Annotated in this window: 54 protein-coding genes and 1 pseudogene (2 of these 55 running past the window's edge); 21 read left to right on the forward strand and 34 right to left on the reverse strand. The window is 70.7% G+C overall.

The features are described from left to right. Positions 1-626: the 5' portion of an alpha-E domain-containing protein gene (locus MK786_RS12460; protein WP_241112563.1), read on the reverse strand. The gene continues 307 nt to the left of window position 1, outside the view; the window shows 626 of its 933 coding nt (coding positions 1-626); it begins with the start codon at positions 624-626; its stop codon lies beyond the left edge, outside the window. Beyond that, a complete protein-coding gene (locus MK786_RS12465; protein ID WP_241112564.1) occupies positions 620-2419 on the reverse strand; it encodes a circularly permuted type 2 ATP-grasp protein in 1800 nt (599 codons plus the stop codon). Before MK786_RS12465 ends, MK786_RS12460 begins: the two co-directional genes overlap by 7 nt. Positions 2420-2503: 84 nt before the next feature. On the opposite strand from MK786_RS12465, the gene MK786_RS12470 reads away from it, so the two are divergent. After that, positions 2504-4069: a molybdopterin-dependent oxidoreductase gene (locus MK786_RS12470; RefSeq protein WP_241112565.1), complete on the forward strand. Its 1566-nt coding sequence runs from the start codon at positions 2504-2506 to the stop codon at positions 4067-4069. Positions 4070-4135: 66 nt separating this feature from the next. Further along, positions 4136-4888: a FadR/GntR family transcriptional regulator gene (locus MK786_RS12475; RefSeq protein WP_241112566.1), complete on the forward strand. Its 753-nt coding sequence runs from the start codon at positions 4136-4138 to the stop codon at positions 4886-4888. Positions 4889-4890: 2 nt separating this feature from the next. On the opposite strand, the gene rocD is transcribed toward MK786_RS12475, so the two are convergent. From rocD to MK786_RS12500, 5 genes are all read right to left on the reverse strand, one after another. After that, the gene (rocD, locus tag MK786_RS12480; RefSeq protein ID WP_277397551.1) at positions 4891-6117 is read right to left on the reverse strand and encodes an ornithine--oxo-acid transaminase; all 1227 of its coding nucleotides are present in this window, start codon (positions 6115-6117) and stop codon (positions 4891-4893) included. Positions 6118-6128: 11 nt separating this feature from the next. Then, positions 6129-7013 carry a dimethylargininase gene (gene ddaH, locus MK786_RS12485; RefSeq protein WP_374200474.1) on the reverse strand — a complete coding sequence of 295 codons (885 nt, stop codon included), beginning with the start codon at positions 7011-7013 and terminating at the stop codon, positions 6129-6131. Positions 7014-7143: 130 nt separating this feature from the next. Then, complete coding sequence (locus MK786_RS12490; RefSeq protein WP_241112567.1) at positions 7144-8175, reverse strand: NAD(P)-dependent alcohol dehydrogenase; 1032 nt, start codon at positions 8173-8175, stop codon at positions 7144-7146. A 1-nt stretch (position 8176) separates the two neighbouring features. Further along, positions 8177-8392: a helix-turn-helix transcriptional regulator gene (locus MK786_RS12495; protein WP_241112568.1), complete on the reverse strand. Its 216-nt coding sequence runs from the start codon at positions 8390-8392 to the stop codon at positions 8177-8179. Continuing rightward, a complete protein-coding gene (locus MK786_RS12500; RefSeq protein ID WP_241112569.1) occupies positions 8392-8826 on the reverse strand; it encodes a hypothetical protein in 435 nt (144 codons plus the stop codon). The genes MK786_RS12495 and MK786_RS12500 overlap by 1 nt, the downstream gene beginning before the upstream one ends. A gap of 97 nt (positions 8827-8923) precedes the next feature. Here MK786_RS12500 and MK786_RS12505 point away from each other — a divergent pair, with 97 nt between their 5' ends. Next, on the forward strand, positions 8924-9580 hold the full coding sequence (locus tag MK786_RS12505) for a DUF4386 domain-containing protein (RefSeq protein WP_241112570.1): 657 nt from the start codon (positions 8924-8926) through the stop codon (positions 9578-9580). 80 nt (positions 9581-9660) lie between these two features. Then, complete coding sequence (locus MK786_RS12510; protein WP_241112571.1) at positions 9661-10542, forward strand: PIG-L deacetylase family protein; 882 nt, start codon at positions 9661-9663, stop codon at positions 10540-10542. A 30-nt stretch (positions 10543-10572) separates the two neighbouring features. Here the strand turns inward: MK786_RS12510 and MK786_RS12515 are convergent, their stop codons facing one another. Both MK786_RS12515 and MK786_RS12520 read right to left on the reverse strand, forming a co-directional pair. Then, positions 10573-14322, reverse strand: a complete 3750-nt coding sequence (locus tag MK786_RS12515; protein ID WP_241112572.1) for a bifunctional proline dehydrogenase/L-glutamate gamma-semialdehyde dehydrogenase — start codon at positions 14320-14322, stop codon at positions 10573-10575. Between the two features lie 81 nt (positions 14323-14403). Then, the gene (locus MK786_RS12520; RefSeq protein WP_241112573.1) at positions 14404-15135 is read right to left on the reverse strand and encodes a hypothetical protein; all 732 of its coding nucleotides are present in this window, start codon (positions 15133-15135) and stop codon (positions 14404-14406) included. A gap of 265 nt (positions 15136-15400) precedes the next feature. On the opposite strand from MK786_RS12520, the gene MK786_RS12525 reads away from it, so the two are divergent. Next, positions 15401-17350, forward strand: coding sequence for a sensor domain-containing diguanylate cyclase (locus MK786_RS12525; RefSeq protein WP_241112574.1), 1950 nt, complete (start codon positions 15401-15403; stop codon positions 17348-17350). Here MK786_RS12525 and MK786_RS12530 read toward each other — a convergent pair. Further along, the gene (locus tag MK786_RS12530) at positions 17342-17647 is read right to left on the reverse strand and encodes a hypothetical protein (protein ID WP_241112575.1); all 306 of its coding nucleotides are present in this window, start codon (positions 17645-17647) and stop codon (positions 17342-17344) included. The two genes, MK786_RS12525 and MK786_RS12530, sit on opposite strands and share 9 nt — an antisense overlap. Before the next feature lie 49 nt (positions 17648-17696). On the opposite strand from MK786_RS12530, the gene MK786_RS12535 reads away from it, so the two are divergent. After that, the gene (locus MK786_RS12535; protein WP_241112576.1) at positions 17697-17957 is read left to right on the forward strand and encodes a hypothetical protein; all 261 of its coding nucleotides are present in this window, start codon (positions 17697-17699) and stop codon (positions 17955-17957) included. 27 nt (positions 17958-17984) lie between these two features. On the opposite strand, the gene MK786_RS12540 is transcribed toward MK786_RS12535, so the two are convergent. Beyond that, positions 17985-18755 (reverse strand): EAL domain-containing protein, encoded by a 771-nt coding sequence (locus MK786_RS12540; RefSeq protein ID WP_241112577.1) that lies wholly within the window; start codon positions 18753-18755, stop codon positions 17985-17987. A gap of 128 nt (positions 18756-18883) precedes the next feature. Here MK786_RS12540 and MK786_RS12545 point away from each other — a divergent pair, with 128 nt between their 5' ends. Both MK786_RS12545 and MK786_RS12550 read left to right on the forward strand, forming a co-directional pair. Then, a complete protein-coding gene (locus tag MK786_RS12545; RefSeq protein ID WP_191764408.1) occupies positions 18884-19198 on the forward strand; it encodes an ATP-dependent DNA ligase in 315 nt (104 codons plus the stop codon). Between the two features lie 81 nt (positions 19199-19279). Then, on the forward strand, positions 19280-19594 hold the full coding sequence (locus tag MK786_RS12550; protein WP_241112578.1) for a hypothetical protein: 315 nt from the start codon (positions 19280-19282) through the stop codon (positions 19592-19594). 53 nt (positions 19595-19647) lie between these two features. Here the strand turns inward: MK786_RS12550 and MK786_RS12555 are convergent, their stop codons facing one another. Next, positions 19648-20208 carry an acyl-CoA thioesterase gene (locus MK786_RS12555; RefSeq protein ID WP_241112579.1) on the reverse strand — a complete coding sequence of 187 codons (561 nt, stop codon included), beginning with the start codon at positions 20206-20208 and terminating at the stop codon, positions 19648-19650. A 154-nt stretch (positions 20209-20362) separates the two neighbouring features. Here MK786_RS12555 and MK786_RS12560 point away from each other — a divergent pair, with 154 nt between their 5' ends. Continuing rightward, positions 20363-20869 carry a GNAT family N-acetyltransferase gene (locus tag MK786_RS12560; RefSeq protein WP_241112580.1) on the forward strand — a complete coding sequence of 169 codons (507 nt, stop codon included), beginning with the start codon at positions 20363-20365 and terminating at the stop codon, positions 20867-20869. Positions 20870-20877: 8 nt separating this feature from the next. Continuing rightward, positions 20878-21651, forward strand: coding sequence for a coenzyme F420-0:L-glutamate ligase (gene cofE / locus MK786_RS12565; RefSeq protein ID WP_241112581.1), 774 nt, complete (start codon positions 20878-20880; stop codon positions 21649-21651). Here the strand turns inward: cofE and MK786_RS12570 are convergent. From MK786_RS12570 to MK786_RS12595, 6 genes and pseudogenes are all read right to left on the reverse strand, one after another. After that, a complete protein-coding gene (locus MK786_RS12570) occupies positions 21637-22836 on the reverse strand; it encodes an aldehyde dehydrogenase family protein (RefSeq protein ID WP_374200476.1) in 1200 nt (399 codons plus the stop codon). The genes cofE and MK786_RS12570 overlap by 15 nt on opposite strands. Before the next feature lie 124 nt (positions 22837-22960). Continuing rightward, positions 22961-23203: pseudogene (locus MK786_RS16550) on the reverse strand (MBL fold metallo-hydrolase); the annotation flags it as partial. Positions 23204-23259: 56 nt separating this feature from the next. Next, complete coding sequence (locus tag MK786_RS12580; RefSeq protein ID WP_241112584.1) at positions 23260-24069, reverse strand: MBL fold metallo-hydrolase; 810 nt, start codon at positions 24067-24069, stop codon at positions 23260-23262. A gap of 1 nt (position 24070) precedes the next feature. Continuing rightward, positions 24071-25876, reverse strand: coding sequence for a cytochrome b/b6 domain-containing protein (locus MK786_RS12585; protein WP_241112585.1), 1806 nt, complete (start codon positions 25874-25876; stop codon positions 24071-24073). A gap of 7 nt (positions 25877-25883) precedes the next feature. Next, entirely contained in the window at positions 25884-26849 is a 966-nt protein-coding gene (locus MK786_RS12590) for an electron transfer flavoprotein subunit alpha/FixB family protein (protein WP_241112586.1), read from the reverse strand. Between the two features lie 13 nt (positions 26850-26862). Next, positions 26863-27639 carry an electron transfer flavoprotein subunit beta/FixA family protein gene (locus MK786_RS12595; protein ID WP_241112587.1) on the reverse strand — a complete coding sequence of 259 codons (777 nt, stop codon included), beginning with the start codon at positions 27637-27639 and terminating at the stop codon, positions 26863-26865. A gap of 241 nt (positions 27640-27880) precedes the next feature. On the opposite strand from MK786_RS12595, the gene MK786_RS12600 reads away from it, so the two are divergent. Then, the gene (locus MK786_RS12600) at positions 27881-28417 is read left to right on the forward strand and encodes a MarR family winged helix-turn-helix transcriptional regulator (RefSeq protein WP_241112588.1); all 537 of its coding nucleotides are present in this window, start codon (positions 27881-27883) and stop codon (positions 28415-28417) included. A gap of 6 nt (positions 28418-28423) precedes the next feature. Here the strand turns inward: MK786_RS12600 and MK786_RS12605 are convergent, their stop codons facing one another. The 4 genes from MK786_RS12605 to MK786_RS12620 all read right to left on the reverse strand — a co-directional run bounded on the left by MK786_RS12605 (position 28424) and on the right by MK786_RS12620 (position 31868). After that, complete coding sequence (locus tag MK786_RS12605) at positions 28424-29200, reverse strand: enoyl-CoA hydratase (RefSeq protein WP_241112589.1); 777 nt, start codon at positions 29198-29200, stop codon at positions 28424-28426. A 124-nt stretch (positions 29201-29324) separates the two neighbouring features. Then, on the reverse strand, positions 29325-30230 hold the full coding sequence (mmsB, locus tag MK786_RS12610; RefSeq protein ID WP_241112590.1) for a 3-hydroxyisobutyrate dehydrogenase: 906 nt from the start codon (positions 30228-30230) through the stop codon (positions 29325-29327). 1 nt (position 30231) lies between these two features. Then, entirely contained in the window at positions 30232-31395 is a 1164-nt protein-coding gene (locus MK786_RS12615; protein WP_241112591.1) for an acyl-CoA dehydrogenase family protein, read from the reverse strand. A gap of 140 nt (positions 31396-31535) precedes the next feature. Further along, positions 31536-31868, reverse strand: coding sequence for a YciI family protein (locus tag MK786_RS12620; RefSeq protein WP_241112592.1), 333 nt, complete (start codon positions 31866-31868; stop codon positions 31536-31538). Positions 31869-31998: 130 nt separating this feature from the next. On the opposite strand from MK786_RS12620, the gene MK786_RS12625 reads away from it, so the two are divergent. Then, positions 31999-32466, forward strand: a complete 468-nt coding sequence (locus MK786_RS12625) for a hypothetical protein (protein WP_241112593.1) — start codon at positions 31999-32001, stop codon at positions 32464-32466. A gap of 2 nt (positions 32467-32468) precedes the next feature. Here MK786_RS12625 and MK786_RS12630 read toward each other — a convergent pair whose 3' ends face one another. From MK786_RS12630 to MK786_RS12650, 5 genes are all read right to left on the reverse strand, one after another. Continuing rightward, positions 32469-32642 carry a hypothetical protein gene (locus MK786_RS12630; protein ID WP_241112594.1) on the reverse strand — a complete coding sequence of 58 codons (174 nt, stop codon included), beginning with the start codon at positions 32640-32642 and terminating at the stop codon, positions 32469-32471. 175 nt (positions 32643-32817) lie between these two features. Then, on the reverse strand, positions 32818-38880 hold the full coding sequence (pulA, locus tag MK786_RS12635) for a pullulanase-type alpha-1,6-glucosidase (RefSeq protein ID WP_241112595.1): 6063 nt from the start codon (positions 38878-38880) through the stop codon (positions 32818-32820). A 299-nt stretch (positions 38881-39179) separates the two neighbouring features. Continuing rightward, positions 39180-40100 carry an NAD(P)-dependent oxidoreductase gene (locus MK786_RS12640; RefSeq protein ID WP_241112596.1) on the reverse strand — a complete coding sequence of 307 codons (921 nt, stop codon included), beginning with the start codon at positions 40098-40100 and terminating at the stop codon, positions 39180-39182. Continuing rightward, a complete protein-coding gene (locus MK786_RS12645; RefSeq protein WP_241112597.1) occupies positions 40097-40882 on the reverse strand; it encodes a MaoC/PaaZ C-terminal domain-containing protein in 786 nt (261 codons plus the stop codon). The genes MK786_RS12640 and MK786_RS12645 overlap by 4 nt, the downstream gene beginning before the upstream one ends. Then, positions 40879-41784, reverse strand: a complete 906-nt coding sequence (locus MK786_RS12650; RefSeq protein WP_241112598.1) for an SDR family oxidoreductase — start codon at positions 41782-41784, stop codon at positions 40879-40881. The genes MK786_RS12645 and MK786_RS12650 overlap by 4 nt, the downstream gene beginning before the upstream one ends. A gap of 124 nt (positions 41785-41908) precedes the next feature. On the opposite strand from MK786_RS12650, the gene MK786_RS12655 reads away from it, so the two are divergent. The 4 genes from MK786_RS12655 to MK786_RS12670 are packed head-to-tail and all read left to right on the forward strand — an operon-like array spanning position 41909 to position 45334. Next, positions 41909-42667 carry an enoyl-CoA hydratase family protein gene (locus tag MK786_RS12655; RefSeq protein ID WP_241112599.1) on the forward strand — a complete coding sequence of 253 codons (759 nt, stop codon included), beginning with the start codon at positions 41909-41911 and terminating at the stop codon, positions 42665-42667. Further along, complete coding sequence (locus tag MK786_RS12660; RefSeq protein ID WP_241112600.1) at positions 42664-43524, forward strand: CoA transferase subunit A; 861 nt, start codon at positions 42664-42666, stop codon at positions 43522-43524. The genes MK786_RS12655 and MK786_RS12660 overlap by 4 nt, the downstream gene beginning before the upstream one ends. Further along, positions 43521-44267, forward strand: a complete 747-nt coding sequence (locus MK786_RS12665; RefSeq protein ID WP_241112601.1) for a CoA-transferase — start codon at positions 43521-43523, stop codon at positions 44265-44267. Before MK786_RS12660 ends, MK786_RS12665 begins: the two co-directional genes overlap by 4 nt. After that, positions 44264-45334: a nitronate monooxygenase family protein gene (locus MK786_RS12670; RefSeq protein WP_241112602.1), complete on the forward strand. Its 1071-nt coding sequence runs from the start codon at positions 44264-44266 to the stop codon at positions 45332-45334. Before MK786_RS12665 ends, MK786_RS12670 begins: the two co-directional genes overlap by 4 nt. Positions 45335-45396: 62 nt before the next feature. On the opposite strand, the gene MK786_RS12675 is transcribed toward MK786_RS12670, so the two are convergent. The 3 genes from MK786_RS12675 to MK786_RS12685 are packed head-to-tail and all read right to left on the reverse strand — an operon-like array spanning position 45397 to position 48510. Then, entirely contained in the window at positions 45397-46548 is a 1152-nt protein-coding gene (locus MK786_RS12675; RefSeq protein WP_241112603.1) for an acetyl-CoA C-acetyltransferase, read from the reverse strand. 10 nt (positions 46549-46558) lie between these two features. Next, positions 46559-47344 carry an SDR family oxidoreductase gene (locus tag MK786_RS12680; RefSeq protein ID WP_241112604.1) on the reverse strand — a complete coding sequence of 262 codons (786 nt, stop codon included), beginning with the start codon at positions 47342-47344 and terminating at the stop codon, positions 46559-46561. Further along, on the reverse strand, positions 47341-48510 hold the full coding sequence (locus MK786_RS12685; RefSeq protein WP_241112605.1) for an acyl-CoA dehydrogenase family protein: 1170 nt from the start codon (positions 48508-48510) through the stop codon (positions 47341-47343). The genes MK786_RS12680 and MK786_RS12685 overlap by 4 nt, the downstream gene beginning before the upstream one ends. A 96-nt stretch (positions 48511-48606) precedes the next feature. Here MK786_RS12685 and MK786_RS12690 point away from each other — a divergent pair, with 96 nt between their 5' ends. The 4 genes from MK786_RS12690 to MK786_RS12705 are packed head-to-tail and all read left to right on the forward strand — an operon-like array spanning position 48607 to position 52716. Next, positions 48607-49452 carry an enoyl-CoA hydratase gene (locus MK786_RS12690; RefSeq protein WP_241112606.1) on the forward strand — a complete coding sequence of 282 codons (846 nt, stop codon included), beginning with the start codon at positions 48607-48609 and terminating at the stop codon, positions 49450-49452. Continuing rightward, entirely contained in the window at positions 49449-50615 is a 1167-nt protein-coding gene (locus MK786_RS12695) for an acyl-CoA dehydrogenase family protein (protein WP_241112607.1), read from the forward strand. The genes MK786_RS12690 and MK786_RS12695 overlap by 4 nt, the downstream gene beginning before the upstream one ends. After that, on the forward strand, positions 50615-51577 hold the full coding sequence (locus MK786_RS12700) for an acyl-CoA dehydrogenase family protein (RefSeq protein ID WP_241112608.1): 963 nt from the start codon (positions 50615-50617) through the stop codon (positions 51575-51577). The genes MK786_RS12695 and MK786_RS12700 overlap by 1 nt, the downstream gene beginning before the upstream one ends. 32 nt (positions 51578-51609) lie before the next feature. Next, positions 51610-52716, forward strand: coding sequence for an acyl-CoA dehydrogenase family protein (locus MK786_RS12705; protein WP_241112609.1), 1107 nt, complete (start codon positions 51610-51612; stop codon positions 52714-52716). 55 nt (positions 52717-52771) lie between these two features. On the opposite strand, the gene MK786_RS12710 is transcribed toward MK786_RS12705, so the two are convergent. Continuing rightward, on the reverse strand, positions 52772-53380 hold the full coding sequence (locus MK786_RS12710) for a transferase hexapeptide repeat family protein (RefSeq protein ID WP_241112610.1): 609 nt from the start codon (positions 53378-53380) through the stop codon (positions 52772-52774). A 1-nt stretch (position 53381) separates the two neighbouring features. Next, positions 53382-54128 (reverse strand): SDR family NAD(P)-dependent oxidoreductase, encoded by a 747-nt coding sequence (locus MK786_RS12715; RefSeq protein ID WP_241112611.1) that lies wholly within the window; start codon positions 54126-54128, stop codon positions 53382-53384. A 46-nt stretch (positions 54129-54174) separates the two neighbouring features. Between MK786_RS12715 and MK786_RS12720 the strand changes: the two genes are divergently transcribed. Beyond that, entirely contained in the window at positions 54175-54624 is a 450-nt protein-coding gene (locus MK786_RS12720) for a VOC family protein (RefSeq protein WP_241112612.1), read from the forward strand. On the opposite strand, the gene MK786_RS12725 is transcribed toward MK786_RS12720, so the two are convergent. After that, positions 54612-55502, reverse strand: a complete 891-nt coding sequence (locus MK786_RS12725; protein ID WP_308220044.1) for an aldo/keto reductase — start codon at positions 55500-55502, stop codon at positions 54612-54614. The two genes, MK786_RS12720 and MK786_RS12725, sit on opposite strands and share 13 nt — an antisense overlap. Continuing rightward, positions 55481-56025, reverse strand: the 3' portion of a protein-coding gene (locus MK786_RS12730; RefSeq protein ID WP_241112614.1) for an SDR family NAD(P)-dependent oxidoreductase. The gene runs 175 nt beyond the window's last position; only the last 545 of its 720 coding nucleotides appear in the window; the start codon falls outside the window, past its right edge — the gene reads right to left on this strand; its stop codon occupies positions 55481-55483. Before MK786_RS12730 ends, MK786_RS12725 begins: the two co-directional genes overlap by 22 nt.

A 56025-nucleotide genomic window follows, 5' to 3' on the forward strand; every position in this document is an offset into this window, starting at 1 on the left:
TTGCGGGCACTGGGCATGCCGCGGTAGGTGCGCAGGTACGCCTCGTAGGCGCCGCACGATCGCAGGATGGTGGTCCAGGAGGGACCGGATGCCTCGGTCAGCGACCTCGTCGCGAGCAGACGCGCCGTCATGTCGGTGCGCTCGATGCTGCGGCCCAGCGTGAAGAACTGCCAGGCCTCGTCGCGGCTCGTCGACGAGTCGACGATGCCCACGGCGAGCGCCGCACGCTCACGCACCCACTGGAAGAACTCGTGCACCTTGTCGGTCTGCAGCCGGCGCGGCATGCGCGCGTTGGTGGTGTTCAGCGTCTCCCACAGTTCGGTCGACACGATCTCGCGCGCACGGCGGGCGTTCTCACGCGACGCCGTCAGCGCGTAGGCGATGCTCGACGGGTTCATGCGGTCGACGGCGAGACGGGCGAGCACGTCTTCCCGCCGCACGTGCTCCACTCCCTCCGGCGGGAACGAGCCCATGACGCTGAGCAGTGACCGGCAGGCGGTGTCCTCATCGATCCACGGATCCTCGAGCAGCAGCTGGAGGTGCACGTCGAGGATGCGCGCGGTGCCGTCGCTGCGCTCGATGTACCGCCCGATCCAGAAGAGACTCTCCGCGATGCGACTCAGCACGACGTCTCACCCCCGCCCAACTTGTCGCGAGACTGCACTGGTGCACCGAGAGTGCGGCTACCGTCTGCTGTCTCGGTGCGCCGTTGAAGTCTCGCGGAGAATGGGGGGACGGATGCCTCGGCCTCGCCCTCGGACCGGGCCTGCTGCTGCTGCTCCTGCTGCTCCGAGCGGGTGCGCGGCCGGTCCTGCGGCGAGTGCGTCGGCTCGGGCTGGCCGTCGTAGATGATCGGGATCGCCGCGGTGATCGTCGCGGCCTGGTCTGCCACGAGTCCGGAGACGCCGTTGCCCTGCCCGTACTCGACGTGCGAGGGGGCCGAGCCGCCGATGACCCAGGTGTCCTTCGACCCGCCGCCCTGGCTCGAGTTCACGACGAGCTGGCCCTCGGGGAGGGCGACGCGCGTGAGCCCTCCCGGCAGCACCCAGACATCCTCGCCGTCGTTCACGGCGAACGGTCGCAGGTCGGCGTGTCGCGGGCGCATGCCGTCCTCGACCAGCGTCGGGATCGTCGAGAGCATGACCACGGGCTGAGCGATCCATCCGCGCGGGTCGGCGAGCAGCCGCTGCCGGAGCTTGTCGAGCTCGGCGGGTGAGGCATCCGGACCGACCACCAGTCCCTTGCCGCCCGACCCGTCGACCGGCTTGACCACGAGCTCGTCGAGACGGTCGAGCACCTCTTCGAGCGCGTTCGGGTCCTCGAGGCGCCAGGTGTCGACGTTCTTGAGGATCGGCTCCTCGGCCAGGTAGTAGCGGATGAGGTCGGGCACGTAGGTGTAGAGCAGCTTGTCGTCGGCGACGCCGTTGCCGACCGCGTTGGCGATCGTGACGTTGCCCAGGCGCGCCGCCAGCATGAGTCCGGGAGCGCCGAGCATGGAGTCGGCGCGGAACTGCAGCGGATCGAGGAACTCGTCGTCGACGCGGCGGTAGATCACGTCGACGCGCTTCGGCCCGCGGGTCGTGCGCATGAAGACCTTGCCGCCGACGCACAGCAGGTCGCGGCCCTCGACGAGCTCGACGCCCATGAGCCGCGCGAGCAGCGTGTGCTCGAAGTAGGCCGAGTTGTAGACACCCGGAGTGAGCACGACGACGTTCGGGTCTTCGATGCCCGCCGGAGCCGAGGCACGCAGCGCAGCGAGCAGCTTGTTCGGGTAGTCGCCGACCGGGCGGACGCGCATCGACACGAACAGCTCGGGCAGGGTCTGGGCCATGACCCGACGGTTCGAGATGACGTAGCTGACGCCCGACGGCACGCGCACGTTGTCTTCGAGCACACGCATCTCGCCGTGCTCGTCGCGGATGAGGTCGATGCCCGAGACCTGGATGCGCACGCCGTTCGCAGAGTGGATGCCCGCGGCCTGACGGTAGAAGTACTGCGACGACGCGATGAGCCCGGCGGGCAGCACCTCGTCGCGCACGCAGTGCTGGCGGCCGTACGCATCGTCGAGGAACGCCTCGAGCGCCTTGACGCGCTGCTTCACGCCGGCCTCGATCCGCGACCACTCGTCGTACGTGATGACGCGGGGCACGGCGTCCAGCGGGAACGGCCGCTCCTCGCCCGCGAAGTCGAACGTGACGCCCTGCGCGAGGTACGAGCTGGCCAGCGAATCGGTGCGCCCGCGCAGCTCTTCCTGCGTCATCTGCGCGAGCGCCTGGTAGAGCTCGCGGTAGGCCTCGCGTGACTCCGCGAGCGCGCCCGGGTGGGCCGGGCTCCCGAACATCTCGTCGTACGCGGGGACTCCGGAGGCCGTCTTGCGCGGCGCCAGAGTGGAGCCGTAGCCGTCGAAGAGATCACCCATGCGGAAAGCCTAGTCGCGGCGGTGTTGCCGACGTGTTTCGCTCCCACTGGCCCCGAGCACCGCCGCGGGTCGTACGCTGGCATCGTGGCGAAGTCGCGCGGGGAACGCGGCATCCCGTCCCCCCTCGCGTGGGTGGCAGGAGTGGGCGCCGTCGCGCTCGGCGCCGGGCTCGGAGACCTGCTGGCCGCACTCATCGCGCCCAGCTCCGGCCCGTTCGTCGCGGTGGGCGGCACGCTCATCGACCTGGCTCCGCCGTGGGCGAAGGACACCGCGATCGCCCTGTTCGGCACCGCCGACAAGTTCGCCCTGATCGTCGGCATCGCACTCGTGGTGCTCGTGCTCGCCGCGCTCGCCGGCTGGCTGGAAGCTCGGCGTCCGCCGTGGGGTCGCGTGGTGGTGCTCGCGTTCGGCGTGCTGGGCGCCGTCATCGCGATGACGCGTCCGAACGCGGGCGCGCTGTCGTGGCTGCCGTCCACGTTCGCCGGCGTGGCCGGCGCGGTCGCCCTATGGTGGCTGATCCGGCGACTGCGGCCCGACGACGCCCCGGTGACCGGCCCCGCACCACCCGGCACACAAACCGCGCCGAGCCGTCGCAGCTTCCTGGCATGGTCGGCGGGCGCTGCGGCCGCAGGCCTCCTCGCGGCCGTCGCCGCGAGCGCCATGCGCGCGACGGACGCGGCGCTCACCGCCATCAGGGCCGTCGTCCTGCCGACCCCGGCCGCGAAGGCGCCGGCCGTTCCGGCGACGGCGGAGCTCGGCATCCCCGGCCTCGCGACGGTGATCACCCCGAACGACGAGTTCTACCGGATCGACACCGCGCTCGTCGTACCCCGCGTCGACCCGGCGGAGTGGTCGCTGCGCATCCACGGGATGGTCGCCGAGGAGGTCGTGCTGACGTGGGACGAGCTGCTGCGGCTTCCGCTCGAGGAGAGCTACACGACTCTCGCGTGCGTGTCGAACGAGGTGGGCGGATCGCTGATCGGCAACGCCCGGTGGCTGGGCTACCCCATGCGCGAGCTGCTCGCCCGCGCACGACCGACGCCGGGGGCGGACATGGTGCTGTCGCGGTCGATCGACGGGTTCACGGCATCCACTCCCCTCGAAGCACTCACCGATGACCGCAACGCGCTCCTCGCCGTCGGGATGAACGGCGAGCCGCTGCCGCCTGAGCACGGGTTCCCGGTGCGGATGGTCGTCCCGGGCCTCTATGGCTACGTGTCGGCGACCAAGTGGATCACCGAACTCACGGTGACCACGTTCGCTGCCGACGAGGCCTACTGGACGCCGCGAGGCTGGTCGGAGCGCGGGCCCATCAAGGTGCAGTCCCGCATCGACGTGCCGCGCAGAGCACAGGGCCTCAAGGCCGGTGACACCGTGATCGCCGGCGTCGCCTGGCAGCAGGGAGTCGGCATCGAGGCCGTCGAGGTGCAGATCGACGACGGTGACTGGAGGCCCGCTGAACTGGCGACGGCCATCTCGGACGACACCTGGGTGCAGTGGAGCCTTCCGTGGAGGGCCGAGGCCGGCGACCACCTCATACGCTGCCGCGCCACGAACCGCGAGGGAGAGGTGCAGACGTCGGAGCGGGCGCACCCGGCGCCGGACGGGGCGAGCGGATGGCACGAGCGGTTCATCACCGTGTTCGAGTGAGCTCGGCATCGACCAGAAGGCGGTGACCGGTAGCATTCGGGAGAACCCCACTCATCCGGAGGTCTGGTGCAGGAACCCCTCGATCGCTTCGTGCTCCGTCTGCTCGAACTCGCGACGGTCGACGACGGGACCGGCGCGCGCCGCCTGCCGCCCGAGCGCGAGCTGGGTGACGCCCTGGGCATGAGCCGCGGCGCGCTGCGCGAACAGCTCTCGGTGCTGGAGCGCCTCGGATTCCTCCGCCGCACGCAGGGACGCGGCACCTACATCGACACGCCCTCGTACGGGTTCGTCCGCATGTACTTCACCATCGCGCAGTCGCTGGGCTACATCACCGGCCCGCACGTCGCCGAAGCCCGAGTGCTCGTCGAGGAGGCCGTCGCCGAAGCGGCCGCGCGCAAGGCGACCACCGCGCAGATCGACGATCTGCGCGGTGCGCTCGAGCGCATGAACGCCGCCGAGGCGTCGGGCGACATCGAGCGGGCGCACGAGGCCGACGCCGACTTCCACCGGCGTCTGCTCGGCGTGGTCGACAACCCCGTGCTCGATCTGCTGCGCGAGGGCCTTCAGCGCGCGCTCAACGACGACATGCGCGCCCGTCGCGAGGCGGTCACCCGCGACGGCTCGGGCACCGCGTTCGACCTGTCGCACGACGACATCGTCGCGGCGATCGCGGCCGGCGATCCCGAGGGCGCCCGCATCGCGATGCGCCGGCACTTCGGCATCACGACCGCCGGCATCACACTGACCGGCGGCGCCGAACCCGGCGTCGCAGAGACCGGCGCAGCTGAAGCCGACGTGGCAGACGTCGTGGCGCGCTAGCCTCAGCCCGCGAGGACGAACCGCAGCTGCTCGACCGCCCAGTCGAGCTCGGTCGCGCGGATCACCAGCGGCGGAGCGATGCGGATCGTCTGCCCGTGGGTGTCCTTCGCGAGCACGCCGCGCGCGATGAGCCGCTCGGCGATCTCGCGACCCGTGGCGACCGCCGGGTCGATGTCGACCCCGGCCCACAGCCCGGCGACGCGCACCGCGGTGACGCCCTCGCCCACGAGCGACTGCAGGCGCGCTTCGAGGTGCTCGCCGAGCGCCTTCGCCCGCGTCTGGAACTCGCCGGTCTGCAGCATCTCGACGACGCGCAGCCCCACGGCGGCGGCCAGCGGGTTGCCGCCGAACGTCGAGCCGTGCTCGCCGGGACGGATCACGCCGAGGATCTCGCGGTCGGCGACGACGGCGGAGAGGGGAAGGATGCCGCCGCCCAGCGCCTTGCCGAGCAGGTACACGTCGGGCACGACGCCTTCGCGATCGCACGCGAACGTCTCGCCGACGCGGCCGAGGCCGGACTGGATCTCGTCGGCGATGAACAGCACGTCGTGCTTCGTGCAGATGTCTCGGACCGCCCGCAGGTAGCCCTCGGGCGGCAGCACGACACCCGCCTCGCCCTGGATCGGCTCGATGAGCACCGCGGCCGTCGACGGGGTGATGGCCGCCTCGATGGCGGCGGCGTCGCCGTACGGCACGCCCACGAAGCCCGGCGTGAAGGGACCGAACCCGTCGCGCGCCTGCGGGTCGTCGCTGAAGCCGACGATCGTGGTGGTGCGGCCGTGGAAGTTCCCGTGCGCGACGACGACGGTCGCGGCATCCGGCTCGATCCCCTTCACGCGGTAGCCCCACGCGCGCGCGACCTTGATGCCGGTCTCCACCGCCTCGGCGCCGGTGTTCATCGGCAGCACCAGGTCCTTGCCGCACAGCTCGGCCAGCGCAGCCGCGAACGGACCGAGGCGGTCGTTGTGGTACGCCCGGCTGGTGAGCGTCAGGCGGTTGAGCTGCTCCTGCGCGGCGGCGAGGATCGCAGGGTGCCCGTGGCCGAAGTTGAGTGCCGAGTAGGCCGAGAGCAGGTCGAGGTAGCGCTTGCCCTCGACGTCGGTCACCCACGCTCCCTCACCGCGCGAGATCACGACGGGCAGCGGGTGGTAGTTGTGCGCGACGTGCGCGCGCTCATCGGCGATGATGCGGGCCATCGCGGTGTCGACGTCCGGCGAGGTGGAGGTCATGTCGTCTCCTGTCAGCGCCGCAGCTCGAGCGTGCAGCACTTGATGCCGCCGCCGCCGAGCAGCAGCTCGGAGAGGTCGACGAGCACCGGGTTGTAACCCCGCTCGCGCAGCTGGGCTTCGAAGCCCTTCGCGCGCGGCGAGATGATCACGTTGAGGCCGTCGCTGGCCGAGTTCAGGCCGAACACGGCACCGTCCTCGTCGGCGACGAGGATCGCGTCGGGGTAGCGCTCCTCGAGGATGCGGCGACTCGGCTCGTCGAACGCGCCGGGCAGGTAGGCGATGTTCGCCTTCTCGACGCCGCCCTCCCCCTGCACCGGGTCGAGGACCGAGATCGCGGTGTCGAGGTGGTAGAAGCGGGGATCGACGAGGTTGAGGCTCACGACCTCCTTGCCGAAGACCTCGCCGAGCTCGCGGTGGCTGTCACCCGTCGAGCGGAAGCCGGTGCCGGCGAGGATGGTGTCGCCGACGAGCAGGAAGTCGCCCTCGCCCTCGTTCACCTCTTCGGGCTCGGCGACCTCGAAGCCGTTGGCCGCGAACCACTCCATGAACGCCGGACCCTCGGGCACACGCTCCTGGAAGCGGAACTTCGCGCCGTACGCGACCCCTCCGATGATGAACCCGCCGTTGGCGGTGTAGACCATGTCGGGCAGCCCCTCGATCGGGTCGATCAGCTGCACGTCGTGGCCGAGCGAGATGTACGTGTCGTACAGCGTCTGCCACTGCTCGACCGCCTTGGCCGTGTCGGTCGGGTTCGCCGGCTCCATCCAGGGGTTGATCGTGTAGCTGACCGTGAAGTGCTCGGGGCGGCACATCAGGTAGCTGCGGTGCTGCTGGATGCGGGTGACGGATGCCTCGGCCGTGGCGGCGGGGGCGGGCGCGGTGTTCTGCGTGGACATCTTGCTCCTGACGAAGGGGCGGCGGACGCTGTCCAGAGGCCCGGCGGAGCTGCGGAAGCCGGCAACCGGGCACGCCGGATCCATTGTCTCACGTCACCTGGGAAGGGCCTGGATCACCCCCAGGGCGGTGTCACGCGATGGTGACGACCGTCTTCCCGACGGCATGGCGGCCATCGACGTGTGCGAGCGCGTCACCCGCTTCGGCCAGCGGCCAGGTGCGCTCGATCACCGGTGCGAGGCGCCCGTCGGCGGCGAGCGCGAGGAGTTCGGCAAGGACGTCGGTCTTCGCCACGGCTGCGAGTGGGCGCAGCGGACGCTTCGAGCCGATCGAGCGCAGCGTGGCCGTGATGATGCGGCCGATCGGCCCGAGAACGCGCCCACCCTCGCCCGACACGAGCACCACGGCGCCGCCGTCGTGCACCAGGGGCTGCAGCGATCGCAGCGACGAGGTGCCGGCGATGTCGATGACGACGTCGAACGCCTCCGCGCCGAGTTCGGGCGACCCGGGCTGCACGGTGCGGTAGTCGAAGGTGCGGGATGCGCCGAGTCGCTCCACCAGCTCGCGACTGCGCTCTCCGCACAGCGCCCACACGTCGGCGCCGCGCAGCGTGGCGAGCTGCACGGTGAGCGTGCCGACACCGCCGGAGGCCCCGATCACGAGAACCCGCATGCCCTCCGCCACGCCGCCCCGCTCGAGCGCCTGCCACGCCGTGCCGCCGGCGATCGGGAGCGCGGCGGCGATGACGGGATCGAGCGCGGCGGGGCGCCGGACGAGCCGCTTCACCGGTGCGACCGCGTAACCCGCGAGCCCGCCGCCGCCGGGCAGCTCGCACACGACCTCGTCGCCCGGCGCGAACCCGGTGACGCCTTCGCCGAGCGCGATCACTGTGCCCGCGGCATCCATCCCCCGCACCGGCTGCGCCGGCCTGCGCAGTCCGAACGCGAGACGCAGGAGGAGCGGCTCACCGCGCATCACGCGCGTGTCGCCGTTGTTGACGCCGGTCGCGCGCAGGCGGAGCAGCACCTCGCCGTGACCGGGGGCGGGCACGTCGATGCGCTCGGGGCGGACGGTCTCGGGGCCGCCGTACCTGCGCTGGACCCATGCGGTCATGCCGTCGGTCGAGAGCGACGCGTCGCGCGCGCCGGGGGATGTCGCAGTCATGTCATGCCTCCGGGTACTGGAAGAGGTCGTCGAGCCCCACGCCGAACACGCGGGAGATCTGGAATGCGAGCTCGAGGGTCGGAGAGTAGCGGCCCTGCTCGATGGCGATGAGGGTCTGGCGCGTGACACCGACCTGACGGGCGAGCTCGGCCTGCGTCACCCCCCTCGATTCCCGCACGCTGCGGATCGAGTTGGTGACCCTGGTGGGCTTGACCATCAGACGAGCCCCCGCCGGTAGGCGACGACGCTCGCGATGCCGCCCACGATGGCCGAGAGGGCGAAGCCGTAGTACATCGTGTTGGCGATCCAGAACCAGTCCAGCCGGAAGGCGCACTCGATGATCACGCCGAGGCCGGCGATCACGAGGAACGCCTGGCCGACGCGGGTGCTCATGTGGCTGATGTCGCGGTCTCGCTGGTCGGACTTGCCGACCCCGTCGGGGTCGCGGATTCCCGCGAGGATGCCCCACAGGATGCTGAGCACGATCGTCGCGACGATGCTGAGCCCGATCGTCCACAGCATGATCGGCACCCAGTCGATCTCGGTGACCGGCCGCGACGCCGCCTGCTGCAGCACGATCACGGTGTAGACGGCCATGCCGATGACGCTGACGATCAGGCCGGCCCACACGTTGCGCTCTTCGTAGACCATGACTCCCCCGGGTGGGCTGTAAAAGATTCTTGACACACACCGTAAGGCCCACCTACGGTCACTGTCAAGAATCTTTTACACAACCGGAGGACCAGACATGAACGCTCTTCGCCGCACCGCCCGCTGGACCGGCGGCGCCTACCTCGCCCTCGCCGTGCTCGGCGCGCTCGGCTTCCTGCTCGTGCGACCGCTCGCCGCCGAGAGCGCCGGCTTCGCGCGGCTCGGCGTCGCGCTCGAGCTCGGCGTGGTGGTCGCGCAGTCGCTCGCCGCCGTCGGCTTCTTCGCCCTGTACCGCCGCGATCGCCCCACCGAGGCGTACGCGGTCGCGACGTTCGGCATCGCCAACGCGATCGCGATCCTGGGCAGCGCCGCCCTGCTCACCGCGGCACTCGCGGCCCCGGCGGAGACCGGCAGTGACGCCGGCGGCGCCGCGCCGCTGCGCAGCGTCGCGGATGCCTTCTGGACCACGGGCGCCGTCTTCTTCGGCCTGTGGCTCGTCCCGATGGGCACGTTCATCCTCGCCACGCGACTCATGCCGCGACTTCTCGGCGTGCTCCTCATCGCCGGCGGCGCCTGCTACGTCACGAGCGCGGTGCTCGCTGCGGCGCTGCCCGAAGCCGGCGGCACCGCCGACCTCCTCGGCATCCCGGCGACGGTCGGCGAACTGTGGATGGTCGGCTACCTGCTGACGGTGGGGATCCGGTCCGCTCCCTCGAGCCGGGCGCCTCGGAGCGCCGCAGCCGTCGTCGGGTGACGCGATTCGGCACCGAGCGTCATTCGGTTTAGGATGCTTCGACCCGTCACCGCCGACGGACACAACACCACCGAGCTGTCGTGGCCGACGGATCGGTGCACCACCCGGAGTTCCTCATGCGCAAGCGCTGGATCGCGCTCATCGTCGTCGCGTCCGTTCTCGTCGTCCTCTTGGCCGGCCTGTACTGGGCGGGACGCAGTCTCTTCCACATGCCCACCGCGAAAGGCGTCGACTCGGTGGTCGGCGAACTCCGCGGGGAGCGCGTGCTCGGCGTCTTCGCCCACCCCGACGACGAGCAGACCGTCAACGGCCTGTTCTGGCGCGCGAAGCAGCACGACGGCGCATACACCGCGATGATCACGGCGACGGCCGGGGAGGCCGGCCACCAGGTCCCGGTCGTCGCACGTCAGGAAGATCTCGGCGTCGTCCGAACCGCCGAGGCGCTCAAGAACAGCTTCAACCTCGGCGTCGACGAGCACGAGGTGTGGGACTACCCCGACGGCGGTGTTCCCGAGGTCGACGAGGAGGAGCTCGTCGGGCGACTCGTCGAAGCCATGAAGCGCATCGAGCCCGACGTCGTCGTGGGCTTCTGGCCGGCCAGCGGTGCCACCGGTCATAAGGACCACATGGAGATGGGCCGCGTGACCGAGCTGGCGATCGCGCAGCTGAAAGAGGAGGGCGGTGCCTACGACGGCCCGGACCACCTCGTCTACACGATCAGCCCGACCACGGCCCTGTCGATGTTCGGCGGCGAGCAGGGTGCACTCGTGGTCGAGAACCAGCCCGACCCCGAGTACGCGATGTCTGCCGAGACCGGGAAGAAGCACGAGGGCTGGGCCATCCACGCGTCGCAGGCGAACTACCTGCAGTCGGCGTACTACCTGCCCGCCTGGCTGGTGTACCTGCTCTGGGACGAGGAGTTCTACCACGTGCGCGACCTCGCGACAGATCCGATCGAGTAGAGCGGATGCCGCGCCCAGCGTCCGCCCGGATCAGATCACGTCCTCCGACCACGGGTCGGGGTTGCCGAACCGGTGCGCGGTGATCGTGATCGACTGCTCGTGCAGGAACGGCAGCAGCTCGAGTCGCCCGGCCGTGGTGACCTCGTTGTCGTAGACCGCGAGGTCGGGGTCGCCTCCGACCGCGACGGCGAGCGCGCGGTGCAGCGCGCCGACCGAGTCACGGGGTCCGACGAGCCGCACCCGCGGCGGACGGGCAGCGGATGCCTCGCCCGCGACCGCCGCCGTCAGATCCGGAGTCGGGGCGGCCATGCGCTGCAGCCACTGCTCGTCCGTCTCGACGAACACGGCGACGTCCAGGTCGCTGAGCGCGCGGCGCACGGCGCCGGGAAGGCCGACGGGAGCGCTGAGCGTGAGCGCCGACCCCGCCCGGATGCCCGCGACGGCGACGCGCAGCACCGACTGCCACGATGCGTCCGCCGTGGCGCGCACCGCGACCTCGGAGATCGGGCGGTAGCGGAACAGATTGCGCTCGATACCGAGGGCCGAGACGTCCTTCACCCGGCCGAACTCGCGATCCCACACGATCGCGTCCGACAGCGCTGCGCGTCGCAGCCACTCGAACGCGTCGTAGTCGAGTGAGGGCTGGGCCGCCTCGATCACCGACGTGATACGCGAGTCGAGGCCGCGCAGGTGCAGCGTCGTCGACGAGGCACCGCCCGACGTGGCTCGCCACGAGCCGAGCCCGATGAGGTAGTTCGGACCGCCCGCTTTCGTGCCGGCTCCGACCGATGAGCGCTTCCAGCCGCCGAAGGGCTGGCGCTGGACGATCGCGCCGGTGATGCCCCGGTTGACGTACAGGTTGCCGGCCTCGACGCGGTCGAGCCACAGTGCGAGGTCGTCGGGGTTCTGCGTGTACAGCCCCGCGGTGAGGCCGTAGGCGACGGCGTTCTGCAGGTCGACCGCGTGGGCGAGCGAACTGGCGTGCATCACGCCGAGGACCGGACCGAAGAACTCCTCGTGATGGAAGCGCGAGCCCGGCATCACGCCGGTGCGGATGCCTGGCGTCCACATGCGGCCCGCGAAATCGGGTCCGGCGTCGACCGGTCTCGGCTCGACGAGCCACTGCTCACCCTCGTCGAGGGTCGTGAGCGCCCACTCGAGCTTGCCGCGTGGCGGCTCTACCACGGGTCCGACCTCCGACAGCGGGTCGGTGGGCGATCCGACGCGCAGCGACTGCGCCGCGTCGACGAGCTGGCGGGCGAACCGCTTCGAGTGCCCGACCGGGCCGACGAGGATCGCGAGCGACGCCGCCGAGCACTTCTGACCGGCATGGCCGAAGGCGCTCTTGACGAGATCGGATGCCGCGAGGTCGAGGTCGGCCGACGGCATCACGATCATCGCGTTCTTGCCACTGGTCTCGGCGAGCAGCGGCAGGTCGGGACGCCACGAGCGGAACAGGGCGGCTGTCTCGAAGGAGCCGGTGAGGATCACCCGGTCCACCGCGGGGTGCGAGACGAGCGCCTGCCCGAGCCCGCCCTCGTCGATGTCGACGATGGCCAGCACATCGCGCGGCACACCGGCCTCCCACAGCGCTTGGGCCACTACGGCCGCGCACCGGCGCGCCTGCGGCGCGGGCTTGAACACGACGCCCGATCCCGCGGCGAGGGCCGCGAGCACGCCGCCTGCGGGGATCGCGACAGGGAAGTTCCACGGTGGGGTGACGACGGTGAGCTTCGCGGGCTCGAACACCGCGCCGCTGACCCGGTCGAGCTCGCGGGCGGTGGCGGCGTAGTAGTTCGCGAAGTCGACGGCCTCGCTGACCTCGACGTCGGCCTCGGCGAAGATCTTGCCGGTCTCGGACGCGGCGACCTCGATGAGCTCGCCCCGTCGGTCCTCGAGCGCGCGACCGGCGGCGGCGAGCACCGCGGAGCGCTCTGCTGCGGGCATCGCGCCCCATCGGGTCGCAGCATCCGTCACCGTCTTCACGACGGCTTCCAGAGCGTCGGCGTCGTCGATGCGGGCAGCGGCGATCGTCTCGTCGCCGGCGCGCGAGGTGTGGATGCGGCGCAGGATGCCTCGGGCCCACACACGGTTGGCGGGCAGCGCCGGGTCGGTGTCGGGGGCGTTGCGGAAGCCGGGGGCACCCGGCGCGCGGTCGCTGCCCTCACGGGGCGCGAAGACGGCGGTCTCGACGAACGCCTCACCGGCGAACAGCTGCTCCTCGACGGACGGCGCGACGGGCGCAGTCTCGGCTGGATCGCCCACCGCAGAGCGCGCGATGCCGATCACGGCCTCGGTCAGACCGCCGCCCTCGCCGGCCGCTCCGCTACCCAGCAGCGAAGCGCGGGTCACGGGGTCCTCGGCGGGCTCGGTGGTGCGGTCCTGCGTGCGATTCGGACCGATGCGCAGGGCAGGGTCAGCGGCGCGCTCGAGCGAAGAGAGGAAGCGGTCACGCTCCCGCTCGAACATCGCGGGCACGTCGGCGAGCTCGAAGGCGGCGGAGAGGAAGTTGTCGCTCGACGCGTTCTCCTCGAGCCGGCGCACCAGGTAGCTGATGGCGACGTCGAACTCATCAGGGCGCACGACCGGCACGTAGAGCAGCACGTGGCCGACTTCGCGGGCCACGGCGGCGACCTGCCCCTGGGCCATGCCGAGGAGCATCTCGAACTCGATCTGATCGCGCACGCCGGTCTCGCCCGCGAGCAGCCAGGCATAGGCGATGTCGAAGAGGTTGTGTCCGGCGACCCCGACCCGAACTGCGGCGGCGTTGTCGGGTCGCAGCGCGAAGTCGAGGCAGCGCACGTAGTTGGCGTCGGAGTCGACCTTGGCGTCGTAGGTGGCGAGCGACCAGCCGTGCATCACGGCATCCACCCGCTCCATCGCGAGATTGGCGCCCTTGACGAGCCGCACCTTGATGCGCGCGCCCCCGGCCGCCACGCGCTGCTGCGCCCACGCGGTGAGCTGCTGCAGCGCCGGCAGGGCGTCGGGCAGGTACGCCTGCAGCACGATCCCGGCCTCGAGATCCCGCAGCCGCGGGTCCTCGAGGATCTTCGTGAAGACCGCGATCGTCAGGTCGAGGTCGCGGTACTCCTCCATGTCGAGGTTGATGAAGGTGCCGTCGGACGCCGCCGTCAGATAGAGCGGCAGCAGGCGATCGACCACCTTGGCGACGACCTCGTCGAACGCCCACATCGAGATGTGGCTGGCGATCGCCGAGACCTTCACCGACACGTAGTCGACATCGTCGCGGCGGATGAGCTCGTGGATGCCCTCCAGGCGGCGCAGCGCCTCCTGCTCGCCGAGCACCGCCTCACCGAGCAGGTTGAGGTTCAGACGGGCGCCGGACTCGCGGATGCCCGCGATGGCGGGGCCGAGCTTCTCGGGCCGCGCGTCCACCACGAGATGTCCGACCATCTCGCGCAGCACGCGTCGCGCGATCGGCACCACGGGCGACGGCAGTACCGGAGCGACCGCACCGCCCACACGCACCGCGCCCCGGAGGTACCAGGGCAGGAAACCGGGGACGAGCGGAGCCACACGACTGAGATTGGATGCCGCAGCCGTCAGGCTCTCGGGCCGCATGACGCCGTCGACGAAGCCGATTGTGAACGGCAGCCCGTTGGGGTCTTTCAGGACGCCGGCGAGTCGCTCGGCGGCGGGGTCCACATCGACCTCGGCGCTCTCGGTGATCCACCGCTGCGCCAGCGCCACGGCACGCTCGGCGAGGTCGTCGCCGGGAGCCGTAAGGTCGGTGTCCCCCTGATTAGGGTCGGTCACCATGCCGTCAAGCCTAGGGCCGCCCGCCCGGCGTTCTCACCCTGCCTGTGCACGGATGTCTCGCCGGGCAGACGACCCCGGTCCTCAGGCGCGATCCCGGCGTGTGGTCGGCGGCACCGTGTCGTCGGCGGTGGCCGTGTGCTCGTCGGCGACGACCGAGCGCTCATCGGTCGTCGTCGCCGGCGGACGCGTGATCGCCGCGCCGTCAGCGGCCGCCGAGTCGTGCGCCGAGGCATCCCGACCCGTCACTCCATCAGGTGCCGGAGGCACGCCGTCAGAGGCCGTCGTGGTGTCGGGGCGCACCGTCGTCGCGTTCGACGCGACGGCATCCCGGTCGTCGTGCGCGGCGGCGCGCTCGTCACGGTCGTCCCGGCCATCCCGGTCGCGGTCGACGTGGGCGTCGCGGGGCCGGCCGCCGGCTTCGGCATCGGTGGAGACATAGGGGTCGACATCATCGGCCTTGCGCAGGGCCTCCTCCTGCTCGGCGCGACGCTGGGCGGCCTCGGCGTCGTGCTCGCTCACACTGTCGGCGAGACGGTTGGCGTCGACCTCGGCCTGCGCCGCCTGCGCCTTGGCCTGCTGTGCCGCAGCCGCCGCAGACGCGGCATCCGCTCGGGTCTGCGCGGCTCGCGCCTCGCTCTCGCGAGCGGCGAGCTCGGTCTGGCGGGCCTGCTCGCGAAGCCTCTCGGCCTTCTCGTGCTCCGCCTGGCGCTTCTTCTCGGCGCGGCCCCGCGCGGTGAGCGCGAGGGTCACCACCACGATGATCGCGACGACGATGACCGCCACGATGATCCAGATGAGGGTTGCGGTGTCCATGGCTCGTTCATCCTCCCTGCGCGGGCGGGGGGCGCCCGCGCCTGACTGCACGCAACCGGAACCTCCGGCCGCTCGCAACGCCCTTGCGCGGCGCCCCACCGTCCGGTACGCCGCGCCTGATCCCGATTGCGCATGCGATGGCCGGTGAGCGCATGGATCCCACGCTTCACACAGTCCACGGCGCGCGATCCCCCGTCCCGACGTAGGCTTGACCTCCCTCGGCCAGGCATACCGACCGTTCGGGGATGATGGCTGAGGAGGCGCGTTGACCGAGATCACGGTTCTGCAGTACGACGACGCTCGCGAGAGGGACGAAGCTGAAGCCCGCCGCCTGCAGGAGTGCGCCGCCGAGCCCATCCGGATCATCGGCCGCATCCAGTCCCACGGCATCCTGCTGGCCGTCGATGAGCAGACCACCACGATCGTGGCCGCGAGCGACAATGCCGCGCCGTGGCTCGGCCGCCGCGTTTACGAGCTCGGGAGCGAGACGCTGAGCTGGGCGGCCTCGCACGCCGCCGCCATCGACCCCGTGCGCGCCGAGATCGACGGCGTCACGTACGACGTGATCGTGCATCGCGGCGGATCACCGCTGCTCATCGATCTGGAGCGGGTGCACGCCGATCTGGAATACGTGCGCACCGGTGTGGTAGGCGCGATCCAGGGCCTCGCGGCGATCACCGATCCCGACGAGCTGCGCACGCGAGCCGCAGCCGAGATCAAGCGGATCACCGGGTTCGACCGGGTGATGTGCTACGAGTTCCACCCCGACGGCCACGGCCAGGTCGTGGCCGACGAGCGCGAGCCCGACATGGAGCCGTACCTAGGGCTGCACTTCCCCGCCTCCGACATTCCGTCGCAGGCCCGGGCGCTCTACCTCGAGAAGCGCTCCCGGGTGATCGTCGACACCGAAGACTCCGGCCTGGCCATCTCGACTCTGCTGCTCGAACGGGAGCCGCTCGACATCGGCGCCACCGAGCTGCGGGCGGCCTCGCCCCACCACCTGCAGTTCATGCGCAATATGGGCCAGGCCTCGACGCTGTCCCTCGCGCTCGTCGCTGACGACAGGCTCGTCGGGATGTTCACCTGCGCCCACCGCTCCCCGCGCAATGTTCCCGTGCTGCTGCGCCGCGCGCTCGAGGTGCTCGCGAGCCAGGTCACGATGCAGCTCACCGCCGCCCACCAGATCCGAGAACTGCGCCGACGCCTCGAAGCACGCGAGCGCCGGGTCGCGATCGTCGCACCGCTCTACGGGCGGGGCGACGCCGCGGCCGTGCTGCTCGGCGGCGCGCACACGGTTCTCGACGTCGTGCCCGCCGACGGGGTGATCCTGCGGCTCGGCGGTGCGGTGCACGGTCTCGGCACTGTGCCCCCGCACGAAACCGTCCTCGAGATCGTCGACGAGCTGGCCGCCGAGCGGCCGCGGTGGGAGGCACTCCCCCTCGAGCGCCCCGAGCTCGCGGTCGAGATGCCCGGTGTCGCGGGGCTGCTCGACGTGCCGATCGGAACCGAGGGCGACCGTCTGGTCTTCCTCCGCAGCGAGGTGGCACGCACGGTGGACTGGCTGGGCGACCAGCGCGCCGACAACCGCGAGGATGCGCTCTCCCCCCGCCGGTCGTTCTCGGCCTGGCGCGAGAGCGTGACCGGTCGCAGCCTGCCCTGGGGCGAGCACGCCCAGGACGCACGCGAGCTCGGCGATGAGATCCAGGCGGCGCTCACCGCCCGCGCACAGGCCGAGCTCGCGGAACTCGCCCTGCGGGATGCGCTGACCGGGCTTCACAACCGCCGGTTCCTCGACGATCGGCTGGAGGCCCTGGTCACGGGCGCCGCTCGCCTCGCACTGATCTTCCTCGACCTCGACGGATTCAAGGTCGTGAACGACACCCGCGGCCACGAGGTCGGGGACGCCGTGCTCGCCGCCATCGGCGGTCGCCTCTCAGGAGTCGCACGGGCCTCCGACGTGGTGGTGCGTCTCGGCGGCGACGAATTCGTGATCGTGTGCGTCGGCGCGGACGAGAAGGATGCGCACCATGTGGCGCAGCGCGCGATCCGGGCCATCGGGCGGCCGGTCGCGGTCGCCGACGCGGTGTTCCGTCTCTCGGTCAGCGCCGGCGTCGTGGCCGCGGCGCCCGGGATGACGGCATCGGAGCTTCTCGACGCGGCGGACGCGGCGATGTACCGCTCGAAGCGCGAGGGCGGTGGCCGCGTCTCAGCGTGATGCGGCCGGGTCCGGCTCGGGGACGATGCGCAGGCCGCCCGAGGAGTTCGCGGTATCGACGAGATCCTGCAGCCAGAGGCGGTTGATCTCGGGCATGGGCGCGTCGTACTCGAAGCGCAGCGCTGTGACCGGCGAGATCCAGACCGCCTGACGCAGCTGGGTCTTCTCGTCGGTGATGGCGAACGCGAAGCTCTCCTGACGACGCAGCTTGGCCATCATCACGAGTTCGATGTGGGCGAGCGTGCGGTCGTCGAGAGCGAAGCCGGTGGCCGGCGAACCGTAGTGAAGTGTGCCCACGAGTTCAATCCTAATCTCGACAGCCCGCGCGACGGGTACGCTGGGGCCCATGGCCATCGTGAACCGGCTCACTGTCGACGGACGTGACTACTTCCTGCCCGACCCGGTGACGGGGCTCAAGACCCAGATCCTCGAGGCGATCAAAGCGGGTGGCGGCTACGTCAACATCCCGCCGCTGCGCGGTGGTCCCGGCATCGACATCCTGTTCTCGCCGGGAATGCCGGTGACGTGGTCGCAGATAGACGTGGGCGAGTCGCCGTCGGTGGCAGACGACACCCCGGTCGACGCCCCCGACGAGTTCACGCTCTAGGCGGGTTCACGCTCCAGGCTGGCCCGTTCAGCGCCGCCAGAGGCCCTCGATCTCGGCGACGCCCATCGGCCTGCCGAGCAGGTAGCCCTGGCCGCGATGGCAGCCGCGGGCGATGGACCGGGCGAGGTCCTCGGGAGTCTCGATGCCCTCGGCGACGACCCGCCAGCCCTGGCTGTTCGATCGAGCGACCACATCGGTCACGATGGCGTCGGCTGCGGCATCCGCTCGCTGTGTCAGCGACCGGTCGATCTTTACCTCATCGATCGGCAGGGACTCGACCATGTCGATCGTGGTGTCTCCCGCGCCGAAGTCGTCGATCGCGATGGTCAGGCCGGCGGCGCGAAGACGCGCGAGCGCCCCGCGCATGTCGGGAAGCAGCTGAGGAGACGGCGTCTCGGTGATCTCGATCGTCACGGAGGCGGGGTCGATGCCGGTCACGGCCAGGCGTGCGATGACCGCCTCGGCGTAGTCGAGGGTGATGTGCGACGGCGAGGCGTTGGCCGCCAGTTCGACGGCGCGGCCGGCGCGCTGCCACTCGAGGATCTGCTCCAGGCCCTGCTCGAGCACCTGGAGGTCGATCTCCTCGACCAGCAGAGCATCTTCGGCGAGCGGGATGAAGGTCGACGGCGGCACTTCGCCGTCGACCTCATGAGTCCAGCGGCAGAGCACTTCAACTGCGACGGGCGCGCCGTCCGGCGCCCCGGTGTCGAGGGCGAATTGGGGCTGGTAGACGACCGTCAGTCCCCCCGACGACACCGCCTCTCGCAGGTCGTGGACGAGCGTCTCCGAAGTGGTCACCGTGACAGCCTGAGGGGTGGAGCACATCCCGTGCAACAGCAGACACGCGCGCCAGAAAGGCGTATACTCTGCGTCGCGCGCTGGCGCCGGGTTCCATGGACCCCCCGAACGCGCGCTAATCTGGCGGAATGGGCACCCTCACGTACGACTCGAAGATCGCCGTCTCGATCGATGACCGCGTCCTCGCGCACCTGCAGGCGGTCGTGTGGGCGAAGCTCCGTCGCGGCGAGCAGTTCCCTTTCACGTGGACCGATCCGATGCGCAGCGGAATGGGGCGCACCTCGGTGTGGCTCAGCCCCCACGTGCCGCTCTCGTTCGAATACTTCGGCAGCCGTCAGCCCCGACTCAACCCCGCGTGGGTGGAGGCGCTGACCAAGGCCGCCAACTCCCCGGCCGGCCTGTCGCTGGTTCCCGAACCCGACGACCCCGCCGCCGCCCGCTAGGCACGCTGCGCGCGCTTACCCTGGCTTCTCGAAGAAGTCAAGGGCCGATGCGCTGCGGCACACGCGCTTAGCGTTGCCGACATGACATTCCCCACTCTGACAGCTCCGGCGTCCTGGCGTGTGCAGTGGCGCAGCCTGGATCGCGGCGACTGGGAGGCCGGCCGCGGTGGCCGCAAGGTGGGCGCCGTCCGTCGCGAGCGCGGCGTCTATGTCGCCAGCACGCCCCGTGGTCGCACCGTCGGCGAGTTCGACACGCTCCCCGAAGCCCTCGACGCGGTCGGGCGCACCCCCCTGTCGTCGGTCGACTCCGCCCAGGTCTGGACGGCGCTCCTGGTGACCGTGAACGTGGCGATGGTGGCCTCACTGGCCGCCGTCGCGTCGGCGCTGCTGAACTGACCCTCCGCTGCCGAGCTGCGCCTCCGAGGTTGAGCTGAGCCCCCGCTGAGGCGTCAGCTCCAGACGCTGGGTGCTTCGGCTCGCGACGGAGGCAGAGCGGATGCCGCCGCCCAGTCGTGCACCCACGGGTCGATCTCGGGGATGCCGTCGGGATAGCCGACCGCCGCGAACAGCTCGTCGTGCGCGAGCGTGCCCCCGCTGCGCTTCATCATGCGCGCGCGGACGATCACGCGGGCGTAGATCTCGCCGTCGACGACGGCGCGGTGCTCGAGGTACACGGCCTTGTCGTCGTGACCGATCATGCGCGACTCGACGTCGAACCGCTTCCACAGCTCGAGCGACTTGCGGAATGTGACCGTCTCGCTCGACACGACCGCATACCAGCCGCGCTGCTTCATGACGTCGAACAGGCCCGTACGCACCAGCAGATCCCAGCGCCCCAGATCGAACAGCGAGAGGTACCTGCCGTTGTTCATGTGCATGAGGATGTCGAGGTCGGTGGGCAGGGTCGTCAGCCGCACCCGGCCGATACCGGTCGGCGGAAGGTGCCCTTCGCGCCGCACGCGCCGCCGCGCGCCGAGCATCACGAGCAGGGTCCGCCAGATCACGTTCACGGGGAGTGATGGTAGCGATCCACGAGCGCAACCGACATTCGGTTGTGGATCTCCGACACACGCGGCGGCGGCATCCGACCCCTTCGCGGCAACGCGTCCACAGGCGCCGTCCGGTCGATTTCGTCTCGCGCGGGGCCGGGCGTAGAGTCTGGCCATGGAAGCCGAACTCCAGACCGACATCGTCGTCCGTCCGGTGCGCGACGTGGACGCAGAGGCCCTCGGGCGTGTGCACGCCACCTGCTGGCACGAGACCTACGACCACCTCATCAGCAAGGCCGCCCTCGAAGCGGTCTCTCCCAAGCGTCTTGCTGAGCTGTGGACCCACTGGGCCGTCCAGGGTCCCGACTTCAAGATGTTCGCCGCGCTCGTCGGCGGGGAGATCGTCGGCTTCGCCGGCTCCGGCCCCGCGCGCGACAAGGACGCGCCGCGCTTCCGCGAGCTGTACTTCATCTACCTGCTCGACCAGTACCACGGCACGGGGATCGGCCAGAAGCTGTTCGACGCGGTCGTCGGCGCCGACGAGCAGCTGTATCTCTGGGTCGCCGACGACAACCCGCGCGCGCACCGGTTCTACACGCGCAACGGCTTCACGCTCGACGGCGCCTCGCACACCGAGCCGTTCCTGGGTGAGACGCTCACCGAGGTCCGCTTCGTCCGCTGATCGCTGACGTGCTGCAGGTCTGGGCTCTCGACGGGATCCCCGAGATAACGCCGGGCGACGACCTGGTGACGGTGATCGCGGATGCCGCGGCCGGCAACCTCGCCGACGGCGACATCGTCGTGGTGACCTCGAAGATCGTGTCGAAGGCCGAGGGGCGCATCGTGACGGCCGACGACCGCGAAGACGCGATCACCGCCGAGACGGTCCGGGTGGTGGCCTCGCGGCGGACGCCGAACGGCGGAACGACGCGCATCGTGCAGAACCGGCTCGGGATGGTCTCGGCCGCCGCCGGCGTCGACGCCTCGAACACGCCCGAGGGCACCGTCCTGCTCCTCCCGGAAGACCCCGACGCCTCGGCGCGCCTCATCGCCGCCGGGCTGCGCGAGCGACTCGGCGTGGAGGTCGGGGTGCTCGTGTCCGACACCCTCGGCCGCGCGTGGCGCGACGGCCAGACCGACCACGCGATCGGGGCGGGCGGGGTGCACGTCTTCGAAGACCTGCGGGGAGGGACCGATGCCGAGGGCCGCCCCCTCATCGTGACGATGCCCTGCGTCGCCGACGAGCTCGCTGCCGCGACCGACCTCGTCAAGGGCAAAGCCGCGCGGCGGCCGGTGGCAGTGGTGCGCGGGCGCGCCGACCTGGTCGGCTCGCTCGACCTTCCCGGCGCGCGCTCGATCGTGCGCCCGCTCGAGCGCGACATGTTCCGGCTCGGTGCCGACGAGGCCTATGCCGAGGGGTTCGCCGCGGGCGCGGCATCCGTCACCCCGTCATCCACCTTGTAGGGGGTCGTCAGCGCGCAGGCGCGGACCAGGGGTTCGCCTCCATCTCGGCGCGCACGGTGACCCACTGGGTCTCGGTGAACGCTTCGAGGTTGGCCGTGGCGCCGCCGAACCCGCGCCGTTGCCGGAGGCGCCGACGCCGCCGAACGGGATGTTCGCCTCGTCGTTCACCGTCTGGTCGTTGATGTGCACCTTGCCGCTGACGATGCGGTCGGCGACTGAGATCGCCGTGCCCGCATCGCCCAGGAGGCTCACCGACAGGCCGTACTCGCTCGCGTTCACGAGGTCGATCGCCTCGTCGAGCGTGCGGTAAGCGAGCACAGGGGCGACCGGGCCGAAGATCTCCTCGCGCCAGGCCAGCATGTCGGGCGTCATGCCGCGCAGCACCGTCGGGCGGAAGAAGCGCTGACCCGACGGACCGCCGGTGACCAGCTCGGCGCCCGCCTCGACGGCTGAGTCGACGATCCCGCATACCGCGGAGAACTGTCCGTCGTCGATGAGCGGGCCCATCTGCGCGTCGTGGTCGGTGTACGGGTCGGCGACCCGGAGCGAGTCCGCGATGCGGGTGAGTGCCGCGACGTACTCGTCGTACTGCGACTCGTGCACGAGGTGGCGCCCGGCGGTCTGGCAGATCTGGCCCTGATGGAGGAAGGAACCGTATGCGCCGGATGCTGCGGCCCGCTCGACGTCGGCACCGGGGAGCACCACGATCGCGTTGTTGCCGCCGAGCTCGAGGTGCGCCCGCTTCAGCAGCCGCGCGGCGGCCTCGCCGACGCGGCGCCCCGCCGCAGTGGAGCCCGTGAACGAGATGACGCGCACCTCGGGCGCCTCGACCGCGGCGACGCCGACCTCGGCACCGCCCGTGAGGGTCTGCAGCACGCCCGGCGGCAGGCCGGCCTCGTCGAACACACGCTGGATCGCGACGCCACCGCCGACCGACGTGCGGGGGTCGGGCTTGAGCAGCACCGCGTTGCCGAGGCCGAGCGCGGGGGCGACCGAGCGGATCGCCAGGGTCAGCGGGTAGTTGAACGGCGCGATGACCGCGACGACGCCCACCGGCACACGGCGCGAGAACGACCAGCGCGGCTTGTTGCTCGGGATGACCTCGCCGTTCGGGTGCGACGGCAGCGGGGCGAGCGGATGCCTGCGCAGAGCGCGCGATCTCCGCGCGGCTGCCCTCGGGCACACCCCACGCCTCGATGTCCGCCTGGATCGGCGCCGGGTCGGAGGCGCGCGCCGCGACCGCTTCCTGCGCGCGCTGTTCCGCCCGATGGAAGAGGATCGGCGTGCCGTCGCGTTCGCGGAGGCGCTCGGCGAGGCCGAGGTGGTCGGGGTGCAGGTGCGTCACCACCAGCGATGCCGGTCGTGCGCCCGCTCCAGCGATCTCGCGCATCGCCGCGTCGAGAGCCTCGATATTGGCGTCGAGCTCCCAGCCCGGGTCGATCACATGCACGCCGCCCTCGGCATCCCGCACCAGATACGACAGCGTGAACGGCATGCGCCCCGGAGCGATGCGCAGCGGCAGGCACCACACGCCGTCGGCGACCTCTTCCATCGCGGGAAGGCGCCCTTCCGCCTGGGCGAGGAACTCCGCCTGGCTGACCGGGGTGATCACGCCGTGGCCGCGAGGTAGTCCAGCTGCGCGCGGGTGGATGCCACCGCGGCGAAGCGCACGCGGGGATCGATCTCGCCGTAGACGTGGTCCACGACGGCCTCGACGAGCTCGTGATCGTCGGATGCTCGGACTCCGAGCGCCGCGAGGACGCCGCGCACCTGGTCGAGACGCTGCTCCCGATGCGACCGGTACGCGCGGCAGACGGTACGGAGGTCGGGGAGCATCGGCCCGTGGGCCGGCAGCACGGGGATGGCTCCGAACGCCTCCAGAGCGTCCAGCGACGCGAGATACGCACCGACGGCGCCGTCGGGGTGCGCGATGACGGTGGTCCCGCTGCCGAGGATCGTGTCGCCCGTGAGCATCGTTCCCCCTGCCGCGGGGCTGTCGATCGCGGCATCGTCTGGGAGGTGGAAGCTCACCGAGTCCGTCGTATGACCGGGCGTGGCTACGACGCGGATGCGCGTGCCGGCGGCCTCGATCTCCTCGTTCGCCGCGAGAGGGTCCGCATTCCGGCACAGGTCGGCCCGCCACGCTCGCACCGGGGCGTCGGTGAGGGCGACGAGCGAGTCGACGCCCTCGACATGGTCGGCGTGGTGGTGCGTGATGAGGATCAGCTCGACCGCGCCGATCCCCGCCAGGCGCCCAAGGTGGGCGGCATCCTCCGGACCCGGGTCGACGACCACGGCACCGTCGTGCCCGGGCGCCGCGATGACGAGCGAGTTGGTGCCGTCCAGTGTCATGGGGCCCGGATTGGGCGCGAGCAGCCGTCTGACGAGCCGCGTCCAGCGATCGGCAGACGGCGTCATGTCAGCGACTCGAGACGGTGCCGAACAGGCGGGCGATCGGCGCGAGCACGAGCGGCCGGGCGGCCACCCACGCTGCGGCGATCACGACGAGCGAGACGGAGAAGATCCAGAATCCGGCCCAGTTGTCCGCGTAGGCGTTCGGATCGACCGAGCCCTGCGCCGCGTACATGTGGTTCAGGTTGCGCAGCGCTCCCGTCGCGAACACCAGCACGACGTGCACGAAGATGAACAGCACGAAGTAGAGCATCACTGGGAAGTGCACGGCGCGGGCCCACTCCAACGGGTAGGCCTTGTTCAACCCGGCCGCGTTCTTCGGCCAGAGCCCCGACATGCGCACACCGGTGATCGCGGCGAGTGGCGCAGCGATGAACACGGTCGTGAAGTAGGCGAGCTGCTGCAGCGAGTTGTAGTTCACCCACCCGTTCTCGGTCGGCCAGTCCAGCGACACGTACTGCAGGGCGGCGCTGATCGCGTTCGGGAACACCTCCCACGACGTGGGGACGATCCGCATCCACTGTCCGCTGACGAACAGCAGCACGACGAAGATCAGGCCGTTGACGAACCACAGGATGTCGAGCGACTGGTGGAACCAGATGGTCAGGCTGATCTTGCGCTTGCTGTTCCACTTCGGCGTCCAGAACGCCGTCGGACGCTTCTCGCCCCGGATCCTGATGCCCGAGCGGATGACGAGCACCATCAGGAACACGTTGAAGAAATGCTGCCACCCGAGCCACGCCGGGAACCCGACCGGGGCCCCTTCGGGCAGGTGGTACTCGCCCGGATAGGACGCCAGGAAGTCGGCTCCCCACTGCGTGCAGAGCAGCCAGCGCACGGCGAGCACGGCCATGCCGGCGGCGAACAGAAGTCCGCCGCCGCCGACGATCACCGCACCGGCCCACTGCGCCTTGGTGAAGGGTCCGATCCGCTGCGGCTCGGCCCGCGGGGCCGGACGGGTCTTCGCGTACGCTCCGGGCCACACCGTGCGCGTGAACGGCAGCGGCCGATCGAGCGGAACGCCCGACGGCGTGCGGGCGGGCTCCGGCCCGACTGCGACGGGGGCGGCCGCCGGAGCGGCGGGAGCGGTGACGGATGCCGCAGCGGCGGGCACATCGGATACGGGAGCCGCCGGAGCGGCGGGAGCCGCGGGAGCTGAGGGCGCGAATCCGGCGGGCGGCCACGGCTCGCCGCCGGGCACGCGCGGCAGGCCGCGTCGGATCGGGCGACCACCGTCACCAGGAGCGGAAGCTGTTGCCGCGGCGGCGGGTGCAGCGGCGTCGGGCAGTGCAGCGGCCTCGACCACGGCAGCGGCCGGAGCGGCCACGGTGGCGACGGCGGCGGGAGCGGATGCCTCAGCCGCCGCAGCGGCGGGAGCCTCGGACGCTGTCGCCGCAGGTGCGGCCGCGGCAGCAGCGGGAGCCGCAACGTCGGCGGGTGCGGTACCCGCGGGCGGCCACGGCTCGCCGCCGGGCACGCGCGGCAGGCCACGACGAATCGCTCGCGCTCCCCCCGTCGGAACGGACGCGGTTGCGGGCGCGGCGGCCGGTGCCGCTGCGGCCGCCGCGACAGCACCCTCTGCAACAGCGGTGGGCTCGGCAGCAGCAGCTGCCGCGGTCTCGGCCGGCGCGTCGGTCGAGACCGGGGTCGCGATGGCAGCCACGGTCTCGGCCGCAGTCTGCGGATCAGCCGCGGGGCTTGCAGCCGCAACGGGCGCGCCGACGCCGTCGGGCGCCTCGCCGTTCGGGGGCCAGGGCTCGCCGCCGGCCACGCGCGGCAGGCCGCGGCGCAGGGTCGTGCCGTAGGTCGCCATGACGCCGCTACGCCTTCTTCGCCTCGAGCGCCGAGATGAGCTGCGGCACGACCTGGAACAGGTCTCCGACCACGCCGAAGTCGGCGACCTCGAAGATGGGGGCGTCGGCGTCCTTGTTGATCGCGACGATCGTCTTGGCGGTCTGCATGCCGGCCTTGTGCTGGATCGCGCCCGAGATGCCGAGCGCGACGTACAGCTGCGGTGCCACCGACACACCGGTCTGCCCGACCTGCGCCGCCTGCGGCACGTAGCCGGCGTCCACCGCCGCGCGCGAGGCGCCCACGGCGGCGCCGAGCGCGTCGGCGAGCTGCTCCACGAGCGCGAACTGCTCCTTCGAGCCGAGGCCGCGACCGCCCGACACGACCTTGGCCGCACCGCGCAGCTCCGGACGCGACGACGACACGACCGCGGCATCCACCGACTCGACCGTCGCCGACTTCCGTCCCGACGGGGTCACCTGAAGGGTCTCGACAGCGGGCGTGGCGACCGACTCGGCGCGGGCGTCGACCGAGCCCTGACGGATCGTGATGACCGGGGCACCCCACGTCACCGCAGCCTGCACGTTGTACGCGCCGCCGTAGACGGAGTGGTGGGCGACCACGCCCTCATCGTCGCGCGAGACGCCGACGGCGTCCACCGCGATCGCCGACCGCGTGCGCGCCGCGTACCGCCCGGCGGCCTCACGTCCGGTCACCGAGTGCGACACGAGGATCGCGTCGGGGCGCACGAGCGTCGCGGCGGCGTCCAGCGCATCCGCGACCGGCACTACCAGGCCGTCGCCGGCGGGGGCGACCAGCACGGTACCGGCGCCGAGGGCCGCGGCATCCGTCGCCAGCTTCTCGTCGCCGACCACCAGCGCAACGGGCGTGCCGACCTGCGCGGCGGCACCCAGCACCTCGGCGGCGGACTTCGCCAGCGCGCCCGAAGGCGTCACGTCGAGCAGGACCAGAATCGAATCTTCAGCAAACGTCATCACACACGCACCCTTACGCGAGCCGGTTCTGGATCAGGAACGCCGCGAGCTTCTCGCCGGCATCGCCCTCGTCGACGATCTTGGTGCCGGCTTCGCGCGGCGGCTTCTCGGACAGCCCGATCACGATCGACCGCGACGCGTTCGGGTCGTGCGGGTCGATGCCGAGGTCATCGAGCGACAGCGTCTCGAACGGCTTCTTCTTCGCCGCCATGATCCCCTTGAAGTTGGGGAAGCGGGCGTCGGGCAGCGCCTCGGTGATCGAGATGAGAGCCGGCAGGGCTGTCGACACGCTCATCGTCGCGCCTTCGACGGCGCGGGTGCCCGACACGGTGCCCTCGCCGATCTCGACCGAGGTCAGGTAGGTAGCGGCCGGCACGTCGAGGATCTCGGCCACCATGGCGGGGATCACGCCGCCCGAGCCGTCCGTCGACTGGTTGCCGGCGATGACCAGATCGAAGCCGGTGCGCTTCACCGCAGCGGCGAGCACCTCTGCCGTCAGGCCCAGGTCGGCGCCGAGAAGCGCCTCGTCCACGACGTGCACCGCCGACGCGGCGCCCATCGCCAGGCCCTTGCGCACCGTCGACGACGCCGACTCCGGCGTCATCGACAGCACCACGACCTCGGTGCCGGGGTCCTTGTCGGCGTACGACAGCGCGACCTCGATCGCCCGCTCGCCGATCTCGTCGAGCACCGCTTCCGATGCCCCGCGATCCGCCAAGCCGGTCTCCAGCGACAGCTTGCGGTCCCCGTAGGTATCCGGGACTTCCTTGACCAGGACGACGATCCTCATATCGATCTCCTCACGCTGGGCACGAGTCTAAGACGCGGCGAAGAATGTACCCAATCGAGCGTTGCAGGCAGGTAATGAGTCGCGCAGATCCCCGTCAATGTATACACAATGAGCGGATTCCGCGGACCGAAGAGTGCGAATCTACCCTGGCGGCGCGGTTGCGCTCGAAGCAAGCCGTCGTCGCACTGAGTGAGCGGAGCGCGCGACTTCTCGCACGCTACGGTGGAGCGAGGAGGTCGTCATGGCAGCACCCAAGCGTCTTCCGGTCGATCCGATCGCCGAGGCCAAGAGGCAGTGGATCGCGCACGGCTGGGAGCCCGCCGCATCCGGCATGACCGCGGTCACCTCGATCATCCGCGCGCAGCAGCTGATGTTCGCCCGTATCGATGCGGCGCTCAAGCCCTTCGGCCTCTCGTTCGCCCGCTACGAGATGCTGCGCCTCCTCGCCTTCACGAGATCGGGACGGATGCCGATGGCCAGCGCCATCGCGCGGCTGCAGGTGCACCCGACCAGCGTCACCAACACCGTCGACCGGCTCGCCCGCGACGGCCTGGTGACGCGGGAGCCACACCCGATCGACGGCCGCGCGGCGATGCTGGTCATCACGTCCGCCGGACTGGATCTCGTGGAGGACGCCACCGTCGCGCTCAACGAGAACGTGTTCGAGGACGTCGGCCTCACCGACGACGACACCGCCGAACTCGTGCGGATCATCGCACGCTTCCGCAAGGACTCCGGCGACTTCACCGACCCGCGCCCGCAGCCCGATCCCCTGTAACCAGGCTCAGCGCCCCTGGAAGTCCGGCGCGCGCTTCTCGCGGAACGCCGCCATCCCCTCTTTCTGGTCCGCGGTGTCGAACAGGCTCGCGAAGACATGGCGCTCGAGGCGCAGCCCTTCGGCGAGCGGCACCTCCATGGCGGCGTCGAGCGTGGCCTTGGCCGCATACAGCGACGGCAGCGACTTCGACGCGATCGTCTCGGCCGTCTTCGCGGCTTCGTCGAGCAGGTCTGCGACCGGGACGACGCGCGAGACGAGTCCCGAGCGCTCGGCCTCCGCAGCATCCATCATCCGACCGGTCAGGATCAGCTCTGCCGCCTTGTAGTAGCCGACCGCGCGGATGAGCCGCTGCGATCCGCCCATGCCCGGGATTACCCCGAGGTTGATCTCCGGCTGGCCGAACTTGGCGTTGTCGGCGGCCAGGATGATGTCGCACATCATCGCGAGCTCGCAGCCGCCGCCCAGGGCATAGCCCGACACCGCCGCGATGACCGGTGTGCGCACGGCCGCGAACTGCGCCCAGCCGCCGAAGTGGTCGCCCATCAGCATCTCGAGCCCGTTCTTGGACTCCATCTCCTTGATGTCGGCGCCCGCGGCGAACGCGCGCTCGGATCCGGTGAGCACGATCGCGCCGATGTTCTCATCTGAATCGAAGTCGGATGCCGCGGCCACGACATCGCGCATCGTCTGCGTGTTGAGGGCGTTGAGCGCCTCGGGACGGTTGAGGGTGATCCAGCCCACGCGTCCGCGCGTCTCGACCAGGATCGTCTCGTACTCGGCCATCGTTGCCCGCTTTCGTCTCAGGGTCGTGATCATTCCACCAGAACAGGGGATCTGCCGAGGACAGGACGATTCCGCGCGGATCGTCCTGCGTGCGCCAGAACAGGAGATTCGGGCGCAGCCGGGGTCAGTCGGACTCGGCTCGGATCGTGTTGATGATGCCCGAGAAGTCCTGGCCTGCGCCGGGGCCGTCGGCGAACCCCTGGTAGATGCGGCGCGCGAGCATGCCCATCTGCGCCTCGACACCCGTGGACACGATCGCGTGCTCGGCGAGACCGAGGTCCTTCGACATGAGCGCACCCGCGAAGCCGGGCTGGTAGTCGCGGTTCGCGGGGCTCGTGGGCACCGGCCCCGGCACCGGGCAGTTCGTCGTGAGCGCCCAGCACTGACCCGACGCGTTGGAGGCGACGTCGAACAGCGCCTGGTGCGAGAGGCCGAGCCGCTCCCCCAGCACGAACGCCTCGGCGACGGCGATCTGCGAGACGGCGAGGATCATGTTGTTGCAGACCTTGGCGGCCTGGCCGAGCCCTGCTCCGCCGCAGTGCACGATGCGTCGGCCCATCGCCTCCAGCACCGGGCGCGCCGTCTCGAAGTCGTCGTCGCTTCCGCCGACCATGAAGGCGAGCGTCGCGTTCTCGGCGCCGACCACGCCTCCAGAGACGGGGGCGTCGAGCGACCGGTGCCCTGCGGCTTCGGCGAGCGCGTGCGCGGCCCGCGCCTCGTCGACCGCGATGGTCGACGAGTCGATGAACAGCGTCCCGGGGACTGCGACGTCGAGCAGACCCTGTGCACCGTCGACACCGCGGTAGGCGTCGAGCACCTGCGCGCCCGACTGGAACATCGTGATCACGATCTCGGCGCGGGCCGTCGTAACGGCGGCCGGTCCTGACTCGGCGACAGGGAGGCCGCCCTGGGCCGCGGCATCCATCGCGCCCTGGAAGACGTCGAAGCCGACGACCTCGTGACCTGCGCTGGCGAGGTTGCGGGCCATGGGGAGGCCCATGTGCCCGAGTCCGAGGAAGGCGATGCGCATGTCAGGCTCCCAGCAGTTCGCGGCCGATGATGACACGCATGATCTCGTTCGTCCCCTCGAGGATCTGGTGGACCCGGAGGTCGCGCACGACCTTCTCGATGCCGTAGTCGTGCAGGTACCCGTAGCCGCCGTGCAGCTGCAGCGCCTCGTTCGCGATGCGGAATCCGGCGTCGGTCGCGTAGCGCTTGGCCATCGCGCACTGCATCGAGGCGTCGGGGGCCTTCGCGTCCAGCGCGGCCGCCGCGTCGCGCACCAGAGCCCGCGCCGCGCGCAGCTCGGTCGCGAGATCGGCGAGCGTGAAGACCACGGACTGCTTCTCAGCCAGGGGCTCGCCGAACGTGAAGCGCTCGTGCACGTAGGCGATGGCACGGTCGAGCGCCCACCGCGCACCGCCCAGCGAGCACGCGGCGATGTTGATGCGACCGCCGTCGAGGGCCGACATCGCGATCTTGAAGCCCTGCCCCTCGCTGCCGAGCAGGTTCGCGGCCGGCACGCGGACCTCGTCGAGGATGACCTGGCGCGTCGGCTGGGCGTTCCAGCCCATCTTCTTCTCGTTCGCGCCGAACGACAGGCCGGCGGCGTCGGCGGGCACGAGGAAGGCCGAGATGCCGCGCGCCCCCGGGTCGCCCGTGCGCGCCATGACGATGTAGACGGATGCCTCGCCCGCGCCGGAGATGAACTGCTTGACGCCCGTCAGCACGAACTCGTCGCCGTCGCGGATCGCGCTCGTGGTGATGGCGGCGGCATCGGAGCCGGCGCCGGGCTCGGTGAGGCAGTAGCTGCCGAAGCCGTTCATCGCGGTGAGCAGCGGCAGCCACTCCTGTCGCTGGGCGTCGGTGCCATAGGTGTCGATCATCCAGGCGACCATGTTGTGGATGGAGATGTACGCGGCGATCGCGGGGTCGCCGACGGCGAGCTGCTCGAAGATGGCGGCGGCGTCGGAGCGCGCGAGGCCTGTGCCGCCGACGTCTTCGCGCACGTAGATGCCGCCGAGCCCGAGCTCGCCGGCGCGACGCAGCGTCTCGCGCGGGAAGTGCTTCTGCTCGTCCCACTCGAGAGCGTGCGGCGTCAGCTCGGCGGCCGCGAAGTCGCGGACGGCGTCGATGACCGCGGCACGTTCGTCGGGCGACAGGGCGGTGGACGGGGTGGTGATCGTCATGGACATCGTTGCTCCTTCGGCCTCACCGGACGCCTTCGTGGGGCATCCTGATGAAAGTCACCGTGCCTTCATTGGCACGTTGCCGATTTTACATGGACTTCCATGTATCTGCGAGGGAGACCGCGTTTCGGTCTCCCTCGCCGTCTTCACTCGCCCCAGGGAGCGAACGCGCGCAGCTCGATCTGACCGTTGCGGGCCATCGGATGCCGCGACGCGATGTCGATCGCCTCGTCCAGGTTCTCGACATCGAGGATGTCGAAGCCCAGGATCACTTCGCTCGTCTCCGCGAACGGCCCCCGCGTCGTGAGCACCTTGCCGCCGCGCACGCGGACGACGGTGGAGTCGCTCGGCGGCGCGAGCACCTCGCCGATCACCCGCTTGCCGCTCGCGTCGAGCGGGTCCACCCACAGGTCGATGTCGGACTGGTCCTGCTCGGAATCGGGCTGAGAGTCGCTGACGACGAACATCATGAATTTCATGATCTGATCCTTCCGTGACGGGGAGGCCTCACACCACCCTCCCTCCAGGCGTCGTACGAGCGCGGGGCGCATCGACGATTCCGCACAGAAGTTCTTCGTCCGCAGACGTCGCGTGCGGCATCCTCAGATCATGAGACGGATGCTGCGCCCCCTCTCCGCCCTCTGCATCGGCGTCGCCGCGGCCGGGCTGACCGCGTGCGGGGGCGAACTGATCCAGCAGGAGCAGTGCGTCGACTGGGTCTGGTTCGAGACGCCCCTCGACGCCGCGGACGACGCGCACGCGGTCGCGATCGGGCGGGTCACCGGCCAAGCGGGCACGGTGTCGAGCTACGGCGAGACGTCGAACGTCTGGACCTTCGAAGTCGAGGAGTGGGTCGCCGGGGACGGTGCCGACGTGATCGAAGTCGTCTCGCTCCCCCGCACGTGCGAGACCGGAAGCCCCTACCCCGACGGCGACCCGCTCGACACCGACGCCGACGTCATGGTCTTCCTTCGCCAGCAGGACGCCGACTCCGCCCAGACGATCACCGGACTGCAGGGCGTGATCCGCGGGGACGGGGCTGCCGAGGTGCCCGACGCCTGGCCGGACGAACCCTGAGCTCAGAGGCTCTCGAGGACTCCCGCGCCGAACACGACCGCAGCGGCTGCGGCGACGGCGGCGAGCGCGACACCCACGATCACTACGACGAGGATGTTGCCCGCCACCGTCAGCAGCAGGGCGCCCGCGGTCGAGAGTCCGTGGCGCGTGGTCTGGATCGGAGAGGTCGCGGTCACCTCATCGACGCTACGGACGCGGCTTTCCGCGCGCGTCCGCCGCAGGTCGCACCGGGGTCAGCCTCGAGGATGACTTCCTGACACCGGGTCGCGTTTCGTCTCGTCGCTCCGCTCCTCGCTCAACGACCCGCGGAGGGACGAACTCCCCGCGGGTCGTTGAAAGCACTGAGCTCGGTCAGTGGATGAGCACTGGCACCGGCACCACAGCTCGGGAGTCCTTGTACCCGGTCGCGCCGTCGAACGAGGTGCGCAGCAGGTGCACGCCTCGGCTCAGCGTCGGCAGCGTGACGCGCACGGTGCCCTTCGCCGCCGCGGTCAGCTGAACCGTCGCGATGACCTTCCCGCCGTCGGTTACCGTCACGGTGCCGACCGGCGCTGTGCCGTCGGCGGCCACGACCTTGCCGACGACCTTGACCGTCGAGCCGTGCTTGGCGACGAGCTTGTCGGGCGCAGCGAGCACCGCGGTGCGCACGTCCTCCTTGTCGACGAGCACGGCCACCGAGCGGGCGGGCACGGTGAGGGCGCCGGTCGCGGCATCCCACGTCGTCGTCTTCACCACGGCATCCGAGCCGTTCGCCTGCGCGGCGGTGAGGGCGAACCCGCGTCCGGCGAGGTCGGGCAGCGTCTGGGTCGTCGCTTCGGGCGACGCGTTGAACACCACCAGGGCACCCTCGAGCTCACGGTCGACGTTCTCACCCACGAGGTCGTCGATCAGCATCACGACCACGCCGGGCGTGGCATCCGGTCCGCTGTTCGGGAACGACACCTTCTCCTTGATCAGATCGGCTGAGCCGAGCCGCAGCAGGCCGACTTCCTCGCGGATGCGGAGCAGATCGAGAGCGGATGCCTCGGCCGCGGCGATGTCGGAGGCGCCGGGCTTGAGCGCCGGGTTCTCGAGCAGCGGCTTCATGAACGACCATTTGGCCTCGTTGTCGGCCTTGCGGGGCAGGCCGGACCCGAAGGTCGACTCCTGACCGGTCCAGTCGATCCGGTTGAACCAGTCGCCCGAGTTGTAGCTGTTGCGGTCGAGCGACTTCGAGCGCAGCAGCTCGGTGCCGGCGTGCCAGAACGACGGCGTCTGTGAGAACGCGGTCGTCGCGAGCGACAGCGTGTTCATGCGCACGCGGTCCGCCATCGACGTGTCGACCGGGAGCTTGAAGACCTGGTGGTCGTACAGCGTCTCGTTGTCGTGCGCGTCGACGTAGGTGATGACCTCGTCCGGCTGGTCGGCATACCCCGCCGGCGAGCCGTTGTAGTCGAACTGATCGCCCGCCTTCACGGTGCCGTCCGAGGCCGTCATCTCGAAGTCGCGGAGGTTGCCCGCGAGCCCGAGCTTCACCAGATCGGTCTTGCGCGCGAGATCGCCCGCGGGGTCGCCCGGCACGTCCGGTCGACCGTTCGGGTCGGTGAACAGGCCGGTGCCGAAGCCCTGGTAGAAGATGGATGCGCCGTCGACCGGGCTGCCGCCGTGCACGGCGTCACGCAGCCGGTCGCTGAACGTTCCGATGCCGGTGCCGCCGAGCTGCCCCTGCGTCGCCTGCTCGAAGAGGGCGTTGTTCGCGACCTCGCCGAAGTTCCAGCCCTCGCCATAGAGGTAGATCGCCTTGCCGTCGACGCCGTCCTTCTTGAGCGTGAGCACATCGAGCGCCGCCCGGATCGCGAGCATGTTCTCCTTCGAGTGGTGCCCCATCAGGTCGAAGCGGAAGCCGTCGACCTTGTAGTCGCGGGCCCAGGTGACGACCGAGTCGACCATGAGCTTCTGCGCGACCTGGTGCTCGGTCGCCACGTTCTGGCAGCACGTCGAGGTCTCGACCTTCCCCGCGAGGTTCAGGCGGTGGTAGTACCCCGGCACGACCTTGTCGAGCACCGACTTGGCGTCCTGGCCGGACTGGGCGGTGTGGTTGTACACCTCGTCGAGCACGACCTGCAGGTCCATGCTGTGCAGCGCGCCGACCATCTCACGGAACTCGTGCACGCGCGCCCCGCCCTCGGGGTCGACGGCGTACGAGCCCTCAGGCGCGGAGTAGTGGTACGGGTCGTAGCCCCAGTTGAAGCCGTCGGCGTCGATCACCCCGGCGATGCAGGCCTGCTGCTCCTCGCTTCCCGGGCCCATCGAGGCCAGATCGCAGTCAGGCACAGCCTGGACGGCGCGGTCCTCCTCGATCGACGCGATGTCGAACGACGGCAGCAGGTGCACCGTGTTGATGCCCGCGTCGGCGAGCTGGCGAAGCTGCTTCGTACCCGCGCTGTCGCGCGTGAAGGCGCGGTACGTGCCGCGCTCGGCAGCCGGCACCGTCTCGTCGGTGATCGAGAAGTCGCGGATGTGCAGCTCGTAGATCGCCCGGTCGACCGGGCGGTCGATGACCGGCGCCTTCGTCTTCTCCCACTGCTTGGGCTTCCACGACTTGTCGTTCAGGTCGATCGCGACCGAGCGCTCGGAGTTGAGGGTCAGCCCGACCGAGTACGGGTCGGTCACGACATTCGTCTCGATCTCACCGGTGGAGGGGGCGAAGACCTTCAGCTCCCACAGGAACTCGTCGCCCTTGAGCGACTTCGCGCCCGAGACCGTCCAGACACCGGATGCCGCATCCCACGTCGCCTCGTGACGGGTGGGGTCGCCGTCGGTGCCGGCATCCCACGTCAGCAGCGTCGCCTGCTGCGCGGTCGGAGCCCACAGGCGGAACGTCGGCTTACCTGCCTTGAACGAGACGCCGAGCGCCGCGTCGGCGACCGCGTCGGCATACAGGTCGTCGAGGACGCCCGGGATCTGCATGCCGGTGTAGGCCTTCAGGGCGCCGGCGGCGTCGCGCTGCGACACCATGAGCTGGCCCTTCAGGAGGGCGGCCGCGTCTCCCTCCACGCGCAGCGCGACGAAGCCTGCGAGTGCGGGGAACTTCTTCTTCTGCTCGGCGGTGAGGCCGCCGTCGATGCGGGTGAGGTCGATCGCATCGCCGCCGCTGATCTCGCCATCGGTGAGGACCAGCGATGCCTCGTCCGAGGCATGCAGCTGCCAGGTCGCGTCAGCGGCGGTCGAACCCAGGTCGGCCGGCCACGCGATGGTCTCGGCGTCGATCCAGTGCGCGCGGAGCTCACCGGTGCCGACGAGCGGGGGGTCGGTGGCCTTGACCGTCAGCACGTGGGACTCGAGGTTGTACCGGAACGTCACGACCTTGCCCGCGGTCGCGCTGAACGTGATGTTCGCGCCACCGGGTGCGCCGCCCACCCCGTAGTTCTCGTCCCAGCTCAGGTTGTGCGCGACCTTGACCTCGTACGAGCCGGTGGGCAGATCGTCGGTCGTGTACTGGAAGACCCCGTCCTTGTTCCGGTCGAACATCATGGTCGCGAGGCACTCCGGCTGCCAGTCGCCGGGGCAGCCGAGCTCGCTCTGCAGCGAGCCGGGCAGCGTGATGACGGGACCGTCGGCGGTGGACCAGATGTTCTTCGTGCGCGAGTCGAAGTAGAAGGTGATCGCGCCACCGGCGTGCTTCAGCACGATGTCGGAGCCGCCGGATGCACCGCCTGCGCCGTAGTTCTCGTTCCACGACTTCTCGACGGCGACCTTGTAGGCATAGTCGCCGGCGGCGAGGTTCGCGACGCTGAGGCGCCAGATGCCGCCCGCCTGCTCCTCCATCTGCACGGCCGCGCAGTCGGGCTGCCAGTCGCCGGGGCATCCCGCCTCGCTGTTGAAGCTGCCGGGCACGCTGACGAAGCCGTAGTCGGTCGGCTCCTGCGGCTCGGGCTCTTCCGGAGCCTCCGGCTCTTCGGGCTGCTCGGGAGCGGCGAGCGCGACGCGGTTTCCCACGGAGGCGTACGTCGATGCGGCTGAGCGGTTGCCCGCGGCATCCGTCGACACCGACCGGTACTCGACGAGCGTGCCCGCCGCGAGACCGGCCACGTCGTGGAAGACGCGGGGCGAGGTGTCTTCGGCCGTGCCGAGCGCGTGCCACTCGTCGTCGCCGACGACGCGCCACGCGAAGCTGGTCTCGGCCCAGACGCCGTCGGCGACGTCGGCTGCGACCGCAGCGACGCCACCGAGGCCCGCGCCGGCCTCGGGGACGGTGACGGCGATGTCTCCGGCCTGCTCCGGCGCGGTGACCTCCTTACCGGCGGTGTAGACCACCGCGGACAGCGCCGGGACGGTGATCGACGCGACGCCTGCGGAGTCGGTGGTGAAGCCGCTGCCGCCGCCGTACAGCGGCGTGAACGAGGCATCCGTCGTCAGAGTCGGGATCGAGACGGTCTTGTCGGCGGTCGCGTTGTTGGTCGCGACGAGGTACTCGATCTTCTCGTCGCGGTCGACGCGGCTGAAGGCGTAGACGCCGGTCGCCGCGTCGTCGACGAAGCGCTCGATCTGCGCACCCGATTCGAGGGCCGGGTGGCTCGCACGGAGGTCCGCGAGCGCAGCGATGTGCGTGTAGAGCGGGGCGTCGGTGTCGTAGCGGTCGGTGCTGCCGAGCTGCTCGCCGGTGACGAGCGGCTGGTTGGCGTAGTCGGCCGTCTGCGTGGCGAAGAGCGATTGGCGGGCATCCTTGTCGCCGCCCGTCCCGGCGAAGCCCTGCTCGTCGCCGTAGTAGACGACCGGCTGGCCGCGCGTGAGGTACATCAGCTCGTGGGCGAGTTCGTCGCGCTGCTGCGCATCGGCTCCGGCGAGGAAGTAGCCGATACGGCCCATGTCGTGGTTGCCGAGGAAGGTCGGCAACGCCGTCGCCGACGAGTCCGGCGTCGTGTACATGTCGTCGCCCGCGAACAGGGTGCGCAGGCCGGCGGGCTTCGCGCCGGCGCCGGTGCCCTTGGCGTAGGCGGTCGCGGCACTCTGGAACGTGAAGTCGAGCACCGAGTTCATGTCGGTCTTGCGCACGTAGGGCGAGAGCTTGGCCGGGTCGGCGTCGTACACCTCGCCGAACATGAAGAAGTCGGGTTTGCCGGCCGCGTGGGCGTAGTCGAGCACCTCGGTCGCCCACTCCTCCCAGAACTCGAAGTTGACGTGCTTGGCGGTGTCGATGCGGAACCCGTCGATGCCGAGGTCCACCCAGTCCTGGTAGACGTCGACGAACCCGTCGACGACGGTCGGGTGCTCGGTCATGAGGTCGTCGAGGCCGACGAAGTCGCCGAAGGTCACCGACTCGCCCGCCCAGGTCGAGTCGCCGCGGTTGTGGTAGAGCGTCGGGTCGTTGAGCCACGCGGGCACCTTGACGTCCTTGTCGGCGTCGGCGATGACGGGCGTGTACGGAAAGCTCGTGGCCGGGTCGAGCTCGGGGAACTCGTCGGTGCCGGCGTAGGTGCCCGGGTCGAACGCCGTGCCGTCGGCGTCGCGGTAGGGGTCGGCCTCCTGTGTGATGTAGCTCTGCGACCCCTCCTCGTACGAGATGACGTCGGCGGTGTGGTTCGTGATGATGTCGAAGTACACCTTGATACCGCGGTCGTGCGCGTCGTCGATCAGCGCCTCGAGCTCGGCGTTGGTGCCGAGATGCGGGTCGATCTGGGTGAAGTCGGTGATCCAGTAGCCGTGGTAGCCCGCGCTCGCATCGGCTCCGGCGCCCTGTACGGGACGGTTCTTGAAGCTCGGGGTGAGCCAGATCGCCGTCGTGCCGAGGCCCTCGATGTAGTCGAGCTTCGAGTGCAGGCCGGCGAGGTCGCCGCCCTGGTAGAAGCCCTTGTCGGCCGGGTCGAAGCCGTGCGCGAGGCGGTCACCCTCGATGCCCCCGGTGTCGTTGGACGCGTCGCCGTTGGCGAAGCGGTCGGTCATGACGAAGTAGAACTGCTCGGCGCTGCCCGGCTGGCGCACCGGCGCGGCGACGAGCGCGTCATCCGCCTCGGTGTACCCGGCGGCGAGCGAGCGCACCTCGATGCCGATGCGGTGGGTCGTGTCGTCGTAGCTGAAGCGCAGCGTCGAGGGTCCGGCGACTGTGAGCGGGATGTCGTCGCTCCCGCCGTTGAGGCCGTACGACTCGTCCCAGGCGTCGTTCACGGCGACCTTGTACTGGTACGAGCCTGCGGGCACCTCGAACTCGGCCGCGTAGACCCCTGCGGTGTCGGTGAGCGTGAGCTCGGTGGCGGCGCACTCGGGCTGCCAGTCGCCCGGGCACCCCAGCTCGCTCTGCAGACTGCCGACGAGCGCGAACGAGCGCTCCGCAGCGGCTGCGGGGGCGACGGCGACCAGGCCCCCGGTGAGGATCAGTGCCGCTGCGGTGAGGATCGCGGCAGTACGGCGGACACGTGCGGATGTCGGCTTCGACACGGAGGAACTCCTGGGGAGGCAGGGCACGACGACGTGCCTGGAGATGCAGTGTGCGGCCGACGCTAGCATCCGGTCGCGTGAAACTGCAAGCGCTTACATTGTGAGAAGTGGCTCATTTGCGGATGCCGCGCCGCAGCGCGCCGGCAGAAGCGCGTTCCTGCGCAACCGCTTGCACCCGGGCACGCCCGCAGGGGTATGCGCGACGAGACACGTCTTCGGCGACGAGACGACGTCCTGCAAGTGCGGTCTCGTCGCAGATTCATTGGTTCGCGCGCCGCGCGAGGATGTCGCCCGGGAGGTCAGCGAGGGGCGTCGCCGAGGATCTCGGCCAGCGCGCGACGGACGTCGCGGCGGTCGAATCGGAGCACGTCCACCACATCCGGTCCCGGCTCGTACGCGATGGTCGCGCCGCGACCCTGCACGATGAACCGGTCGGGCTGCAGCGGGTGCTCGGCATCCTGCACCCCGATACGGTTCGAGCCGCCGCTGACGTCGACGATCAGCTGGAAGTACTCGCGGTAGCTCAGCGACTCGTCGCCGACGAGATAGGCCCGGCCAGGCTCGCCGCGGTCAAGGGCTCCGGCGACGGCCTGCGCGAGCGATCGCACCGACATGTAGCCGGTGCCGCCCGGAGGAGCCCACGCCGCGGGTCGCTCGCCTTCGCCGCGCAGCGACTCGGCCATGCGGGCGAACCGGCGCCTCGCGCGCTCAGTGGCCGCGCCCACGATCGAGGGCGGGTTGAGGGTGATCGCGGCGAAGGACTCCGACGTGAGGGCGCGGGTGCGCTCGTCAGCATCCCGTCGCGCCGCCACGTAGGCGATCCTGTCCGCGAACGACGGGTCGTACTGGTGGTAGTAGCTGCCGATCTGCACGAACCGGGCGACGCCGGCATCCCGGGCCCGTTCGGCGAGAGCAGGGACGCCCCGCCGCTGCACGCGGTCCCAGAAAGCTCCGTCTTCGTCGGATGCCTCGACATGCCGGATGTCCTGTCCAGCTGCCATCACGACCTCGTCCACGCTGCGCAACTCCGCCGTCGACAGGCCGCCGTCCGCGTAGTCGCCGACCAGCCGCGGCAAACCCGCGATGGATGCCGGGTCGTCCGGCCGGGCGCCGTGACGACCGGCGACGACGACGTCTCTGCCGCGCGCGACGAGTTCGGCAACCACCTGGCTTCCGATCAGACCGCTGCCGCCGACGACGAGCGTGGTGCGCCTCGTCATGAGAACAGCGCGACGCCACCGTCGATCACGACGTCCTCGCCGTGCAGGACGGCGAACCCGCCTTCGTCGCCCCACGTCTCGATCTCGAGGAGGTCGCCGGGGACCACCGGGCCCGAGAAACGACCGCTGAGCCGCGTGAGGTCTGCGGGGTGCGCACCCCGGGCGGCGGCGATGGGGAGCGTCGCCGCGGCGAGCGTGCACAGCCCCTGCAGGATCGGCACGGGCTGGCCGATGCGGGCCGAGGCCTCCGGGTCGATGTGGATGTGGTGGCGGTCCCCGGTGAGCCGGTAGAGCGCAGCCTGAGTGGGGAAGGTCTGCAGGGGAACGCGCCGGATGTCGGCACGCGGAGGCGCCGCGGGGCGCGAGGGTCCGCGCTCGCCGCCGAAGCCGCCCGCGCCGGGCGCGAAGATCGACCACGTTGCGGTGAACTCGTCGCACTCGATGATGACCTCGAAGACGGCGGCGGAGCCCTTGTCCCACACGTTGCCGACCCGCGCCGACAGTCGCAGCTCGCCTGCTCGCGGGAGAGGCTTCGCGACCTCCAGCTCTTGCGATCCATGCACGGACCGGTTGTCGAAGACGCCCTCCCTCGCGAGGATGTCCGGCGCCCACTGCGCGAGCGTGAGCCCGAAGGTGGGCAGCACCCGCAGGCGGTCCTCGAACACGAGGTCGAGCCGGTCGGCGGGCGCGCCGACAGCGAGCGCGTAGAGGATGGCGTCGGCCTCGGTGTACGAGACGACGCGCTCCCCGAGCGTGCGCCCGATCCAGTCCGTGACGGTCATGCGCCGTACACCGGCTCGGGGGTGACCCCCGCGGCGAGCAGACGCTGGACGACGGGCCCGAGCTCGGCCGCCTCCCAGCGCCTTCCCGCGTCCTCGACCGGACCGTGGCGCCAGCCCTCCTGTATGCAGAGGCGACCGCCCTCGATCTCGAAGACGCGGCCGGTCACGCCGGCAGACTCGGGGCTGGCGAGCCATGCGACAACGGGTGAGATGTTCGCGGGGTCCATGCGGTCGAACCCGTCCTCCGGAGCCGCCATCGCCTCGGCGAAGGGGCCCTCGGTCATGCGCGTGCGGGCCGAGGGGGCGAGCGCGTTGACCGTGACGCCGTAGCGCGCGAGCTCGGCCGCCGCTACGAGCGTGAGCGACGCGATGCCGCCCTTGGCCGTGGAGTACGCCGCCTGCCCGATGCTGCCCTGCAGACCTGCCCCCGACGACGTGTTGACGACGCGCGCATCGCGCGTGCGCCCTTCCTTGGCCTCGGTGCGCCAATAGGCGGCGGCGTGGCGGAGAGGCGCGAAGTGGCCGGTCAGATGCACTCGCAGCACAGCCTCCCACTCGTCGAGCGTCGCGTTGACGAGCATGCGGTCGCGGACGAAGCCGGCGTTGTTCACCAGGATGTCGAGACCGTCGAACGTCTCGATAGCCTGGCGCACCATGGCACCAGCCTCCTCGAAGTCCGCGACGTCGGCGCCGTTCGCGACGGCCTCGCCGCCGGCAGCGATGATCTCGTCGGCGACGTCCTGTGCGGGCCCGGTGCCCGTACCGTTGCCGTCGAGCGTCGTACCCAGGTCATTGACGACGACCTTGGCGCCCTGCCGCGCCAATTCCAGCGCGTGCTCGCGACCGATGCCCCGCCCTGCTCCGGTGACGATCGCGACACGGCCGCTGCAGATTCCCGCCATGGGCACTCCTCCTCGAGTCAGATGACGTGACAACTCTACCAAGCAAACGCTAGGCCGATATGCTCGCCTATAGTAACCAAGCAAATGCTAGGGTAAACAACAAGTGCTAGGTCGAGGGAGACTAATGAGCATCACAGCTTCGATGGCCCGCCGCGGCGTGCGCGTCATCACCATGGACTATCCCCCCGTCAACGCCCTTCCCGTCGCCGGCTGGCGCGGCGTGGCGGACGAGATGCGCGCAGCCACTGCTGACCCCGACACGCGCGTGGTCGTCCTCCGCGCGGAGGGCCGCGGCTTCAACGCGGGCGTCGACATCAAGGAGATGCAGGCGACAGACGGCTTCGCCGCGCTCGTCGGCGCGAACCGCGGCTGCTTCGAGGCGTTCAAGGCCATCTACGAATGCGCAGTTCCCGTGATCTCCGCGGTGAACGGATTCTGCCTCGGCGGCGGCGTGGGCCTCGTGGGCAACAGCGATGTCATCGTCGCCTCGGACGACGCGTACTTCGGCGTCCCCGAGGTCGACCGCGGCGCCCTGGGTGCGGCGACGCACCTCGGCCGCCTCGTTCCGCAGCACATGCTGCGCGGCATGTACTACACGAGCCGCACGGTCACAGCGCAGCAGCTCCACACGCTCGGCACCGTGCACAGCGTGGTCCCGCGCGCCGAGCTCGATGAGGCCGCGCTCGCCCTCGCAGACGAGATCGCCGCGAAGGACCCGCGCGTGATCCGCGCGGCGAAGGAGGCCCTCAACGGCATCGATCCGATCGACGTCAACCGCAGCTACCGCTTCGAGCAGGGTTTCACATTCGAGCTGAACCTCTTGGGCGTGGCCGACGAGCACCGGGACGAGTTCGTCGCGACGGGCAGCAACCTGACCACATGAGCGGCAAGCTGATCGAAGCGGACGGGATCGACCGGTTCCTCCGAGACGGCATGACGATCGGCATCGGCGGCTGGGGCTCACGACGCAAGCCCATGGCGCTCGTTCGCGGTCTCGTACGATCGGGTGTTCGCGACCTGACCGTCGTCTCGTTCGGCGGTCCCGATGTGGGGATGCTGTGCGCGACCGGCCAGGCGCGGCACATCGTCCATGGCTTCGTGTCTCTCGACTCGATCGCCCTCGATCCGCACTTCGCCGCCGCCCGACAGAGCGGCGCGGTGACCCAGACCGAGCTCGACGAGAACATGCTCGTCGCGGGCCTGCGCGCGGCCGCCCGGCGCCTGCCGTTCGAGGCGACGCGCTCGGGCCTCGGCTCCGATGCCCTCCTGCGCAACCCGGGCATCAAGACGGTCCGCTCGCCTTATGACGACAGCGAGGAGCTCGTCGCGATGCCGGCCATCCCGCTCGATCTCGCCCTGGTCCACCTGGACCGGGCGGATCCGAACGGCGCGGCCCAGTGCCTCGGTCCGGACCCGTACTTCGACGATCTCTTCGCCCGCGCGGCGACCCACACTATTCTCAGCGTCGACGAGGTCGTCGCCACGCGCGCGCTGCAGGACGAGCATCCGTCATCATTCGTGCTCAACCGCAGCGAGGTGACCGCGGTCGTGGAGGCGCCGGGCGGCGCGCATTTCACGGCTGCCCTCCCGCACCACCCGCGTGACGAGTCCCTGCAGCGGCTCTACGCGCAGAGTGCGTCGAGCCCCGAGGATTGGACGCGATTCCGGGAGTCGTTCGTCGACGTGGACGAGGCGACCTACCGGCGCAACGTGACGACTTTCGCGGAGAAGGCGACATGAGCGACGTGGCCCGGGCGGACATCGCGGTCGCGGCCTGCAGCGACCTGTTCCGCGGGGACGGCGAGATCCTCGCGAGCCCCACCGGCACGATCGCCGCGATCGGCGCACGTCTCGCCCGCCTGACGCATGCCCCGCAGCTGCTCCTCAGCGACAGCGAGGCGACGCTGTATGCCGACACCCCCGCGATCGACGAGCCCTTCCGGGTTCCGGAGGGCGCCCTTCCCTACCGCGAGCTCTTCGAGCTGATCGCCGCAGGCCGGCGCCACGTCGTCATGGGCGCCGCGCAGCTCGACCGCCACGGCAACCAGAACCTGTCGGCCATCGGACCGCGCGACCGGCCCGTGCGACAGCTGCTCGGCGCACGCGCCGCGGCGACCAACACCGTCAACCACACGACGAGCTACTGGATCGCCCGGCATGCCCGCCGGACGTTCGTCGAGAGCGTCGACGTGGTCACCGGAGTCGGCTCCGACCGCGCGGCGGCGACCGGGCGCTCGGAGCTCGTCCGCCGCATCGTGACCGACCTCGCGGTCCTCGATCTGTCCGGGCCGGGCGGCACGCTCGCCCTCGTCAGCGTCCATCCGGGCGTCGAGGTCGGGGACGTCGTGGCGGCCACCGGCTGCGCCCTGCACATCCCCGAGCGGCTCGAGCGCACCCGCATCCCGGACGAGGCGGAGCTGCGCCTCATCCGGGAGCGGCTCGATCCCCGCGAACTCCGATTCCGAGAGGTCCCCCCGTCATGACGACACCCCAGCGCATCCGCACGGCGCTCACCGAGCTCACCGGCGTCGACCACCCCATCGTCCAGACCGGGATGGGGTGGGTGGCCGGCCCCCGACTCGTCTCCGCTACGGCGAATGCCGGCGCCCTGGGCATCCTCGCCTCGGCGACGATGACCTACGACGAGCTCGCCCAGGCGGTCCGTGAGACCAAGGAGCGCACCGATCGCCCCTTCGGCGTCAATCTGCGCGCCGACGCGGGCGACGCCGCGGAGCGCGCAGATCTTCTCATCCGCGAGGGCGTGAAGGTCGCGTCCTTCGCACTGGCTCCCAAGCGCGAGCTCATCGAGAAACTCAAGGATGCGGGGCTCGTCGTCGTCCCGTCCATCGGCGCCGTCCGCCATGCCGAGAAGGTCGCGGCGTGGGGCGCCGACGCCGTCGTCGTCCAGGGGGGCGAGGGCGGCGGCCACACCGGCGCCGTGCCCACCTCGCTCCTCCTGCCCTCCGTCGTGCAGGCCGTTGACATCCCGGTCGTCGCCGCGGGCGGCTTCTTCGACGGGAGCGGCCTTGCCGCCGCCCTCGCGTACGGCGCGGTCGGCATCGGAATGGGAACGCGCTTCCTCCTGACCAGCGACAGCGCGGTGCCCGACGCGATCAAGCAGCAGTACCTGCAGTTCGGCCTGGACGGCACCGTCGTGACGACCAAGGCCGACGGCATGCCGCACCGACTGCTGCGCACCGACTTCGTGAACGCGGTGGATGCCGGCGGCTCGCTGCGGCAGCTGCCTGCGACGATGCGGCGCTCGCTGGAGTTCAAGAAGATGAGCGGCCTGTCGTGGCCGGCGCTCGTCAAGGACGCACTGTCGATGAAGAAGGCCTCGGGTCGGTCGTGGTCGCAGATGGTGCTCGCCGCGAACACGCCGATGCTGCTCAAGGCGGGCCTCGTCGACGGCGACACGTCGGCGGGCATGCTCGCCGCAGGCCAGGTCGTCGGACTCATCGACGACCTGCCGTCGTGCGAGGAGCTCGTCGACCGCATCATCGCTCAGGCCGTCGGGCAGATCACGGCGACCGCCGCGACGCTCGTCTGACCCGACGCGGAAGGGCGGCCCCCGCAGATCGGTCGCCGCCCTTCGCTTGTCCTCCGACGAGGTCAGAGCCTCTCGATGATGGTGACGTTGGCCACGCCGCCGCCCTCGCACATTGTCTGCAGGCCGAAGCGGCCGCCGGTGCGCTCCAGCTCGTGGAGCAGCGTCGTCATCAGACGCGTTCCGGTCGCGCCGATCGGGTGCCCGAGCGCGATGCCGCCGCCATTGACGTTGACGCGGTCGTGCGTGGCGCCGGTCTCCTTCATCCAGGCGAGCACGACGGAGGCGAACGCCTCGTTCACCTCGAACAAGTCGATGTCGTCCACCGTGAGCCCGGCCTTCTCCAGGGCATGGAGCGTGGCGGGTATGGGCGCCGTCAGCATCCAGATCGGATCGTCGGCGCGGACGGAGATGTGGTGGATGCGCGCCCGCGGGGTGAGCCCGTGCTCGGCGACGGCGCGCTCGCTCGCTACGAGTACCGCGCTGGAGGCGTCGGAGATCTGCGACGCGACGCCGGCGTGGATGCGGCCGCCCTCGACGAGCGTGGGAAGCCCCGCCATCTTCTCGAGCGAGGTGTCGCGGCGCGGGCCCTCGTCGTGCGAGAGGCCGGCGATCGGCGCGATCTCGCGGTCGAAGCGGCCCTCGTCGGCGGCGCGGATCGCACGCTGGTGGCTCTCGAAGGCGAACTCCTCCATCTGCTCGCGCGAGACGTTCCAGTGCTCGGCGATCATCTCGGCGGCGCGGAACTGCGACACCTCCTGGTCGCCGAAGCGCTTCACCCAGCCCTCCGACTCCGCGAACGGCGTCGTGAAGCCGAACTGCTCGCCGACGACCATGGCCGACGAGATCGGGATGGCCGACATGTTCTGCACACCGCCCGCGATCACGAGCTCCTGCGTGCCGCTCATGACCGCCTGCGCCGCGAAGTGCACGGCCTGCTGACTCGATCCGCACTGGCGGTCGATCGTGACGCCGGGGACATGCAGGGGGTACCCCGCCGCGAGCCACGCGCTGCGGGCGATGTTGCCGGCCTGCGAGCCGATCGTGTCGGTGCAGCCGAGGATGACGTCATCGACCACGCCCGGGTCGATGCCGACGCGGTCGACGAGCGCCGTGATAGCGTGCGCGCCGAGGTCTGCCGAGTGGATGCCGGCCAGCGAGCCGCGACGCTTTCCGACTGGGCTGCGGACGGCATCGACGATGTATGCGGTGCTCATGACGGACCTCTCAGGCGTGCTGGCTGCTGACGGCGACGACCTCGCCGGTCATGTAGGACGAGTACTCGCTGGAGAGGAAGACCATGACGTTGGCGACCTCCCAGGGTTCGGCGGCGCGGCCGAAGGCCTCGCGCGAGGTGAGCTCCTCGAGCTTCTCGGGGGTCGTGACCTTGGCGAGGAACGGGTGCATGGCCAGACTGGGCGAGACCGCGTTGACCCGGATGCCGTGTGCCGCAAGGTCCTTGGCGGCCGAGCGAGTCAGCGCCATGACGCCCGCCTTGGCAGCGGCGTAGTGCGCTTGACCCTCCTGCGCACGCCAGCCGATGACCGAGGCGTTGTTGACCATGACGCCTCTGGTTCCCGATTCCACCCACCGGCGACCCGCGGCACGGATGCAGCGGAACGTTCCGGTCAGGGTGATGTCGAGCACCTTCGACCACTGCTCGTCGGTCATGTCGAGGATCGACACCTCACCGCCGAGCCCGGCGTTGTTGATCATGACGTCGAAGCCGTCCGCGGCATCCAGGAGCCGCCCGATCTGCTCCTCGACGGTGACGTCGCAGACGACCGCGCTCACCCGATCCTCGCCGAAGCGCTCGGCGAGCTCGGCGCGGGAGGCCTCGAGGCGGCCCTCGTGCGTGTCGCCGATGACGACGAGCTCGGCACCCTCCTCGAGGCAGCGCAGGGCCACGGCGGAGCCGATGCCGGCCCCCGCGGCCGCGGTGATGACAACGCGGCGGCCGGCCAGCAGACCGTGAGGGGGCACATAGTCGGGTGCGGGAAGTGAGACGGTCATGCGCGGGGCTCCTTGGGAAGGCCGAGCACGCGCTCGGCGATGACGTTTCGCTGGATCTCATCGGATCCGCCGTAGATGGTGTCGGCGCGACTGAACAGGAACAGGGTCTGCTGGTCATCCAGCTCGTACGGCGGCTCGGCGACCGTGAGCCCGGTGCCGCCGCGGACCGCCATGGCGAGCTCGCCGAGGCCCCGGTGCCACTGCGCCCACAGCAGCTTGGCGACCGAGGCATCCGCTCCCTGCTCACCGCCCAGCGTGCGCAGCGCATGCTGGCGCAGCACCTCCAGGCCGATCTCGGCGCGGACGATCCGGTCGCAGATGAGCGGGTCCTCGATGGAGCCGAGCTCGCGCGCCGTCTGGACGACGTCATCGAGCTCGCGGCGGAATGCGATCTGCTGCGCGAGCGTCGAGACGCCGCGCTCGAACCCGAGCGTGGCCATGGCGACGCGCCAGCCGCCGCCCACCTCGCCGACGACGAGGTCGGCCTCGGTGGCGGCATCCGTGAAGAAGACCTCGTTGAACTCGCTGGTGTGGGTGAGCTGCAGGATCGGGCGAACCTCGACTCCCGGCTGGTCCATCGGCACGAGGAGGTACGAGAGTCCGTCATGCTTGCGCGCTCCGTCGCCGGTGCGCGCCACGACGAAGCACCACTGCGCCTGCTGCGCGAGCGAGGTCCACACCTTCTGGCCGTTGATGACCCAGCGGCCCTCGGCGAGCTCGGCGCGGGTGGAGACGTTCGCCAGGTCGCTGCCCGCCCCGGGCTCGGAGTACCCCTGACACCACAGCTCGGTGACGTTGCGGATGCCGGGAAGGAACCGCGCTTGCTGTTCAGGCGTGCCGAGCGCGATGAGGGTCGGGCCCAGCAGCTCCTCGCCGAGGTGGTTCACGCGGGCCGGCGCGTCCGCGCGGGCGTACTCCTCATGGAAGATCACCTGCTGCCGGAGGCTCAGGCCGCGGCCGCCGTGCTCCACGGGCCAGCCGACGCACGTCCACCCCTCGGCGGCGAGGTGCCGGTTCCATTCGAGTCGCTCCTCGAAGGCCTCGTGCTCACGGCCGGAGCCGCCCAGCCCTCGGAGCTCGGCGAAGCGCCCGGTCAGATTGCTCTCCAGCCACGTCCGGATCTCGTTCCGGAACGCCGCATCCTCGGGCGTGTCCACTGCAGCCACGCGCACCTCCTGTCGGGCCGTCCTTGGTCTTCGACTCATGCGTAGCCTATGCTAGCAACCAAGCACTTGGTTGGTCGAGTTCAGAGAGGAGCTGCGATGGACGAAGAGGTCGTCACATACGAGGTGCGCGGTCCGGTCGCGATCATCAGGCTCAACCGCCCGGAGTATCGCAATGCGCAGAACTCCAAAGTTACCTACGCCCTGGATGCGGCGTTCACCCGCGCCGTGGAGGACGACGAAGTCAAGGCGATCGTGCTCGGTGGCAACGGCAAGCACTTCTGCGCCGGCCACGACATCGGCACGCCGGGCCGCGACATCGACCAGAGCTTCGAGCGCAAGGCCGTCATCTGGTGGGATCACGTCGGGGCCTCCGGCGTCGACTCCCGCTTCGCCCGCGAGTCCGAGGTGTACATGGGCATGTGCCGGCGGTGGCGCGAGATCCCGAAGCCGCTCATCGCGATGGTCCAGGGCGCATGCATCGCGGGGGGCCTCATGCTCGCATGGTCGTGCGACTTCATCGTCGCCTCCGACGACGCCTTCTTCTCCGACCCGGTGGTGCAGATGGGCATCCCCGGCGTCGAGTTCTTCTCGCACCCGTGGGTGATGAACCCGCGCGCCGCCAAGGAGTTCCTCTATACGGGAGACCGGATGCCGGCTCAGCGCGCCTACGAGCTGGGCATGGTCAACCACGTCTTCGCGCGCGATGAGCTCGAGGAGCGCACGCTCGAGATCGCCGAGCGCATCGCGAAGATGCCGCGGCTGGGGCTGGCGCTCACGAAGAAGGCCGTCAACCAGTGCGAGGACCTCATGGGCCTGCGCGCGGGCATGGATTCCGTCTTCGGGCTGCACCACGCCGCGCATGCGCACAACGCCGAAGTGCAGGGCGACTCGCTCGGCAAGGTGGACGTCAAGGCGATCAAGCAGCAGGCGGCCGAGGCATGAACCTCGACCTGACCCCCGAGCAGGAGGCGTTCCGCGACGAGGCGCGCGCCTGGCTCGCCGAGAACGTGCCGTCCACCCCGCTGCCGTCGATGGACTCCGCGGAGGGTTTCGCCGCCCACCGTGAGTGGGAGGCCACCCTCGCGTCCGGGCGCTGGTCCGTCGTGTCCTGGCCCGAGGAGTTCGGCGGCCGCGACGTGGGCATCGTCGAATGGGTGCTGTTCGAGGAGGAGTACTACCGCGCCGGCGCCCCGACCCGCGTGGCCCAGAACGGCATCTCGCTCCTCGCCCCGATCCTCTTCGAGCACGGTACACGTCAGCAGCACGAGCGCTACCTCAAGGACATGTCCGACGGCAGCCTCATCTGGGCGCAGGCGTGGAGCGAACCCGGCGCCGGCAGCGACCTCGCCGCGATCCGCAGCACCGCGACGCGCGACGACGTTCGCGGCGGCTGGCTGCTGAACGGACAGAAGACGTGGAGCTCGCGCGCGGTGTGGGCCGACCGAGGGTTCGGCCTGTTCCGCTCCGACCCCGAGGCGGAGCGCCACCGTGGCCTCACGTACTTCCTCTTCCCGCTTGACGCCGAGGGCCTCACCGTCCGCCCGATCGAGCAGCTCGACGGCGACACCGGCTTCGCGGAACTCTTCTTCGACGACGTCTTCGTACCCGACGAGGATGTCCTGGGCACCCCCGGTGACGGCTGGCGCGTGGCCATGAGCACCGCCGGCAACGAGCGCGGCCTCTCGCTGCGATCGCCCGGGCGCTTCCTCGCTGCCGGCGACCGTCTGGTCTCGCTATGGAACGACCGCGGCGGCAGCGCCGCCGCGCGCGATGCCGTCGTGGACGCCTGGATCGGCGCAGAGGCGTACCGTCTGTTCACGTGGGCGACCGTCAGCACGCTGCTGGAGGGGGGCCAGGTGGGCGCCGAGGGTTCGCTGAACAAGGTCTTCTGGTCGCAGCTCGACCTCGACATCCAGCGCACCGGCGTACGGCTGCTCGGACCGCTGGGCGAGGTGCGCGACGAGCGCGGTGTCGACGGCGGCCGCTGGGCGGACGACCTGCTCTTCGCCATGGCGGGACCCATCTACGCCGGCACCAACGAGATCCAGCGCAACATCATTGCGGAGCGCATTCTCGGGCTCCCGCGCGAAGGAAGGCGGGCCTGATGCGTTTCCTCCTGACCGACGAGCAGCTCGCACTCGCCGAGGCCATCGACGACATCGTCGGGGCGCACGGAGGACCGGCCGTGGCCCGCGCATGGGCCGCCGGAGACACCGCCCCGGGACGCGCGCTGTGGGACCAGCTGGCCGAGACCGGTCTCATGGGGCTGCGGATCGGCGAGTCCGAGGGCGGCTTCGACGGGTCCGCCTCCGACACCGTCGTCGTGTTCGAGCGCCTCGGCTGGCACGGCGTTCCCGGTCCTCTGCTGGAGACGATCGTGCTCGCGCCGGTGCTCGTCGACGAGCAGACTCGGGGCGCCATCGCGTCCGGTGAGGTCATCGCCTCGGCGACCGTCGAGCCCGGAACGCCGTTCGCGCTGGACGCCGACATCGCGACCCACCTGTTCGTGATCGCCGACGGCGCCGTGTCGCCGGCGCGCATCGACGGCTCCGTCCGCTCCCTCGACGCCGCCCGGCGTCTGTTCGCCCTGATCCCGGAGGGCGAGGGCCATGCCGTCGACGAGGAGGCGCTGCGCCGCGCCGTCGACGAGACGACGCTCGCCTGCGCTTCAGTGCTGCTCGGAGCGGGCGAGCGCCTGCTCACCGAGGCCGTGTCGTACGCGAAGATCCGCCACCAGTTCGGCCGGCCCATCGGCGAGTACCAGGCGGTCAAGCACCAGCTGGCCGACGTCCGCGTCGCCCTGAGCTTCGCCCGGCCGCTCGTGCAGAACGCGGCGCTCACGATCGACACCCCGGACCGCGGACGAGATGTGTCGGTCGCGAAGATCACTGCCTCTGACGCCGCGACCGCGGCCGCCCGCGCCGCGCTCCAGGTGCACGGCGCCGTGGGTTACACCGCCGAGGCGGATCTCGGCATCTGGCTCACCCGCGTGCAGGCGCTGTCGGCCGCGTGGGGCGGCACGGACATGCATCGCGAGCGCGTCGCGGGCGCCATCCTCGCCCGCTGATCGTTCCCGGCCGACGCCGAAGGAAGGAAGACATGGACACCGAGCTCACCGAGGAGCAGGCGGAGCTCGCCGACGCTGTGCGCACTCTCCTGGAGCGCCGCGCCGGCTCGGCGGCCGTCCGCAGCGTGATGGCGGATCCCGCGGGCGACACGCAGCTGTGGCAGACGCTCGCCGAAGAGGTCGGCATCGCCGCCATCGCGGTGCCCGAGGAGTACGGCGGGTTCGGGGCGACGGTCTTCGAGTCGCACCTCGTCCTCGAGCAGCTGGGCGAAGCGCTCGCCGTGGTCCCCGCCCTGGGATCGGGCGTTCTGGCGACGCAGGCGATCCTGGCCGGCGCAGATGAGGACGCGCGTATCAGGCTGCTCCCCTCGCTCGCCTCCGGCGAGCGGACCGGAGCGCTCGCATGGGCGGATTCCCGCGGCCGGTGGTCACCCGAGACGGTCGACGTCACGGCATCCCTCACCGGCGACGACTGGACGCTCGACGGCGAGGCGCCCCTCGTCCTCGACGGAGCTAACGCCGACGTCGTCATCGTGATCGCGCGGACCCCGTCGGGACCCGGCCTGTTCGAGGTCGCCGACCCCGCGTCCCTCGATCGGGTCGGCACGCCGGCGGTGGACCCCACGCTCCGACTCTCGACGCTGCGGTTCTCGACCGCCGCCGCCCGTCCGCTGTCGATGGGTGACGCAGCGGCGATCGACCGCATCCGCGTGTGCGCGCTCGTCGCGATCTCGGCTTTGCAGACCGGCGCCGCCGCCCGCGGACTCTCGATGACACTCACCTACGCGGGGCAGCGCACGCAGTTCGGCCGCCCCATCGGGTCGTTCCAGGCGCTGAAGCACCGCCTGGCCGACATGCACGTCCAGCTGGAGTCGGCTCGCTCCATCTCCCGCGCCGCCGCGCGCGCCCTGGCCGTCGACGACCCGGACGCCGCGCGCCTGGCCGGCATGGCCAAGGCCTGGTGCGGCGACGCCCTGGACCTCATCGCCAGCGAGACGATCCAGCTCCACGGCGGCATCGGCATCACCTGGGAGCACGACGCGCAGCTGGTCTTCAAGCGCGCGCACGCGCTCTCGCAGCTGTTCGGCCAGGCATCCGATCAGCGCGCTCAGCTGGCGACGGCGCTGGGCCTGGCCTGACGCGTCGCCTAAGTGGTCACCGGCCGACGCAGGGGAGGGCCGGCGGCCACCAACCTCAGCGCGTGCGGTGCTCGCGCAGCGGGACCGAGACGTCCTTACCGGTGCTCACGCGCGGCCGGTCGGGCTTGATCTCGGCGAGCGGCTCCGCTCGGCGCAGGGTGGCAAGGCTGCGCTCGGCGAGCTGCTGGTAGACGACGACGCCGTTGCGCTTCCACGCGATGGTCTCGTCGTCGAGCTGCTTGACGACCTTCGCGGGACTTCCGAGCGCCATCGCGCCGGCGGGGATCTCGGTCTCAGCGGTCACCACAGCGCCCGCGCCGATCAGCGCGTCCGCGCCGATCCGCGCGCCGTCGAGGATCACGGCCCGGATGCCGATGAGAGCGTACGAGCCGATCGTGCACCCGTGCAGCACGGCGCCGTGGCCGACATGGCTGTTCGGCTCCAGCACGGCGTCGGCGCCCGGGAACGCATGGATCGTGCACGAGTCCTGCACGTTGGATCCGTCGCCGATCACGATGCGGCCGAAGTCGCCGCGCAGGCTCGCGAACGGCCCGATGTAGCACCCGGCCCCGACGATCACGTCGCCGATGAGGCTCGCCGACTCGTGCACGAAAGCCGTGGGGTGCACGACAGGCACGACGCCGTCGATCTCGTAGCAGCTCATGTCAGCAGACGGCTCCGCCGTCGATGACGAAGTCCTGACCCGTGCAGTAGCTGCTCGCTTCGCTCGCGAGGAAGGCCACGAGCCGCGAGACCTCCTCGGGCCGTCCGGCGCGCGGGATCGGAATGGTCGAGATGAAGCCCGTACCCGCGCGTGTCTCCTCGCTGATCATCACGGTGTCGACCGCGCCGGGGCAGATCGCGTTGACCCGGATGCCGTAGCGACCGAGCTCCTTGGCCGCCGATCGGGTCGCGCCGCGAAGTCCGAACTTGGACGCGCTGTACGCGATGCGGTCGGCGTACCCCGCCAGGCCCGCGGTCGACGAGATGTTGACGATGGACCCGCCGCGCTCTTTCATGGCGGGCAGCACCGCCTGCATGCCGAGGATCGCGCCGACGAGGTTGATGTCGATGACGCGATGCAGGATCTCGGGGGTCGTGTCCTCGAGGCTAAGGACGGGGCAGAACCCGGCATTGTTCACCAGCACGTCCACGCGGCCGAAGCGCTCGACGGCCGCAGCGACCACCCGGGCCCAGTCCGCGGGCGACGAGACGTCGTGGCCCAGCCCGATCGCGTCCGGCCCGCACGCGACCGCGGCACTCGACGCCCCCTCGGCGTCGATGTCCGTGACAACGACCTTCCCGCCGAGGCGCGTCAACAGCTCGGCGTGGGCACGCCCCTGTCCGCCCGCGGCGCCGGTGATGAGCACGACAGCGTCGTCGAGCTGGATGATCGGATCCGTTCCGTTCATGGTTCCTCCGAGATAGATTGTTCTTGATCAAGCGATTGGTAGGTACATGACTCAGCGTCTGCATCACATGGGGATCACGGTCAGCGACACCGACACCGCGGTTGCGTTCTACAGCGCGCTGACGGGCGGCGAGGTCGTCGGCCCGCTCATCAAGAGCGGTCCGGCCGTCGAGGCGGTGACGGGGTACCCAGGCGTCCACATCCTGCTGACGTTCATCTCGTTCGCCGGCGGCGGCGCCGTGATCGAGCTCGCGGAGTACCGGAACGGCAGCGGCGAGCGCATCGACCCCGACACCGGCAAGGCGGGGTCGGCCCACCCGGCGATCCTCGTCGACAACATCGACGCCACGCTCGCACGCATGGCCGCGATGGGTGTGCACGCGACGAGCGAGCCGAAGGTCGCGACGGACGGGCCCATGGAGGGCTACCGATACGTATACCTGATCGGGCCCGACTCGGTGCGCGTCGAACTGCTGGAAGCGCCTCACGCCGACTGACCGTCCAGCATCGCGAGCTCGTCGGGGGTCAGCTCGAGCGCAAGCGCGGCGACGTTGTCGCGCACGCTCTCGACGCGGCTGGCTCCCGGAATGGGGATGACGGCGGGCGACGAGGCGAGCACCCAGGCCAGAGCGACACGCTGCGGGCTGACACCCCGGCGCACCGCGATGTCCGCCAGCACCTGCGCATCCTCGCCGAGGTGCTTGGCCGCGAGGCGCCCGCCGAAGGGCCCCCACGCGAGGAACGCGAGGCCGTCCTGCTCGCACACGTGGAGCACATCGAGGCTGTCGCGCACATGCACCGAGTACTCGTTCTGGACGCTCACGAGCGCGTCCCCGATGGCCTCCTGCGCGATGCGCAGCAGCGGCACATCGACGTTCGAGACGCCGATGCGCACCGCGATGCCGTCGTCGACGAGCTGCCGCAGGGCCCCCATGGAGTCCTCGAACGGCACGCGCGGGTCGGGGCGGTGGTGCTGGTAGAGCGGAAGCGCGTCGAGGCCGAGGCGACGCAGCGACTCCCTCGCCGCGCGCGCGAGGTGTGCCGGCGAGCCGTCGATCCACCACGTGGCGTTCTCGTGCCGCGTGTGGCCGCCTTTCGTGGCGATGACGACGCGGTCGAGGTCCGCCGGAGAAGATCGCAGCGCCGCGATGAGGGCGCGCTCGTTGACGCCCATCTCGGAGGTCGGGCCGTACGAGTCGGCGGTGTCGAACAGCGTGATCCCGGCGTCCACCGCCGCGTGCACGGCGCGCATGCCCCGCTCGATGTCGGCGTCAGGCGTCTGGGTCAGCGTCATCGAGCCGAAGCCGATTGCCGAAACATCGAGGCCACCGATCCTCCGCTGCACCAGCGCGCTCATTTGCCCACCGCCGTCCATCCGCCGTCGACCGCGACGCACTGTCCCGTCGTGAAGGTGGCGTCCAGCAGCAAGTGCGCGATCTCACGGGCCTGCTCGGCGGGCTCGGCGAGTCGGCCGAGGGGCATGCGGGCCTTCACAGGGCCGAGGTCGTACCCCTTCTCGACCATGTCGACGATCATCGGCGTGAGCGTGTGCCCCGGGGCGACAGCGTTCACGCGCACACCCAGCGGCGCCCACTCTACGGCGAGGTTCATCACGAGCTGACGGACAGCAGCCTTCGAGGGCCCGTAGTCGCTCTGGTTCGCCCAGCCACCGTACGCGGTGGTGCTCGAAACGGCGACGATGGATGCCGCGCGGCCGTCGAGGCGGGTCACCATCGCCCGCGCGGGAACAAGGGTGCCGAGCACGTTGATCTCCAGCACGCGCCGTGCGCGGTCGAGGTCGAGCTCGAGCGCGGGCACGAACTCGCCGCGAATGCCTGCGCAGGCGACCAGGCCCGTGATGGGGCCGCTGCGGACGGCCGCGGCATCCATCGCCTCAC

The organism is Microbacterium sp. CFH 31415 (assembly GCF_022538185.1).
GTDB lineage: Bacteria > Actinomycetota > Actinomycetes > Actinomycetales > Microbacteriaceae > Microbacterium.

Coding starts and splice junctions, on each gene's coding strand:
- MK786_RS12620 (WP_241112592.1), bottom strand. CDS start 31,868: ATGAAATTCATGATGTTCGTCGTCAGCGACTCTCAGCCCGATTCCGAG.
- MK786_RS12585 (WP_241112585.1), bottom strand. CDS start 25,876: ATGGCGACCTACGGCACGACCCTGCGCCGCGGCCTGCCGCGCGTGGCC.
- MK786_RS12600 (WP_241112588.1), top strand. CDS start 27,881: ATGGCAGCACCCAAGCGTCTTCCGGTCGATCCGATCGCCGAGGCCAAG.
- MK786_RS12650 (WP_241112598.1), bottom strand. CDS start 41,784: ATGGCGGGAATCTGCAGCGGCCGTGTCGCGATCGTCACCGGAGCAGGG.
- MK786_RS12625 (WP_241112593.1), top strand. CDS start 31,999: ATGAGACGGATGCTGCGCCCCCTCTCCGCCCTCTGCATCGGCGTCGCC.
- MK786_RS12495 (WP_241112568.1), bottom strand. CDS start 8,392: ATGGTCAAGCCCACCAGGGTCACCAACTCGATCCGCAGCGTGCGGGAA.
- MK786_RS12560 (WP_241112580.1), top strand. CDS start 20,363: ATGGAAGCCGAACTCCAGACCGACATCGTCGTCCGTCCGGTGCGCGAC.
- MK786_RS12670 (WP_241112602.1), top strand. CDS start 44,264: ATGACGACACCCCAGCGCATCCGCACGGCGCTCACCGAGCTCACCGGC.
- mmsB (WP_241112590.1), bottom strand. CDS start 30,230: ATGCGCATCGCCTTCCTCGGACTCGGGCACATGGGCCTCCCCATGGCC.
- MK786_RS12675 (WP_241112603.1), bottom strand. CDS start 46,548: ATGAGCACCGCATACATCGTCGATGCCGTCCGCAGCCCAGTCGGAAAG.
- MK786_RS12490 (WP_241112567.1), bottom strand. CDS start 8,175: ATGACTGCGACATCCCCCGGCGCGCGCGACGCGTCGCTCTCGACCGAC.
- MK786_RS12680 (WP_241112604.1), bottom strand. CDS start 47,344: ATGACCGTCTCACTTCCCGCACCCGACTATGTGCCCCCTCACGGTCTG.
- MK786_RS12535 (WP_241112576.1), top strand. CDS start 17,697: ATGGCCATCGTGAACCGGCTCACTGTCGACGGACGTGACTACTTCCTG.
- MK786_RS12465 (WP_241112564.1), bottom strand. CDS start 2,419: ATGGGTGATCTCTTCGACGGCTACGGCTCCACTCTGGCGCCGCGCAAG.
- MK786_RS12715 (WP_241112611.1), bottom strand. CDS start 54,128: ATGAACGGAACGGATCCGATCATCCAGCTCGACGACGCTGTCGTGCTC.
- MK786_RS12665 (WP_241112601.1), top strand. CDS start 43,521: ATGAGCGACGTGGCCCGGGCGGACATCGCGGTCGCGGCCTGCAGCGAC.
- rocD (WP_277397551.1), bottom strand. CDS start 6,117: ATGACCTCCACCTCGCCGGACGTCGACACCGCGATGGCCCGCATCATC.
- MK786_RS12720 (WP_241112612.1), top strand. CDS start 54,175: ATGACTCAGCGTCTGCATCACATGGGGATCACGGTCAGCGACACCGAC.
- MK786_RS12640 (WP_241112596.1), bottom strand. CDS start 40,100: ATGACGAGGCGCACCACGCTCGTCGTCGGCGGCAGCGGTCTGATCGGA.
- MK786_RS12710 (WP_241112610.1), bottom strand. CDS start 53,380: ATGAGCTGCTACGAGATCGACGGCGTCGTGCCTGTCGTGCACCCCACG.
- MK786_RS12725 (WP_308220044.1), bottom strand. CDS start 55,502: ATGGACGGCGGTGGGCAAATGAGCGCGCTGGTGCAGCGGAGGATCGGT.
- MK786_RS12515 (WP_241112572.1), bottom strand. CDS start 14,322: ATGGTGACCGACCCTAATCAGGGGGACACCGACCTTACGGCTCCCGGC.
- MK786_RS12595 (WP_241112587.1), bottom strand. CDS start 27,639: ATGAGGATCGTCGTCCTGGTCAAGGAAGTCCCGGATACCTACGGGGAC.
- MK786_RS12660 (WP_241112600.1), top strand. CDS start 42,664: ATGAGCGGCAAGCTGATCGAAGCGGACGGGATCGACCGGTTCCTCCGA.
- MK786_RS12605 (WP_241112589.1), bottom strand. CDS start 29,200: ATGGCCGAGTACGAGACGATCCTGGTCGAGACGCGCGGACGCGTGGGC.
- MK786_RS12520 (WP_241112573.1), bottom strand. CDS start 15,135: ATGGACACCGCAACCCTCATCTGGATCATCGTGGCGGTCATCGTCGTC.
- MK786_RS12590 (WP_241112586.1), bottom strand. CDS start 26,849: ATGACGTTTGCTGAAGATTCGATTCTGGTCCTGCTCGACGTGACGCCT.
- MK786_RS12545 (WP_191764408.1), top strand. CDS start 18,884: ATGGGCACCCTCACGTACGACTCGAAGATCGCCGTCTCGATCGATGAC.
- MK786_RS12690 (WP_241112606.1), top strand. CDS start 48,607: ATGGACGAAGAGGTCGTCACATACGAGGTGCGCGGTCCGGTCGCGATC.
- ddaH (WP_374200474.1), bottom strand. CDS start 7,013: ATGTCCACGCAGAACACCGCGCCCGCCCCCGCCGCCACGGCCGAGGCA.
- MK786_RS12500 (WP_241112569.1), bottom strand. CDS start 8,826: ATGGTCTACGAAGAGCGCAACGTGTGGGCCGGCCTGATCGTCAGCGTC.
- MK786_RS12550 (WP_241112578.1), top strand. CDS start 19,280: ATGACATTCCCCACTCTGACAGCTCCGGCGTCCTGGCGTGTGCAGTGG.
- MK786_RS12700 (WP_241112608.1), top strand. CDS start 50,615: ATGCGTTTCCTCCTGACCGACGAGCAGCTCGCACTCGCCGAGGCCATC.
- MK786_RS12505 (WP_241112570.1), top strand. CDS start 8,924: ATGAACGCTCTTCGCCGCACCGCCCGCTGGACCGGCGGCGCCTACCTC.
- MK786_RS12615 (WP_241112591.1), bottom strand. CDS start 31,395: ATGTCCATGACGATCACCACCCCGTCCACCGCCCTGTCGCCCGACGAA.
- MK786_RS12580 (WP_241112584.1), bottom strand. CDS start 24,069: ATGACGCCGTCTGCCGATCGCTGGACGCGGCTCGTCAGACGGCTGCTC.
- MK786_RS12655 (WP_241112599.1), top strand. CDS start 41,909: ATGAGCATCACAGCTTCGATGGCCCGCCGCGGCGTGCGCGTCATCACC.
- MK786_RS12695 (WP_241112607.1), top strand. CDS start 49,449: ATGAACCTCGACCTGACCCCCGAGCAGGAGGCGTTCCGCGACGAGGCG.
- MK786_RS12645 (WP_241112597.1), bottom strand. CDS start 40,882: ATGACCGTCACGGACTGGATCGGGCGCACGCTCGGGGAGCGCGTCGTC.
- MK786_RS12705 (WP_241112609.1), top strand. CDS start 51,610: ATGGACACCGAGCTCACCGAGGAGCAGGCGGAGCTCGCCGACGCTGTG.